The sequence below is a fragment of the Chryseobacillus diguaensis genome (assembly GCF_049220665.1).
Lineage (GTDB): Bacteria > Bacillota > Bacilli > Bacillales > Bacillaceae > Metabacillus_B.
The window spans coordinates 230,687-288,357 of record NZ_JBMKNV010000003.1 but is presented as its reverse complement, the minus strand read 5'-3'; the positions used below and the strand labels follow the sequence as shown (position 1 = coordinate 288,357).

57 protein-coding genes, 2 pseudogenes and 2 other annotated features (2 of these 61 running past the window's edge) are annotated in these 57,671 nt (G+C 41.3%); of the genes and pseudogenes, 7 read left to right on the top strand and 52 right to left on the bottom strand.

Features of this window, described 5'->3' with window-relative positions; all coding sequences use genetic code 11:
- The 9 genes and pseudogenes from queA to nadB all read right to left on the bottom strand — a co-directional run.
- On the bottom strand, positions 1 to 270 hold the start of the coding sequence (queA, locus tag ACOT8F_RS06475; RefSeq protein ID WP_421650750.1) for a tRNA preQ1(34) S-adenosylmethionine ribosyltransferase-isomerase QueA. The gene continues 756 nt to the left of window position 1, outside the view; the window shows 270 of its 1,026 coding nt (coding positions 1–270); the start codon lies at positions 268 to 270; its stop codon lies off the left edge, out of view.
- Between the two features lie 77 nt (positions 271 to 347).
- Complete coding sequence (locus tag ACOT8F_RS06470) at positions 348 to 548, bottom strand: DUF2905 domain-containing protein (protein ID WP_421650749.1); 201 nt, start codon at positions 546 to 548, stop codon at positions 348 to 350.
- On the bottom strand, positions 541 to 1,542 hold the full coding sequence (ruvB, locus tag ACOT8F_RS06465) for a Holliday junction branch migration DNA helicase RuvB (protein ID WP_421650748.1): 1,002 nt from the start codon (positions 1,540 to 1,542) through the stop codon (positions 541 to 543). Before ruvB ends, ACOT8F_RS06470 begins: the two co-directional genes overlap by 8 nt.
- Positions 1,543 to 1,552: 10 nt before the next feature.
- Positions 1,553 to 2,155: a Holliday junction branch migration protein RuvA gene (gene ruvA, locus ACOT8F_RS06460; protein WP_421650747.1), complete on the bottom strand. Its 603-nt coding sequence runs from the start codon at positions 2,153 to 2,155 to the stop codon at positions 1,553 to 1,555.
- Positions 2,156 to 2,459: 304 nt separating this feature from the next.
- Entirely contained in the window at positions 2,460 to 2,984 is a 525-nt protein-coding gene (locus ACOT8F_RS06455) for a BofC C-terminal domain-containing protein (RefSeq protein ID WP_421650746.1), read from the bottom strand.
- 1,619 nt (positions 2,985 to 4,603) lie between these two features.
- Positions 4,604 to 4,754 (bottom strand): annotated as a pseudogene (gene safA, locus ACOT8F_RS06450) (SafA/ExsA family spore coat assembly protein); the annotation flags it as partial.
- Positions 4,755 to 5,008: 254 nt separating this feature from the next.
- Entirely contained in the window at positions 5,009 to 6,118 is a 1,110-nt protein-coding gene (gene nadA / locus ACOT8F_RS06445) for a quinolinate synthase NadA (RefSeq protein WP_421650745.1), read from the bottom strand.
- Entirely contained in the window at positions 6,115 to 6,963 is an 849-nt protein-coding gene (gene nadC / locus ACOT8F_RS06440; RefSeq protein ID WP_421650744.1) for a carboxylating nicotinate-nucleotide diphosphorylase, read from the bottom strand. The genes nadA and nadC overlap by 4 nt, the downstream gene beginning before the upstream one ends.
- The gene (gene nadB, locus ACOT8F_RS06435) at positions 6,960 to 8,525 is read right to left on the bottom strand and encodes an L-aspartate oxidase (protein ID WP_421650743.1); all 1,566 of its coding nucleotides are present in this window, start codon (positions 8,523 to 8,525) and stop codon (positions 6,960 to 6,962) included. The genes nadC and nadB overlap by 4 nt, the downstream gene beginning before the upstream one ends.
- A gap of 172 nt (positions 8,526 to 8,697) precedes the next feature.
- Between nadB and ACOT8F_RS06430 the strand changes: the two genes are divergently transcribed.
- Both ACOT8F_RS06430 and ACOT8F_RS06425 read left to right on the top strand, forming a co-directional pair.
- A complete protein-coding gene (locus ACOT8F_RS06430; protein ID WP_421650742.1) occupies positions 8,698 to 9,840 on the top strand; it encodes an IscS subfamily cysteine desulfurase in 1,143 nt (380 codons plus the stop codon).
- On the top strand, positions 9,837 to 10,385 hold the full coding sequence (locus tag ACOT8F_RS06425; RefSeq protein ID WP_421650741.1) for a transcription repressor NadR: 549 nt from the start codon (positions 9,837 to 9,839) through the stop codon (positions 10,383 to 10,385). Before ACOT8F_RS06430 ends, ACOT8F_RS06425 begins: the two co-directional genes overlap by 4 nt.
- Before the next feature lie 51 nt (positions 10,386 to 10,436).
- Here the strand turns inward: ACOT8F_RS06425 and pheA are convergent, their stop codons facing one another.
- The 10 genes from pheA to ACOT8F_RS06375 all read right to left on the bottom strand — a co-directional run bounded on the left by pheA (position 10,437) and on the right by ACOT8F_RS06375 (position 18,408).
- Positions 10,437 to 11,297, bottom strand: coding sequence for a prephenate dehydratase (gene pheA / locus ACOT8F_RS06420; protein WP_421650740.1), 861 nt, complete (start codon positions 11,295 to 11,297; stop codon positions 10,437 to 10,439).
- Positions 11,298 to 11,313: 16 nt separating this feature from the next.
- Positions 11,314 to 11,757 (bottom strand): ACT domain-containing protein, encoded by a 444-nt coding sequence (locus ACOT8F_RS06415; protein WP_421650739.1) that lies wholly within the window; start codon positions 11,755 to 11,757, stop codon positions 11,314 to 11,316.
- A gap of 157 nt (positions 11,758 to 11,914) precedes the next feature.
- Entirely contained in the window at positions 11,915 to 13,204 is a 1,290-nt protein-coding gene (gene obgE, locus ACOT8F_RS06410) for a GTPase ObgE (protein ID WP_421650738.1), read from the bottom strand.
- A 33-nt stretch (positions 13,205 to 13,237) separates the two neighbouring features.
- A complete protein-coding gene (locus tag ACOT8F_RS06405; RefSeq protein ID WP_421650737.1) occupies positions 13,238 to 13,789 on the bottom strand; it encodes a Spo0B C-terminal domain-containing protein in 552 nt (183 codons plus the stop codon).
- A 314-nt stretch (positions 13,790 to 14,103) separates the two neighbouring features.
- Entirely contained in the window at positions 14,104 to 14,394 is a 291-nt protein-coding gene (rpmA, locus tag ACOT8F_RS06400; RefSeq protein ID WP_421650736.1) for a 50S ribosomal protein L27, read from the bottom strand.
- 15 nt (positions 14,395 to 14,409) lie between these two features.
- A complete protein-coding gene (locus ACOT8F_RS06395) occupies positions 14,410 to 14,745 on the bottom strand; it encodes a ribosomal-processing cysteine protease Prp (RefSeq protein ID WP_421650735.1) in 336 nt (111 codons plus the stop codon).
- Between the two features lie 11 nt (positions 14,746 to 14,756).
- Positions 14,757 to 15,065 carry a 50S ribosomal protein L21 gene (rplU, locus tag ACOT8F_RS06390; RefSeq protein WP_421650734.1) on the bottom strand — a complete coding sequence of 103 codons (309 nt, stop codon included), beginning with the start codon at positions 15,063 to 15,065 and terminating at the stop codon, positions 14,757 to 14,759.
- Positions 15,066 to 15,081: 16 nt separating this feature from the next.
- Positions 15,082 to 15,165, bottom strand: a sequence feature (ribosomal protein L21 leader region).
- 59 nt (positions 15,166 to 15,224) lie between these two features.
- Positions 15,225 to 16,691: an Rne/Rng family ribonuclease gene (locus ACOT8F_RS06385; protein WP_421650733.1), complete on the bottom strand. Its 1,467-nt coding sequence runs from the start codon at positions 16,689 to 16,691 to the stop codon at positions 15,225 to 15,227.
- A 60-nt stretch (positions 16,692 to 16,751) separates the two neighbouring features.
- On the bottom strand, positions 16,752 to 17,618 hold the full coding sequence (locus ACOT8F_RS06380) for a M50 family metallopeptidase (RefSeq protein ID WP_421650732.1): 867 nt from the start codon (positions 17,616 to 17,618) through the stop codon (positions 16,752 to 16,754).
- Complete coding sequence (locus ACOT8F_RS06375) at positions 17,611 to 18,408, bottom strand: peptidoglycan DD-metalloendopeptidase family protein (protein WP_421650731.1); 798 nt, start codon at positions 18,406 to 18,408, stop codon at positions 17,611 to 17,613. Before ACOT8F_RS06375 ends, ACOT8F_RS06380 begins: the two co-directional genes overlap by 8 nt.
- 114 nt (positions 18,409 to 18,522) lie before the next feature.
- On the opposite strand from ACOT8F_RS06375, the gene ACOT8F_RS06370 reads away from it, so the two are divergent.
- Positions 18,523 to 18,735 (top strand): hypothetical protein, encoded by a 213-nt coding sequence (locus tag ACOT8F_RS06370; protein ID WP_421650730.1) that lies wholly within the window; start codon positions 18,523 to 18,525, stop codon positions 18,733 to 18,735.
- 33 nt (positions 18,736 to 18,768) lie between these two features.
- Here the strand turns inward: ACOT8F_RS06370 and minD are convergent, their stop codons facing one another.
- From minD to ACOT8F_RS06265, 21 genes and pseudogenes are all read right to left on the bottom strand, one after another.
- Positions 18,769 to 19,572: a septum site-determining protein MinD gene (gene minD / locus ACOT8F_RS06365; protein WP_421650729.1), complete on the bottom strand. Its 804-nt coding sequence runs from the start codon at positions 19,570 to 19,572 to the stop codon at positions 18,769 to 18,771.
- Positions 19,573 to 19,574: 2 nt separating this feature from the next.
- A complete protein-coding gene (gene minC / locus ACOT8F_RS06360; RefSeq protein ID WP_421650728.1) occupies positions 19,575 to 20,258 on the bottom strand; it encodes a septum site-determining protein MinC in 684 nt (227 codons plus the stop codon).
- A gap of 165 nt (positions 20,259 to 20,423) precedes the next feature.
- The gene (gene mreD / locus ACOT8F_RS06355) at positions 20,424 to 20,936 is read right to left on the bottom strand and encodes a rod shape-determining protein MreD (RefSeq protein WP_421650727.1); all 513 of its coding nucleotides are present in this window, start codon (positions 20,934 to 20,936) and stop codon (positions 20,424 to 20,426) included.
- Complete coding sequence (gene mreC, locus ACOT8F_RS06350) at positions 20,936 to 21,823, bottom strand: rod shape-determining protein MreC (protein ID WP_421650726.1); 888 nt, start codon at positions 21,821 to 21,823, stop codon at positions 20,936 to 20,938. The genes mreD and mreC overlap by 1 nt, the downstream gene beginning before the upstream one ends.
- A gap of 288 nt (positions 21,824 to 22,111) precedes the next feature.
- On the bottom strand, positions 22,112 to 23,134 hold the full coding sequence (locus ACOT8F_RS06345; protein ID WP_421650725.1) for a rod shape-determining protein: 1,023 nt from the start codon (positions 23,132 to 23,134) through the stop codon (positions 22,112 to 22,114).
- 100 nt (positions 23,135 to 23,234) lie between these two features.
- Complete coding sequence (gene radC, locus ACOT8F_RS06340; protein ID WP_421650724.1) at positions 23,235 to 23,924, bottom strand: RadC family protein; 690 nt, start codon at positions 23,922 to 23,924, stop codon at positions 23,235 to 23,237.
- 30 nt (positions 23,925 to 23,954) lie between these two features.
- Entirely contained in the window at positions 23,955 to 24,524 is a 570-nt protein-coding gene (locus ACOT8F_RS06335) for a Maf family protein (RefSeq protein ID WP_421650920.1), read from the bottom strand.
- A gap of 1,103 nt (positions 24,525 to 25,627) precedes the next feature.
- Entirely contained in the window at positions 25,628 to 26,674 is a 1,047-nt protein-coding gene (locus ACOT8F_RS06330; RefSeq protein WP_421650723.1) for an SPOR domain-containing protein, read from the bottom strand.
- A 114-nt stretch (positions 26,675 to 26,788) separates the two neighbouring features.
- A complete protein-coding gene (locus tag ACOT8F_RS06325; protein ID WP_421650722.1) occupies positions 26,789 to 27,040 on the bottom strand; it encodes a hypothetical protein in 252 nt (83 codons plus the stop codon).
- 59 nt (positions 27,041 to 27,099) lie between these two features.
- Entirely contained in the window at positions 27,100 to 27,264 is a 165-nt protein-coding gene (locus ACOT8F_RS06320; protein ID WP_421650721.1) for a hypothetical protein, read from the bottom strand.
- The gene (locus ACOT8F_RS06315; protein WP_421650720.1) at positions 27,264 to 27,704 is read right to left on the bottom strand and encodes a hypothetical protein; all 441 of its coding nucleotides are present in this window, start codon (positions 27,702 to 27,704) and stop codon (positions 27,264 to 27,266) included. Before ACOT8F_RS06315 ends, ACOT8F_RS06320 begins: the two co-directional genes overlap by 1 nt.
- Before the next feature lie 13 nt (positions 27,705 to 27,717).
- Entirely contained in the window at positions 27,718 to 28,212 is a 495-nt protein-coding gene (gene pilM / locus ACOT8F_RS06310) for a type IV pilus biogenesis protein PilM (RefSeq protein ID WP_421650719.1), read from the bottom strand.
- A gap of 141 nt (positions 28,213 to 28,353) precedes the next feature.
- Positions 28,354 to 29,121 (bottom strand): prepilin peptidase, encoded by a 768-nt coding sequence (locus ACOT8F_RS06305; RefSeq protein ID WP_421650718.1) that lies wholly within the window; start codon positions 29,119 to 29,121, stop codon positions 28,354 to 28,356.
- Positions 29,122 to 29,193: 72 nt separating this feature from the next.
- Positions 29,194 to 29,634, bottom strand: coding sequence for a type II secretion system protein (locus tag ACOT8F_RS06300; RefSeq protein ID WP_421650717.1), 441 nt, complete (start codon positions 29,632 to 29,634; stop codon positions 29,194 to 29,196).
- A 93-nt stretch (positions 29,635 to 29,727) separates the two neighbouring features.
- Positions 29,728 to 30,923 (bottom strand): annotated as a pseudogene (locus tag ACOT8F_RS06295) (type II secretion system F family protein).
- A complete protein-coding gene (locus ACOT8F_RS06290) occupies positions 30,923 to 31,228 on the bottom strand; it encodes a hypothetical protein (protein WP_421650716.1) in 306 nt (101 codons plus the stop codon). The pseudogene ACOT8F_RS06295 and the gene ACOT8F_RS06290 overlap by 1 nt, the downstream one beginning before the upstream one ends.
- The gene (locus tag ACOT8F_RS06285) at positions 31,185 to 32,231 is read right to left on the bottom strand and encodes a hypothetical protein (protein ID WP_421650715.1); all 1,047 of its coding nucleotides are present in this window, start codon (positions 32,229 to 32,231) and stop codon (positions 31,185 to 31,187) included. Before ACOT8F_RS06285 ends, ACOT8F_RS06290 begins: the two co-directional genes overlap by 44 nt.
- Positions 32,232 to 32,261: 30 nt before the next feature.
- Entirely contained in the window at positions 32,262 to 32,879 is a 618-nt protein-coding gene (locus tag ACOT8F_RS06280) for a vWA domain-containing protein (protein WP_421650714.1), read from the bottom strand.
- A gap of 116 nt (positions 32,880 to 32,995) precedes the next feature.
- Positions 32,996 to 34,705, bottom strand: a complete 1,710-nt coding sequence (locus ACOT8F_RS06275; RefSeq protein ID WP_421650713.1) for a GGDEF domain-containing protein — start codon at positions 34,703 to 34,705, stop codon at positions 32,996 to 32,998.
- A gap of 326 nt (positions 34,706 to 35,031) precedes the next feature.
- Entirely contained in the window at positions 35,032 to 36,342 is a 1,311-nt protein-coding gene (locus ACOT8F_RS06270) for a bifunctional folylpolyglutamate synthase/dihydrofolate synthase (protein WP_421650712.1), read from the bottom strand.
- A 260-nt stretch (positions 36,343 to 36,602) separates the two neighbouring features.
- On the bottom strand, positions 36,603 to 39,251 hold the full coding sequence (locus ACOT8F_RS06265) for a valine--tRNA ligase (protein ID WP_421650711.1): 2,649 nt from the start codon (positions 39,249 to 39,251) through the stop codon (positions 36,603 to 36,605).
- Between the two features lie 185 nt (positions 39,252 to 39,436).
- Positions 39,437 to 39,664, bottom strand: a binding site (T-box leader).
- Positions 39,665 to 39,885: 221 nt separating this feature from the next.
- Between ACOT8F_RS06265 and ACOT8F_RS06260 the strand changes: the two genes are divergently transcribed.
- Both ACOT8F_RS06260 and poxB read left to right on the top strand, forming a co-directional pair.
- A complete protein-coding gene (locus ACOT8F_RS06260) occupies positions 39,886 to 40,077 on the top strand; it encodes a hypothetical protein (RefSeq protein WP_421650710.1) in 192 nt (63 codons plus the stop codon).
- A 126-nt stretch (positions 40,078 to 40,203) separates the two neighbouring features.
- Entirely contained in the window at positions 40,204 to 41,928 is a 1,725-nt protein-coding gene (gene poxB / locus ACOT8F_RS06255; protein WP_421650709.1) for a ubiquinone-dependent pyruvate dehydrogenase, read from the top strand.
- 126 nt (positions 41,929 to 42,054) lie between these two features.
- Here the strand turns inward: poxB and ysxE are convergent, their stop codons facing one another.
- The 8 genes from ysxE to hemA form a co-directional block, all read right to left on the bottom strand.
- Positions 42,055 to 43,074 (bottom strand): spore coat protein YsxE, encoded by a 1,020-nt coding sequence (ysxE, locus tag ACOT8F_RS06250; protein WP_421650708.1) that lies wholly within the window; start codon positions 43,072 to 43,074, stop codon positions 42,055 to 42,057.
- Positions 43,075 to 43,228: 154 nt separating this feature from the next.
- Positions 43,229 to 44,317 carry a stage VI sporulation protein D gene (spoVID, locus tag ACOT8F_RS06245; RefSeq protein WP_421650707.1) on the bottom strand — a complete coding sequence of 363 codons (1,089 nt, stop codon included), beginning with the start codon at positions 44,315 to 44,317 and terminating at the stop codon, positions 43,229 to 43,231.
- A 133-nt stretch (positions 44,318 to 44,450) separates the two neighbouring features.
- On the bottom strand, positions 44,451 to 45,737 hold the full coding sequence (gene hemL, locus ACOT8F_RS06240; protein ID WP_421650706.1) for a glutamate-1-semialdehyde 2,1-aminomutase: 1,287 nt from the start codon (positions 45,735 to 45,737) through the stop codon (positions 44,451 to 44,453).
- A 24-nt stretch (positions 45,738 to 45,761) separates the two neighbouring features.
- Positions 45,762 to 46,739: a porphobilinogen synthase gene (gene hemB / locus ACOT8F_RS06235; protein WP_421650705.1), complete on the bottom strand. Its 978-nt coding sequence runs from the start codon at positions 46,737 to 46,739 to the stop codon at positions 45,762 to 45,764.
- 12 nt (positions 46,740 to 46,751) lie between these two features.
- Complete coding sequence (locus ACOT8F_RS06230) at positions 46,752 to 47,537, bottom strand: uroporphyrinogen-III synthase (protein ID WP_421650704.1); 786 nt, start codon at positions 47,535 to 47,537, stop codon at positions 46,752 to 46,754.
- Positions 47,534 to 48,466 (bottom strand): hydroxymethylbilane synthase, encoded by a 933-nt coding sequence (gene hemC, locus ACOT8F_RS06225; RefSeq protein ID WP_421650703.1) that lies wholly within the window; start codon positions 48,464 to 48,466, stop codon positions 47,534 to 47,536. The genes ACOT8F_RS06230 and hemC overlap by 4 nt, the downstream gene beginning before the upstream one ends.
- Before the next feature lie 51 nt (positions 48,467 to 48,517).
- The gene (locus ACOT8F_RS06220) at positions 48,518 to 49,345 is read right to left on the bottom strand and encodes a cytochrome c biogenesis protein (protein WP_421650702.1); all 828 of its coding nucleotides are present in this window, start codon (positions 49,343 to 49,345) and stop codon (positions 48,518 to 48,520) included.
- An 18-nt stretch (positions 49,346 to 49,363) separates the two neighbouring features.
- Entirely contained in the window at positions 49,364 to 50,713 is a 1,350-nt protein-coding gene (gene hemA / locus ACOT8F_RS06215; RefSeq protein WP_421650701.1) for a glutamyl-tRNA reductase, read from the bottom strand.
- Between the two features lie 205 nt (positions 50,714 to 50,918).
- On the opposite strand from hemA, the gene ACOT8F_RS06210 reads away from it, so the two are divergent.
- Both ACOT8F_RS06210 and ACOT8F_RS20950 read left to right on the top strand, forming a co-directional pair.
- Positions 50,919 to 51,404, top strand: a complete 486-nt coding sequence (locus tag ACOT8F_RS06210) for a hypothetical protein (RefSeq protein WP_421650700.1) — start codon at positions 50,919 to 50,921, stop codon at positions 51,402 to 51,404.
- Positions 51,405 to 51,512: 108 nt separating this feature from the next.
- On the top strand, positions 51,513 to 51,638 hold the full coding sequence (locus ACOT8F_RS20950; RefSeq protein WP_489672222.1) for a hypothetical protein: 126 nt from the start codon (positions 51,513 to 51,515) through the stop codon (positions 51,636 to 51,638).
- Between the two features lie 164 nt (positions 51,639 to 51,802).
- Here the strand turns inward: ACOT8F_RS20950 and yihA are convergent, their stop codons facing one another.
- The 4 genes from yihA to clpX form a co-directional block, all read right to left on the bottom strand.
- Positions 51,803 to 52,399: a ribosome biogenesis GTP-binding protein YihA/YsxC gene (yihA, locus tag ACOT8F_RS06205; RefSeq protein ID WP_421650699.1), complete on the bottom strand. Its 597-nt coding sequence runs from the start codon at positions 52,397 to 52,399 to the stop codon at positions 51,803 to 51,805.
- Positions 52,396 to 54,720 (bottom strand): endopeptidase La, encoded by a 2,325-nt coding sequence (lon, locus tag ACOT8F_RS06200; protein ID WP_421650698.1) that lies wholly within the window; start codon positions 54,718 to 54,720, stop codon positions 52,396 to 52,398. Before lon ends, yihA begins: the two co-directional genes overlap by 4 nt.
- 339 nt (positions 54,721 to 55,059) lie before the next feature.
- Positions 55,060 to 56,733 (bottom strand): ATP-dependent protease LonB, encoded by a 1,674-nt coding sequence (gene lonB, locus ACOT8F_RS06195; protein WP_421650697.1) that lies wholly within the window; start codon positions 56,731 to 56,733, stop codon positions 55,060 to 55,062.
- A gap of 244 nt (positions 56,734 to 56,977) precedes the next feature.
- Positions 56,978 to 57,671: the 3' portion of an ATP-dependent protease ATP-binding subunit ClpX gene (gene clpX / locus ACOT8F_RS06190; protein WP_421650696.1), read on the bottom strand. The gene runs 572 nt beyond the window's last position; 694 of the gene's 1,266 nt are visible here — the last part of the coding sequence; its start codon lies off the right edge, out of view; its stop codon occupies positions 56,978 to 56,980.

Here is a 57,671-nt window from a genome sequence, read left to right as displayed (position 1 = left end):
ATCTCCCTCATGCTGCTTGAGCAGAAGAATTTCTATTTTAGCACCCGTTCCGTCCTTCATTCCAAATAAACGTGCAGGCATGACACGTGTGTCATTCAGAACAATACAGTCGCCTGGGTTCAAATAATCACTGATTTGTTTAAACGTTTCGTGTTTCATTTCGCCATTTTCTTTATTCAGGACCATTAATCTGGATGCGTCCCTCTCTTTTAAAGGCGTCTGTGCAATGAGTTCATCTGGAAGATGAAAATCAAATAATTCCACTTTCATTTTTTCACCTGGTTTCTCTATTGTTTAGCTTTTGCTTCTTTTATTTCTGCGTATAGCTGCTAATAGGTTTCTTAAAATTATTTCATTCGCCCAAAAAAGGAAAACACAATGGATAATACTACACTAATAATGATGCAGGTCACAACCGGGAAAAAGAATGTTGTGTTCCCTTTTTTAACTAGTATGTCTCCAGGCAGCTTTCCTAAAAACTGCAGCAAAAAACCCGCCAGAAGAAGCACGGCTCCAAGCACCATTAGAATTTTGGGGAAATCATTCATGAGGCACCTCCAAATTGAAGTGATGATAGACTGAATTTGTTACCATTCTTCCCCTTGGAGTCCTTTGTAAAAACCCGATCTGCAAAAGATAAGGTTCATATACATCTTCTATCGTATGGGGCTCTTCCCCTATTGTAGCTGAAATGGTATCAATTCCAACTGGGCCGCCTCTGAACTTTTCAATAATGCCAAGCAGGAGCTTATGATCAATATGGTCCAGACCAAGACGGTCAACTTGCAGCCTTTCGAGTGCACTGACAGCATAATTTTCCGTAATCAGTGTTTCTCCTTTGACCTGGACAAAGTCACGGACCCGCCGTAAAAGGCGGTTGGAAATTCTCGGTGTGCCTCTGGAGCGCCTTGCTATTTCTTCCGCGGCTTTTTGTTCAATCCTGATTTGCAGAATATCGGAGGTTCTTTCCACTATCCTTGCCAGATCTTTTTCATGATAGTACTCAAGCCTGCTCAAAACACCGAACCTGTCCCGAAGCGGTGCGCTCAAAAGGCCTGCTCTCGTTGTAGCTCCAACAAGAGTAAATGGAGGAAGATCAAGCCTGACAGATCTTGCCGTTGATCCTTTCCCAATGACAATATCAAGACAAAAATCCTCCATAGCAGGATACAGCACTTCCTCTATAGAACGCTGAAGCCTGTGAATTTCATCAATAAACAGAACATCGCCCGGCTCAAGTGACGTTAAAATAGCAGCAAGGTCCCCCGGCCGCTCAATGGCAGGCCCTGAAGTTGTTCTGATATTGACTCCCATCTCATTGGCTATAATGGTAGCGAGTGTGGTTTTTCCTAGACCGGGGGGCCCGAACAAAAGGACATGATCAAGAGTTTCATTACGCATTTTTGCTGCATCAATGAATACCTTCAAATTCTCCTTCACTTTTTCCTGGCCAATATACTGATGAAGTTTTTGAGGTCTCAAGGATAGTTCAAGAGCTGCTTCATCCGTCTCTGCTTGACCTGAAACTAGACGGTCATTCATATTTATCACCCTACTTCAGAAGCTTTTGCAAAGCTTTTTTAACATATTGATCTGTAGTGAGCTTTTCATCCTTCAAGGATGGAAGGACTTTATTGATCTCCCTCTCTGCATAGCCAAGAACTTTTAAAGCTTCTATTGCTTCATTTAATGCTCGGGCGCTTGCATCCCTTCTTTCAAGCTCCTTATGCGTAAACAAGTCTGGAATAAGTTCCGGAGCGACATCCGCTAGCTTCCCTTTCAAATCTAAAATAATCTGACGGGCGGTTTTTTTTCCTACCCCCGGGAATTTCACCAAAAACACTTCATCTTCCCTTTCAATCGCTTCTACAACTTGTGATGGGTCACCTGAAGCAAGAATGGCCAGAGCCCCCTTTGGACCAATACCTGTTACATTCAGCAGCTTTGTAAAGAGGCTTTTTTCTTCTCTTGATTTAAAACCGTAAAGTGCCAGAATATCCTCTCTGACATGCTGATATGTATAAATCGTTTCTTCGCTTTGTATTTGAAAAACGTACGGATTTGGAGTAAAAATTTTGTACCCTATGCCGCCGTGATCAATGACTAAATATTCAGGAGAAATATAATCAACCTTGCCTTTGACGAACTCTATCAATGTCTTCACCTCTTTGTGACTGAACCCCATTGTATCACAAAAAGGCGGTTTTCGAGCACATAATGTTAACATATGTTCGGCGATATTTAAATTAGGCTCTTTTCTTAAACTTTGTTGATTTTTCTCCCATTTAAGTGAATTCAGAGCAAGAATACATCTGCAAGTTTTAAGAAAAGATGCCACGAAACAAATCTTTATGCGTGTTTAAAACCCGTACGAATAGCAGTAATCTTTGCGAAAACAAACGTTATTTAAAACAACGCAAAAAAGAAACCGGTAAAACACTTTGTTTTTAGCGGCTTCCTTATTGCTTGTCAGGCGCTGCTGTAAAGTGCCGGTATGTTTCAATGACTCTTAAATAATGGTCCCTAGTACCGACTCTTATGCCTTTATTTAATTCACTGTGATTTCTGCTTTCCAATTTGCCGACATCAATCTGAAAAAAAGATTGAATCACTTTGGATGAAGGTTCAGGCTTGCCAAGGAAAATAGTTAATATCCCTTCGTTTGATAAACCGAAATAACCGTTTGCTTTCATTAAAGGAGAGATATCATCCATCTGTTTTCGAAATACCATTTGAGAAGGGCTTTCATCAAGCAGTTGCCAATCTTCGTATCGGGCCCAAAAATCCTCCATGGACCAAATTTTTTCTTTTTTTTGCTCCTGGCTTGTCTCTCCATCCAAATAAACCCTCTCGAGAATGACTTTCATTTCAAGCGGCTTTTCTTCAGAAGATTTATTTTGATGCACAGCATGACTGAGAGGCACATCTAAAAAAGAAGCAAAAAAACAAGTTGTGATCAGTACGATTCTATTGATAAGCTTCATCTGGCACACCCTTTAATTGTTGAGGTTATCATTACAAAGCAGCCAAAAAATTTACTGAAAGGAATATTCCAATTTTAGTCTGGCCAAATATAGAAATTTTATCCTTTTCATTTGGCGTGGCAGTGATCTTAATGACCTAGGTGTTTATTTCAAAGGATGAAGCATTTTAAAAAAACAAAAGAGACGATTAGAGATCGTCTCATACATTTGTTCAGAATATTTTTAGTCTTCAAATCCATCGTCAAAAGGCGGTCTTCCAAACATTTGACCTTGCTGGCCCCCATATTGAGGCATCCCGTACTGCTGGCCTCCAGATTGAGGCATCCCATACTGCTGGCCTCCAGATTGAGGCATCCCGTGCTGCTGGCCTCCAGATTGAGGCATCCCGTGCTGCTGGCCCCCATATTGAGGCATCCCGTGCTGCTGGCCCCCATATTGAGGCATCCCGTGCTGCTGGCCCCCATATTGAGGCATCCCCTGCTGGCCCCCATATTGAGGCATCCCGTGCTGCTGGCCCCCATATTGAGGCATCCCCTGCTGGCCTCCATATTGAGGCATCCCATACTGCTGGCCTCCATATTGAGGCATCCCATGCTGCTGGCCTCCATATTGAGGCATCCCATGCTGCTGGCCTCCATATTGAGGCATCCCGTACTGCTGTCCTCCATATTGAGGCATCCCGTACTGCTGGCCTCCATACTGCGGCATTCCGAACCGTTGACCGCCATATTGCGGCATCATTCCATATCCTTGCTGATAGCCGTCCCCAGATGGTCCTCCGCATCCACAGTCATCCTGTGCATAGGCTCCCATTACGTTGGGCTGATTCTCATATTCTCCCATCACATTTGGCTGGTTTGCATAGGCGCCCATAACATTTGGGTTCTCATATGCTCCCATTACGTTTGACTGGTTCTCATATGCTCCCATTACGTTCGGCTGATTCTCATATGCTCCCATTACGTTCGGCTGGTTTTCATACGCTCCCATTACGTTCGGCTGGTTTTCATACGCTCCCATAACTCCCTGGGGCATCACTGGGCCATATCCATATGGCATAGGGCCTGGGACCATTCCCGGAGGGCAGTATGGTTCAGGGATCCATCCCGGCGGGCAGAAACCTGAGCCAGGCAATACTGGGGATACCGGCATACATTCAGGCTGGTATGCAGGCATTTGCTGCACTCCTGCTACATTTGCAGGCATATTGGCAGGCATATTGGCATTAGGCATGTTTGGCATATTTGCCATACTCTTGTTGGCCTCCTCTTTCTTCGCTGGTGAAACAGCCTTAGGTGCCTCTTTGGCAGGCTTTGCCTGTTCTTTTGCAGGCTTTACTTCAGGCAGAACATTTACTGGTTTTTTTGGAAGCTGCGGCTGTTTTGGCGGCAAATTCATGTTTAGAGAATAATAGTTATTAATATCGATTTCCGGATATAATGGCTGAGGAATATTCGGCATTTTCGGCATTACCGGTACAGGCATCTCTTTCTTTTCTGCCTTTACTTCCTCTTTCATAGGTGCTTCCTTTGGCTTTTCCTTTGCAAAAGGGTGCTCCATCGGCATTTCTTTTTTAGGTGGATTTCCCATCGGTGCTTCTTTCTTTACAGGAACATTTCCTCCTGCTGGCACTTTAATTTTCATTCCCGGCATAATTGCATCGGGATTGCTTAACTGGGAATTCATTTTTTTCAATTCTTCAAAGTCACACCCGTATTTTTTTGCAATTTTCCAAAGGGTATCCCCTTTTTGAACAATATGGATTTTCAACGGTTCCCCCTCCTATTCAATAAACTGTAAACGATACAGCTTTACAGCTAAATGCCATTCTTCTTCATCACAACTTATTCGAATGGAGGGCTGTTTATGCCTATTATCCAAATAGGGTCGATGAAAGGAAAAGCCTTTGCAGCCTTTACCCTTTATCTAGATATGTTTTTTTATGGGCTATGGTTATTTGTCCTGCAAAAAAAAATAGTAAAGCTGCTCATAGTACGCGGCTTTACTAAGTAATTCTTATGACTTTATCTGATTGAAAGCATTCGATCAAGCGCCTTTACAGCATTTCTTGTCACGTCTTCACCAACGATAATCTGGTTGACTCCCGTTCCGTTTTGATCGAGCTCTTCTAAAGACCACAGAAGATGAGCGAGATCAATTCTGTTCATCGTCAGGCAAGGGCACATATAAGGATTCAGGGAGATCACCTCTTTATCCGGATGAGCTTGAATCAGTCTGTTTACAAGATTCATTTCAGTTCCAATCGCCCATTTGCTGCCTGCTGGGGCTTTTTCAAGCATATCAATGATATATTTTGTTGAACCGGCATAATCAGATTTCACTACAACTTCATGTGTACATTCAGGGTGAACGAGAATGGACATATCCGGTTTTGATGTTCGAATGTATTCAATATTTTTAACGGTGAATTTCTCATGTACAGAACAATGTCCTTTCCATAAAAGCACTTTGAGATTATCTTCGCCTTCATATTCAAGCTTCTCGGTGTTTTGATCCCATACCGCCATTTTCTCTAAAGAAATATCAAGGTCAAAAGCGGTATTTCTCCCAAGGTGCTGATCAGGCAGAAAGAGTATCCGCTCTTTTTGTGATAAAGCCCATTTTACGATTTCTTTTGCATTAGAAGAAGTGACTGTTGCTCCTCCGTTTTTCCCTACAAAAGCCTTAATCGCAGCTGTAGAATTAACATAGGTCAGCGGAATAATGGTATCGCCGAAAATTTTCTGAAGCTTTTCCCATGCCCGCTCTGTCTGTTTGATATCCGCCATATCTGCCATCGAACAGCCCGCACGCATGTCAGGGAGATAGACCTTCTGATGATTAGCTGTCAGCATGTCAGCCGTTTCAGCCATAAAATGAACTCCGCAAAAAACAATATGCTCCGCTTTTCGGTTTTCGGCAGATGCTTGTGCAAGCTGCAGGGAGTCACCTGTTATGTCGGCAAATTGGATAATTTCATCTTTTTGGTAATGATGCCCAGGAATGAGCAGCTTTTCCCCAAATTTGTTTTTGATTTCCCGTATTCTTTCTTCCATTTCAGAAACCGGTATACTTTTATATTTTTCAGGAATCATCCTCATTTGATCATTTTTTAGTGTTTGCAGAAGACTCACGCCATCTCCTCCTTATTGTTCATATATAAACTAATGTCAAGAGACTTAACCGAATGTGTGAGGAAGCCGAGTGATATGTAATCGACCCCCGTATTTCCGAAAAGAGGCAAAAGCTCATGTGTAATGCCGCCGGATGCTTCCGTAATAATGGATTTAGGGGTCAGCTCTGCAAACCTTTTTACTTCTTCAGGAGACCGGTTGTCAAACATGATAATATCTGCGTTCGCTTCGATCGCTTCATAGAGCTGTTTTTCGGACTCAATTTCTACTTCAATTTTCACAGTATGCCCGATTGAATGCCTGGCTTTTTCAACTGCCTTTTTAATCGAACCGCAAAAGCCGATGTGATTATCTTTAATCATGACAGTATCATAGAGGCCATATCGGTGATTGCAGCCTCCCCCTGAGCGGACAGCATATTTTTCGAGCATTCTAAGACCAGGTGTTGTTTTGCGTGTATCAGTTATTTTGGTATGAGTTGAATTAAGCTGTTTAACTGCCTGATTAACTGCAGTCGCAATCCCGCTCATACGCTGAACAAGATTTAATATAACACGCTCACTGCTTAAGATCGTCCGGATTGAAGAATGGGCAATGGCAATCTTTTCTCCCTTTTTTACTGCCTCACCGTCTTTTTTCAGCAGCCTGATCTCAGCAAAAGGGTCCATTAGAAAATATCCCTGTTCAACAACGCTGCTTCCTGAAAAAATGCCATCCTCTTTGCTGATCAAAACAGCTTCTCCCCTATCGTCCTTTGAAAAAATAGAAGTGCTTGTCAAATCTCTTTCTCCAATATCTTCTAAATAAAATTGCTCGAGCATTTTTCTCAGCTTCAGTTCATTCATTTAATCACCCCTGAATGTGGCCTTTCTATTTTTGTTCCTTCAAGACTCTGTCTGATTTGCTGGCCTCTTAGGCTTTCCTCCTGTTCAGGAAAATCTCTCCTATAATGCCCTCCCCTGCTTTCTATTCTTAAAAGGGCCGAGCGGGAAATAAGAAGCCCCGCTGTCAGCAAATTCAATATTTCAAGCTGTTCGATTGTGGAATTCTTCACAAATTTTTCGTAAGAAAAGATTTTCAGTTGAAAATGGTTAAACCATTCATAGGCATTTTTCAATCCCGGTCCGTTACGTTCGATACCGAGGAATGCAGTCACAACACTCTGAATTTCCCTTTTGGAAGGCAATTCTTGAAGAAATTGATCTGTATATGCCAGCTCTTCTGGATGCTCTTTTTTACCAATAGGTCTTGATTTCAAATGCACCGCTAGCTTTTTCCCAAAAACCAAACCTTCTAATAAGGAGTTGCTGGCAAGCCGATTCGCTCCGTGAACGCCGGTGCAAGCTGCTTCACCAACGGCATAAAGGTGCGGAACTGCTGTTTCGCCGTTTAAAGCGGTCACAATCCCCCCCATTAAAAAATGCATCCCCGGCACGACAGGAATTAATCCTTTTTCTAAATCAATGCAATACTTCCGGCACATGGCGCTAATGGTTGGAAATCTGTTTGTGAAGTTTTTCACAGGATTTATGTTTAAAAAAACGGTCTCCCCTCTTTGGTTCCTTCGGAAAATCTCTCTTGCAACAATATCTCTTGGCGCAAGATCTTTATACGGATGAACATTATTCATAATCCTTTCTCCTGCCTCGTTTTGCAAAACAGCCCCTTCTCCTCTTACCGCTTCCGAAATTAGCCCGGCAGCTTTTCCTTCAGCAGAAAGCATTGTCGGATGAAACTGAACAAATTCTAAATCAGCGAGCTCAGCACCTGCCCTGTATGCCAAACCAATACCATCCCCTGTTAAGCTTGAATGGTTGGAGGTATGTTTAAAAAGAGCTCCACAGCCGCCAGTGGCAAGCACAGTATGAGAAGCTGTATAATACGCTAATTTTCCAGCAGCATCTTTTCCTATAACACCAATGCAATCGCCATATTTTTTCAGCAAATGAACGGCCATTGTATGCTCGATGAATGTCACTTTATTTTTCAGTTTTTGAATCAGGAACAGCATGATGGCTTTGCCTGTTGCATCTCCCCCAGCATGGACAATCCGATGATGCTTATGTGCACCTTCTTTCCCAAGCAAGAGCTTCCTTGAAGGATCCTTGTCGAAATCTACCCCGTTTTCTATTAATTCCTGAATTTCTTTTTGCCCGCTTTTTACAAGCTGCTCCACTGCATCAATTGAATTATGGAAAGCCCCTGCCTGAAGCGTATCTTCCATGTGAGATTCCCAGGAATCCCCTGCGTTCATTACTGCAGCAACTCCGCCTTGTGCCATGTAAGAGTTGCCGTCTGTTATGCTGCCTTTCGTTATGATCGTTACGCTCATACTTTCACAAACATGGTAAGCAACAGTTAAAGCTGCCAAACCGCTTCCTACAATTACAATGTCGGAATGAGGCATCTTCATCACCTAACTTTACATCTGTCTTGACACTTATCTTTACATAACTTTAAACTAAAAACAAGAATTTTTTCTTTGTATGATTATGAAAAAGAACTGAATCCTTAAGCAGCTTACTTTGAAATGAACTGAAAGAATAGCAAGTATTTTATATAGACTGGGAGAAATGAATATGATCAATTTGGATTATGCGGCAACAGCACCTATGAGCCCCCTTGCTTTACAGGGCTACATCGAAGCAGCTGAGGAAATGTATGGGAATGCAAGCAGTCTTCATGATCTCGGGGGAAGGGCGAAAGAACTTCTTGAAGCCTCAAGAACAATGATTGCGCTTGCCCTTCATGGGGATGCTAAAGGGTTATACTTTACAGGAAGCGGAAGCGAGGCCAATATATTAGCCATTCAATCTCTTTTGAATGGGATAGACGAACCTCATAAAAACGAAATTATCTGCAGTACGTTTGAGCACTCCTCTATTAAACTTTATATGGAGCATTTGAAGGAAAAGGGATACATTGTTAAAAAAATTTCCCCTGATTCAGGCGGCCGTATCTTGCCAATTCAGCTTGAACCGTTATTAACGGAAAATACGGCGCTTGTAACCATTCAGCAGGGCAACTCGGAAACAGGAATCCTTCAGGATATCGGAAGAATCAGCCCTTATTTAAAAGAAAAGGGAATTTTGTTTCATAGTGATTGTGTTCAAACCTTTTGCAAAATACCTATTTTCGCAAAAGAATGGGGAATTGATGCAATTTCAATCTCAGCACATAAAGTGTTTGGGCCAAAAGGAATCGGAGCAGCCTATATAAATACCAAAACACGATGGCAGCCTGTCCTCCCTGGGACCACACATGAGTATGGCTTCAGAAGCGGTACGGTAAATGTGCCGGGCATTGCCTCCTTTGCCATAGCTGTAAAAGAGTTAAGCAGCTGTATGGAAGAAAATCAGCAGCAGCTTCGAAAGCTTCGAAATTGTTTAAAAAGACTCCTGAAGGATCACTCTGTGAATGCCGCATTTATTGAAGGCGAGCTCCAGCTTCCAGGGATTGCAGGGTTAGTTCTTGAAAATATGGAAGGACAGTATGCCCTATTGTCCTGCAACCAGCATGAAATTGCTATTTCTGCCGGAAGTGCCTGTCAGGCAGGAATGCAAATGCCCTCAGAGACTGTTACTTCTTTAGGTTATTCAAGTGAAGAAGCGCTGCGGTTTATAAGAGTTTCAATGAGTGCCAAGACAACAGAAGACGAATTGCTTTCCTTCACGAAAGTCCTTCAAAATGTTAGATTAGAAGCAGGTATAGGAAAGGATTGAAAAAGGTGGGGCAAAAACAATCAGGCGAAGAACGCAGAAAAACGATATTAGAATGGTTAAAATCAAGCACCAGCCCTTTGACAGGCAGTGAACTGGCAAAGAAAACAAACGTGAGCCGTCAAGTCATTGTACAGGACGTGTCCTTGTTAAAAGCAAAAAATATTCCCATCATGGCAACGAGCCAGGGCTATATATATGTGGAAAAATCAAGAAAGCCTCACCCTTTTGAGAAAATGATAGCGAGCAGGCATTCTCCTGAGAAAACAATGGCCGAATTAAATTTGATCGTTGATTATGGCGTGACGGTCAAAGACGTTATTGTCGAGCACCCGGTATACGGTGATTTGACTGCTTCAATTATGGTCCATACAAGAAAAGAAGTGGAAGAATTTATTGAAAAAGTGCGAGATACGAAAGCTTCTTATCTATCTCAGCTCACGGAGGGGCTGCATCTTCATACCCTTTGTGCAGATTCAGAGGAAAAGCTCATTCAGGTTACAGATGCTCTTGAAAAAGCGGGATTTTTAGCAGAAGAAAATGATTAATGCAGGCATGCAAAAGGATCCGGTTATCTCACCGGATCCTTATTTTGATCTCTATAAATTGTATGCCTTGTAACTGCCAAGAAGCTTTACCCCGCACCCAAGTGCTTCAAGCTCTGAAATGGCGCCTGGGATCAGGATGGAATCCATTCCTTGTTCGATATCGATAATGAAAAAATAGTTACCAAGGCCCGTCTTCCTCGGTCTTGATTCAATTTTGGACAAATTCAGCCTGCGCCAAGCAAAAGCTGAAAGAACTTGATGCAGCGTTCCTGACTGATCTGAAGGAAGCGTAATAACCAAGGTTGTTTTCTCCCTGCTGGAAAGACTTTCAAAACTTGCAGGTTCAGCATCTTCCGAAGGATGAAGAATAACAAAGCGAGTATGATTATGGCTGTAATCTTGAATGTCTCGCTCCACGATCTCCAAATTATAAACAGAAGCGGCCATCTCATTGGCAATAACAGCAATGCGCTCTTCAAAATGCTCGCTTGCATATCTTGCAGCTGCTCCTGTAGATGGAGCATTTTCTAAAGAAATGCCGCGGAAGTTGGTATGCAAATATTTATGGCATTGTGCAAGGGCATGAGGATGTGAATAGACCTTTTCAGCTTTTTTCCATTTTTCTGTGTTGCCTTTATTAACCATTAAATGCTGTGCTATGGGAGCTGTTATTTCTCCGCATATGTATAAGTGCTGTTCATGTACTAGGTAATCGACGGTAAGGTTGACCGAGCCCTCAATGGTATTTTCAAGAGGGACAACAGCAAATTTTACCTCATTTCCGGCAACAGCATCCATGCAATCCGGAATGGTTTGATAAGGTACTGCCATTATTTCTGAACCAAAAAAGCGGGTTACCGCCATATGGGTAAATGTTGCTTCAGGACCCAGATAACCAATTCTCGTACTCAATTTCTGTTCATCTCCCTTATGCCCCGGAACCAAGAATCTCTACCTTTTCCACAAATTCCATCCGTTTAAGCCTGGACATTAATTTATTAATATCTTCACTCATTCCATTAATGTTTAAAGATAAGGTTACATTCGCCCTTCCCTGAAGGGGAATTGTCTGATGAATGGTTAGCACATTGCAGCCTGCCCCCGCAACGATCCCCAAAAGCTCTGATAAGGTGCCTGATCGGTCTTCAAGGTGAAAGAATAGTGTAATAATCTTTTCTTTTACCACATTGTGAAAAGGAAATACGGCATCCCGGTATTTATAAAAAGCACTTCTGCTGAGATCGACACGCTGGACAGCCTCTGCTACAGAATTTGCTTTTCCTCTCTCAATCAGCTTTTTCACTTCCAAGGTTTTCTGCATGGCCTCAGGCAGAACATCTTCTCTGACTAGATAAAAGCTTTCTTCTTTCATGGGGTTCTTCCCCTCCCTGGAAGTTCTTAAAAGTCCGGCGAAAATTAATTTCCAATTTTCAGTATTTTCCCTCGTTAAGGATGCTGCCGCCTAAAGTATCCTTACTTTGCTTTAAATATGTAAGAAAAGCGGAGAGCATTTTTGCTCTCCGTATGAGTTAATCCACAAAATCAAATTCAAATTCAAGAAGCCGGACTGTATCGCCATTAACAGCACCATTTTCTCTAAGTGCCTCGTCAACACCCATTCCTCTAAGCTGTCTTGCAAAGCGGCGGATGGATTCTTCTCTTGAAAAATCAGTCATCTTGAACAGTTTTTCAATTTTCGTTCCAGTTAAGACAAACGCACCGTCACTGTCACGGCTAATGGCAAATGGAGCCTCTTCCTCTTCAAATTTATACATAACACGATGGCTGCTTGTATCCTCTTCCTCTTCATAAAGAGGGAATTCAGGAGTCTGCTCAACCGTATTGGCAATTTCAAAAAGAAGGTCTCTTACACCTTCACGGGTAATCGCTGAGATCGGGAATATTTTATGATCATCCTTCAGCTTTTCCTTGAATTTTTCCAGGTTTTCGGCTGATTCAGGCATGTCCATTTTATTCGCAACAATAAGCTGCGGTCTCTCAGTCAGTCTGAGATTATATTCCTTTAATTCCTCGTTGATGGTCACATAGTCTTCGTAAGGATCCCTTCCCTCACCTGCAGACATATCAATTACGTGCACAATAACCCTTGTGCGTTCAATGTGCCGCAGAAACTGATGGCCAAGGCCTGTACCTTCATGCGCGCCTTCAATTAAACCAGGCAGATCAGCCAAGACAAAACTGCGATTATCTTCGGTTTCAACAACTCCGAGATTCGGCACCAGTGTCGTAAAATGATATTCAGCAATTTTTGGTTTTGCAGAAGTTACAACAGATAGAAACGTAGATTTTCCGACACTTGGAAAACCGACAAGACCGGCATCTGCAAGCAGTTTTAATTCCAGTATAATATTACGCTCCTGGCCAGGTTCCCCATTTTCAGCAACCTCAGGGGCAGGATTGGCTGGTGTTGCAAATCGGGAATTTCCCCGCCCTCCGCGGCCTCCTTTTGCAATAACAGCCCGCTGTCCATGCTCAACAAGGTCTGCTAGCACCTGGTTTGTTTCTTCATCCATTACAACCGTACCAGGCGGAACTTTTACAACCATGTTGGCTGCATTTTTCCCATGCTGATTTTTGGACATGCCGTGTTCGCCTCGGCTGGCTTTAAAATGTCGCTGGTAACGGAAATCCATTAACGTGCGCAAGCCTTCTTCCACTTCAAAAACGACATCTGCGCCTTTTCCCCCATCGCCGCCCGCTGGACCGCCTTTTGGAACATATTTTTCACGGCGGTAAGCAACCATACCATTGCCACCGTCTCCGCCTTTAACATATATTTTTACCTGATCGACAAACATGTCTTTTTCCTCCGTTCTAAAACCCGATAAACCTTATTTCTTAATAGCAAGCACTGCAGTCCATTCATATGTATGAAGCTGAAAATCAATGAGAGAAATCCCGTCCTTTTCACATTTATGAAAAAAAGAAAGAAGTTCCTGACTATTGTTTATCATTCCATGAAAATCAAAAATGAAACCTGTTTGCCTGCTTATGTTTTCTGTATCTATCGAAACAACAAGATGATTTTCTGTTCTGCGGTCCACGTGGTCATCCAGAAGCTGAAAAATTTTCTTGAATAAATCGTTCATTCTCTGTTCAAATTCAGATAAGTCCCCTATTTCCCCAAGTACTTCATATTCAAGAGTAAAATGGTGAATCTCCCATGGGAAGGTAATAAGCAAAGCGGCAAATTCAGGAACTTTTAAGTTACATACCTTAGATTCCTGCTGGGCTTCGATAACGATTTCATCAACAATCTCATTTACCCGTTCATACTTTCCCAGTGATAAGTTTCCTTTAATCAGCTGGAGCTTATTCATCCAATCATGGCGGTAGTGGCTGATCGCTTCTACTATTCCCCAATCTCTATCTGTTTTTTTCATTTTTGCACTCCACTCATTCATTGATTTCCGCAGGGAGTTTAAAAAATTATTTTGCACATGATGACTGCTTTTCCAGTTCTTTTTCGCCCCAAGGTTAGACTTTAAAAGAGAAGAGAAACATTCTCTTCAAAATCATTATTACAAAAATTATATCAAACTTGAGAAGAGGAAAAAATGGTTTCTTCAAACATTCAGGTGAAAACACCCTTTTAAAAGGAAAACCGGCCAATTTAAGCCTGTCACATCGGGTTTATACTTCATTATGGACTAAATAAAAAACTCCAGCCAATCAAGTGGCTGGAGTTTTTTAGGTTTTAAGCTTCTTGAGCTTCAGGGTATACGCTGACTTTTTTACGGTCACGGCCTAAACGCTCGAAACGTACAACACCGTCTACTTTTGCGAATAGCGTGTCATCGCCGCCTAGTCCAACGTTTTCACCTGGATAGATTTTTGTTCCGCGCTGACGGTAAAGGATAGATCCGCCTGTTACGAATTGTCCGTCTGCACGCTTAGCGCCAAGGCGCTTTGCAATGGAGTCACGTCCGTTCTTTGTAGAACCTACTCCTTTTTTGGAAGCAAAAAACTGAAGGTCTAATCTTAGCATGAAGTCCACCTCCTATTAGTCTTTTATGGTTATTCTGATATACTCGCCGTAATCTCTTTCAATGGTTTGCAGGGAAACGAGCATTCCTTCAAGCAAAAGCTGCGCTTTTTCAAAAACAGCATCCTCTAGACCATCTGGAAGTTCAAATTTCAAATAGCCTCCCTCAGAACCTATATCAAGCTTCGGTTCAATATTGGCTAGTGCTATTATTGCATTAACTGAGCCGAATGTAACGGCACTTGCTCCTGCACAGACCAAATCTCTTCCATACTCATTTGACTGGGCATGGCCTGATAATGAAAAGGAACGAATGAAACCGTCTTTGGAACGGTTAATCGCTGCGTTTATCATTTCAGATCGCCTTACGCGTTGATTGCGTCAATGACAACTTTTGTGTATGGTTGACGATGACCTTGCTTTTTGCGATTATTTTTCTTCGCTTTGTATTTGAAAACGATGATTTTTTTCGCGCGGCCGTGTTTTTCAACCTTCGCAGTTACAGTTGCGCCTTCAACTAGAGGGCTTCCAACTTTAACGTCGTCGCCGCCTACGAATAAAACCTTGTCAAAAGTAACTGTTTCGCCAGCTTCAGCAACAAGTTTCTCAATGTAGACAGCTTGGCCAGCTTCTACTTTGATTTGCTTACCGCCTGTTTCAATAATTGCGTACATTCCAAATGCACCTCCCATTTATACTCAGACTCGCCAGTTAGCAGGTGTTTCGGCTAATGCCAAATCTTAAAAACCTGATCCTGAGCGGTTGTAGCACGGGTGCTACAATCAATAACATTTAAATGATACCAAAGGGCGTATGTAAAGTCAATTCATTTTCTATTGTTTTCTTTCTTTCAATTCCTGCAATCTCCCTTTCTGCCTAATCTCATAAGCAGGGGTATTGCCTGGCATTATCGTAAACAGAATGTTAAATTTCAGAGCTTTTTCAAGCCTCTCCATATGCTCTCCCTGTTTACCGCTTAGACAGTCCCTTACATCAGCAGTAGCCTCAATCCATAAAGCTTCTTCTTCCATATACTGATGCTCCCAAAGCTCTCTCTCAAGCTGATAAGCTACTGTTTCAGCGGCAGGTATTCTGCCGGTTCCGCTGCAGGTTGGGCACGGCTCCTGCAAAATGGACAGCAAATTAGCTCCTGTTTTTTTTCGGGTGAGCTGAAGAATGTTCAGTTCGGTAAATCCTACAATTCTTGTATGAACTTTATCTTCTTTCATTTCTTTTCTGAAAATCTGAAGAATCCGGTCCTGATCTTCTTTCATTTTCATATCGATAAAATCAATCAGAATGATTCCGCTCAAATCTCTGAGCTTGATCTGCCTTGTTATTTCATGTGCAGCTTCTGCATTTGTCTTAAGAACCGTATCCCTGAGAGATGACTTTCCGGTAAACTTCCCTGAATTCACATCAATCACATTCATGGCCTCTGTTTTGTCAATCACTATATAAGATCCATTTTTCAGCCAAATAATACGCTTCTGCAATTTTTCAAGCTCTTCTTCAACTTTATAGACCGAAAACAAGTTTTCTTTGGCGCCATAAAATTCGAGCTCTGTTTCATGTTTCTCAGGTAAGAGATCTTTCAGTTTCTTGTGAAGAGCCAAATCATCACAGATTACCTTGCCAAAAGAAGAAAGAGGTCTTTCACTCAAAAGCCGGTCTGTCAGTTCATCTGCAGACTTTAATCGCGCCGGAACCTTTTCCATCCGCATATCCTTTAGAAAGTTAAAAGCTGTTTTCAGCCGTTCAAATTCTTTTTTCAGTTCTTCTTTAGAACTCTCAGATGCTGCAGTCCGAAAAAGAATTCCTTCTGTTCCTTGAACCCACATTTCTCCGCAGGCACGCAGCTCCTCATTTTTTAGGGGATCTGTAATTTTTTTTGATACTGCCACATAGTCTCCATATGGCATAAAAACGAGGGAATAACCGGTAAATTCAAGCTTTGCAGAAACCTTCGGCCCTTTCCAGTCGTCTCCTTCTTTTTTGACCTGTACCAGAATCTTCTCACCTTCGTGCAGAAGAGCAGAAATCGAAAGCCTGCCACCTGAATCCTTTAGCTCTTTTTTAGGCGGAACGTCTTCCCTAGAGAGAAAAGCATTTTTTTCAAGCCCTATATCTACAAAAGCAGCCTGCATGCCAGGCATCACTTTTACAACTCTTCCTGCATAAATATTTCCTGTCACATTTGCTTTTTCAGGCTGCTGCACCCTGATATCAACGAGTTTTTGATCGTCAAGAATGGCCAGCCGTTTCTCTGTTGTTTTCGCATTAATAAGCAGTGTTTCCAAACCAAGTCCCTCTTTTATAAAACCATTTTCCCCAATTTACTCACGATTCGGTGCTCTTAGTCAATACGCATAGACTAATTCTCCGACAGTGGAGCCCGTGCGATGCTCATTAAAATAGGCATGAAGAAGTTCATTTTCATCAAGCTGCGACCATTTTTCTCCGTTTCTTTCCACCATAATCTGGTGTTTAAATCCTCTTTGAAATTGAAGGAGCACTTTAAATATAGACTCATTCTGGTCAACGACAATCGGTTTTAGCCTCGCAATATCCTTCTGCCTGCCATAATACCTTTCCATCAAAAACCGCATAAGAACAAATCGGCGCTGTTTGTATTCCATAATCAGGTGATAAACGAGAAAAAGGCTGATCACCCACAAATTAAGCTGGAATGGTGAAACAATCAATAAAATGGCGTTATAAATTGCCATTACGAATACGGAAACTAAAAGCATTCCTTTGTGTGCGTTGTGAAACGGCTTAAAAAAGGAAAAAAGCACAAATAAAAGTTTTCCGCCATCCAGCGGCCAGATTGGAATCAGGTTAAACAGCAGGATGGATACATTATAATACATGAATGCTTGAAAATCTGCTTCGTTTAGGATTCCGCTGTATTGTAAAAGAAAAGCTGCTGCAGCCAGCCAAATATGCTGCAGAGGTCCTGCTGCGATAACCCATATTTCTTCTTTCAAAGGGCGGTTTCCGTGTTCGTCTACTTCTGCTGCTCCCCCAAAGGGGAGAAGAACAATTGATTTTATTCTCCAGGAAAAGAAGCTTGCACACAGAGCATGCCCAAGCTCATGAATGAGAACGATGACCAGGAGCATCAGCATCCCTTTAAACTGGGCTGTAATAACACTAAGAAACATAATCGCCCAAAGGATCGGGTGAATGTGTATTTTCCAAAAGAGCTGCAAAAGCTTATTCAAAGTTAATCACCTGGATCGGATCAATAAAACGTTCCCCTTTTTTTATGGCAAAATAATACGTTCCTTTATTATTTGACCCCTCTTTAATAGAGCCGATTTCTTTACCTGTTTTAACAAAATCGTAGAGGGATACATTGATTTTGCCCAAATGTCCGTACCAAGTTTCGCTGCCGTCCGCATGCTGCAGTACTAAAGTGAGCCCTGTGCCTGGACTCTCTCCTGCAGACACGACGATGCCCTCGTTCATCGCATCGACTGCTGTTTTATCCGTTTCAACCATAATCCCCTGGCCGTTATCTTTAAAGGATTCTAATACCTTCCCTGTTGCTGGCACGGCATATTGCTGCTGTTCACCTGAACTCTCCTGATTATTCCCTTGAAAAAAGGCGAGCGGATGGCCAAATTGTTTTTGATACCATGCTGAAACCGCAGCGAATTGAAATTCCTTTTCCAGATTGCTCGAAATGACCGTTTTCGCCTTATCAAAAAAAGGAGAATGGTTTTTAAAAGCAATCGCAGTAAAAAGAACAAGACAGGCAGATAACAGGAGCTTCAGCATAAAAAGGCTGCTTTTAAAGAGAGGATGGCCTTTTTCGTTTAATTGTTCAGGAACACTTTCATAGCTTGTGAGAAGATCCGGAGCTGGAAGACCGAACTTTTCTTCTTCAGTCACAGTTTGAAGCTTCGTTTGAATCGGAATGACAACGGAGGATTCTTTATGCTCCCCGTTTCGCTCCATTTTTCTTTTCGCTATTCGCTTTCTCACTTCATCCGCACGCCGAGACGACATATTCATCAATCCCTTTTTCCATGAATTTGTACAAGTCTATGACTTGTCCTCCGGAATTATGTATACGCTTTGGATAAAAAGCTTTAACGAAAGAAAATAGAGGGAGAATGGAAAGTGACCATAAAAAAACAATCCCATTTGGCAGGGATTGTTTTTATGGCCGTTTTCGCAAAGATTATTACTTTTTCTTATGGGTTTAGAACACGCTTGAAGATTAGCTTCGTGGCATCTTTTCTTAAAGTCTTGCCGATGGTTGTTAACCGTAATATAGGGTCATTAGCAACAAAGTTTAAGAAAAGAGCCATAGAAAAAAAGCAACTAGTTTAAGAAAAGAGCCATTTAATAGACTAGTATAAAAACTCAGGCACGCACACCGAAGAATTGTTTAAGCTTTGCAAGAAATCCTTTATTAGGTTCTTCCAGACTTTGAAGAGGTACAGATTCGCCGAGAATCCGCCTTGCAATATTTCGGTAGGCAATCGCTGCCCTGTTATTCGGATCCATCGCAATCGGTTCTCCGCTATTCGAAGCTTTAATGACCTGGTCATCATCTGCGACAATCCCTATCAAATCGATAGAAAGGTGGCTGACAATTTCATCAACATCGAGCATATCCCCGTTTTGAACAAGGTGATTGCGGATTCTGTTGATAACAAGCTTAGGAGGCTCGATTTCTTCTTTTTCAAGTAAACCGATAATACGGTCGGCATCTCTTACAGCTGAAATTTCAGGTGTTGTCACCACAATCGCTTTATCAGCACCCGCTACAGCATTTTTATATCCCTGTTCAATTCCGGCAGGGCAATCAATGATAATGTAATCATAATCCTGTTTTAACTCATCAATCAGTATTTTCATCTGCTCGGGAGCAACTGCCGTTTTGTCACTGGTCTGCGCTGCAGGAAGCAAAAACAGCAAATCATCAAATCGTTTGTCCCTGACAAGGGCCTGTTGAATTTTACAGCGGCCCTCAACCACATCCACAAGATCATAAATGATTCTGTTTTCCAGCCCCATTACGACATCCAGGTTTCGCAAGCCAATATCCGTGTCAACGAGACAAACCCGTTTCCCGAGTATTGCCAGTGCAGTACCCAGGTTGGCAGACGTTGTCGTTTTTCCGACCCCGCCCTTCCCAGAGGTTATAACAATCGATTCACCCATGGTTACATTCCCCCCTCAAGCCTTGATATATTCGGTCTAATATGTGAAAGCTGCTGCAGCCGGTCAATTCTAATTTGGCCCTCATCATCTATGTAGGCACATTCCATTTCATGCTTTTCGGATGAAATCCGGTCAGGTGAAGGGTTAAAGGCATCGCCGATTCTCAATTGGGCAGGAGTCATATAAGAAGCAGCAATAACGGCTTCCCGGTTTCCGCTGTACCCCGCATGAGCAATTCCTTTTAACGAACCGAGAATAAAGATATTTCCGTTTGCAATAACCGCTCCTCCCGGATTTACATCACCAATGAGCAGCAAATCACCTTCCGCTTTAAGAATTTGCCCGGAACGCACAATTTTGGCGATCGATACAATTTCCGTTTCGCGTACCAGCTGATAGGCTTCTTCTTTTGTCATAACATTTGATTCAATTGTCTCAACTTTGAGACTTCTCTTTTTTTGGATAGCTGCTATTAGCAGCTCCTGCTGTTCTTTCCTCAAAAGGCGGTTCCCTGCTTTAACAATAACACCTGTCACAGGGCCGTTTTCCTGAACATACTGTTTCAAAGAAAGCATATCCTCAAGATCCTTGAGAAGCTGCTCAAATGAACAAGCATCATCCAGAATTAACGTCAATCCGTCCTTCGTTCCTTTTATCGTTACAAGCTGCTGTTTTTGAGCTTTCAAGATGTTCACCTCAATAACAATACATTTTCGACATACCGGGTCATGTTTCCTTTTTTTCATGCTTTTTTCTTGCAAAGCTGCCTTTAAGGAAATTCTGTCCAGAGAGTTTCTTAAAAAAGAGTATTTCTCATGAAATTTCCTGCAGCAGTTTTTGAAAAAACATCGTTAGTCTATTTCTCTGCTAAGCCCGGCGAGAAAAATCTTGATGGGATAAACAAGCACCAAACCGGCAACTAAGTTAAGCGCAAGAGTAGGAATCAGGCGCAGATTTACAAAATCATGCAGGTTAATTGGAACAGCCTGAATCAGCACCTGAATGCCGAAAACGAAAAATTCCAGAAGGGTGATAGAAATTAGAGACATAAAGATTACAATGAGCACGTTGTTGTACAGGATTTTCAGCGCTTTTGATGTCAAGTAAACAAGGAGCGGGAAGGCAAACAGATAAATCCCGAGAACCTCTGTATACACTATATCAAATAAAAGACCAAATATGGCGCCATACAAAATGGCGGTATTCCGGTTGAAATAAGCGCACATAAACAGCACTGTCAGAAAGGTAAATCTCGGAACAAAAATAAGCTGTCCCGACAGAAATGGGAAATGGACCAGATCAGCAAAAATACTTTCACTTATAAAAATAACCAGGACGAGAAACGGAAGCAGCAATCGTCTCACTATTTCCCATCCTCCTTGCCCAAGCTTTCAGCATCTGCTGTGGCAACATCTCTTTTTACAACTGATATATTTTCCAGATCATAGAAATCGGCCGATGGCTCGACATAGGCCATTTTTGTCAAACCGTAAGAATCAGGCTGAACTTCTGCCACCTTTCCAATTGATAGGCCTTTAGGAAAGACCCCGCCTGTCCCGCTTGTTACAACATCCTGGCCTTTTTGGATTTTCATATCTGTGCCAATATGCCTGAGCAGCAGTTTTTTGCTTTTATTGTCATAGCCTTCAATTAAACCGTAGATTTTACTGCCTTTTCCATCTTTGTTTTGCACAATGGCAGAAATCAGGTTTTTTCTGTCCTGAGCACTAAGAAGCTGCACAGTAGAAGTAAACTGGTCTGTGCTTTTTATCTTACCGATCAGTCCTTTTGAAGTAATAACAGCTGAGTCGACACTTATTCCCTGCTGGGAACCTTTATTAATTGTAATATATTCATACCATTTGTCAGGATTTCTGGCAATAACGACAGCAGGTGTTGGTTTATAAGCTCGAAGACTGTCTTTGCGGTTCAGCTCTTCTCTTAGCTTATTATTTTCATCTTTGACATCTTGAAGATCGGAATCAAGCTGTGCATACTGATCAAGTCTTGACTTTAGAAACTTGTTTTCATCATATGTATTTTTCAGATCATTCATATCACCAAAAAAGCCGGAAAAATATTGGGCAGGTCTATGGAAAATATTCTGAAACACCCCGGTGGAATCCTTTACAAACTGTTCAGGCCAAGTGATTTTCCTGTCTCCTTTTATAGAAAAACCTATCAATGCCACCAGAAGGATGATACTAATCAGCAACAAGATTAACCGTTTATTAAAGAAAAATTGTGGCATATTTACACCTCTTAACCTAAAATCTCTTGTTAAAGCTGACAGGGCATCTGAAAGCTGTAGCGTCAGCTCTGTAAATAAGGCTGTTGTCGCCAAGATTGTTGCTCTTCACATGTGTCTGGACATGGTTGAAGAAATTCTTCGTGGCATCATTTCTTAAAATTCGCAGTTAAATATTTGCCCGAAATGCTCAAATATAGATGTAAAAGAAACAAAGTTTAAGAAAAGAGCCTTAAATAAAAGCCGGAGGAAATTATGCCATTCCTCCGCTTTTTTTTCATTATTTTACAATTAGCGGCTCTCTCTGCCCTTTCCTTTAAACAAATGAATATGCTCTAATGCTTTTCCTGTGCCGATGGCAACACAATCAAGCGGATTTTCAGCAATTAATACAGGCATGTTTGTTTCTTCACTGATCACTTTATCGAGGTTGCGAAGAAGGGCTCCTCCGCCTGTCAGCACAATACCTCTGTCCATAATGTCTGCAGCAAGTTCAGGAGGTGTTTTTTCAAGAGTATTTTTAACTGCTTCAACGATAGAATAAACCGTATCCTTTAGCGCTTCCGCAATTTCTTTTGCCGTAATTTCAATTGTTTTCGGTAATCCTGTTAACAAATCACGTCCGCGGATTTCGAGATTATCGACACCCTCTGGAGTACCTGCGGATCCTATTTCCATTTTTATAGATTCAGACGTTCTGTCACCAATCATCAGGTTGTAGGTTTTGCGGATATAGTTAATAATCGCCTCATCCATTTCATCCCCTGCTACACGGATGGACTGGCTTGTAACGATACCGCCAAGGGAGATAATGGCTACTTCAGTTGTTCCCCCTCCAATATCAACGACCATGCTTCCAGTAGGTTCCCAGACTGGAAGATTCGCACCGATTGCAGCTGCAAACGGCTCTTCAATCGGATAAGCATCGCGCGCGCCAGCCTGTCTTGTCGCATCAATAACCGCACGCTCTTCAACTGCAGTAATGCCAGAAGGCACACAAATCATAACATATGGCTTTCTTGAGAAGAGACCTTTGTTCCTCGTTGCTTGTCTTATGTAATATTTCATCATTGTCGCTGTAGTTTCATAATCAGCAATGACGCCATCCTTCATCGGCCTTAATGCAACCACATTGCCAGGAGTCCGGCCAATCATATTTTTCGCGTCATTTCCAACTGCTACAATTTGCTTTGTATCCGTCTGAAGCGCAACAACTGAAGGCTCCCTTACGACAATTCCTCTTCCTTTGACGAAAACGAGCGTATTTGCTGTTCCCAAATCTATTCCAAGGTCTCTAGTACCGATTCCAAACATTAATGTATCTCCCTTTCTGAAACGAATTACTTTGTAAAGAAGGCTGGTGAAAAAAAACTCATAAACCTTATTATAGCGTAAATAACCAAAAAAAAAAGTGTTACAAATAGCCTTTTTCTTTTAAACTGACATATTTTTGATCACCGATAATAAGATGGTCCAAAAGTTCGATTCCAATGACCTTTCCGCACTCAGAAAGTCTTTTGGTCACTTCAATATCCTCGCGGCTTGGAGCGGGGTCGCCAGAAGGGTGGTTGTGCATGCAGATAAATGAAGCTGCGGATCGTCTGAGAGCTTCTTTAAAAACTTCTCTCGGATGGACAATGGAGGCATTGAGACTGCCTATAAAAATAGTCTGTTTATGGATCACTTGATTTTTCGTATTCAGGTATAGGCAGACAAAGTGCTCTTGCGTCAAAAATCTCATTTCTTCCATGACAAAATTGGCACCGTCCTGAGGAGACCGAATGACATATCTGTCCTCGAAAGCAAGACGGTTTATTCTCCTCCCAAGCTCAAGTGCCGCAAGAATTTGGACTGCCTTTGCTTTTCCGATTCCTGAAATGCTGGTTATTTCTTCTGCAGAAGCTTCCTTTAAAAGCCGCAGACCTTCAAAGTGGGTCAGCAGCCTATTGGAGAGCTGAAGAACGGATTCTTGTTTTGTTCCCGTTCGGAGCAGGATGGCTAGCAATTCATGATTGGACAAACTGTCCGGACCATTGGCGAGCATTCGCTCCCTTGGCCTTTCATCTTCTGGGAAATCCCGGATCTTCAACGTTTCGGCACTCATGATACCCTCCTTTAGATTTCCCTTCCTGCTTTATCCTTTATATCCCATCTTTTTAAGCTCTCTATAGGTTTTTGCAAGCGGGAGGCCTACTACACTGAAATAGTCTCCTTTTATTTCTTTCACCAGCAAAGAACCTTTTCCCTGTATTCCATAGGAACCTGCTTTATCCATGGGTTCCCCAGTAGAAACATAGCTCTCAATCTCATCATGTGACAAATCCCAAAAAGTCACTTCTGTTTTTTCACAAAAGGTTTTATTTTTTCCTTTATAACAGATTGAGACACCCGTCATAACCATGTGGGTCTTTCCTGATAACAGGGATAGTGTTTGTATGGCTTCCTTCACATTTGACGGTTTCCCGAGAATCTTGCCTTCAATCGTAACTACAGTATCTGCACCAATGATATATGCATCAGGATACTGCTCCGCTATGAGGAGAGCTTTTTGATAAGCGAGAGATGAAGCCGTTTCTTCAGGAGAAGCATTTTCCTCTACTACTTCTTCCATATCACTTTTAATAATAGTAAATGGAAGTCCGATTATTTCCAGAAGTTCTTTTCTTCGCGGTGAACCTGAAGCCAGAATAAGGCTGTGTTCCATCATTCGTCCACTTCCTTCTTAATTGTTTCGTTAAGGGAGATACAGCTGTATCGTATCAAACCTAAATCCTTTTCTCAATTTGTTAAAAAGACATTTTCCCATCCATAATGCTTTAAATTCTGCCTTTTCACTATTCGGCCTGCTTCGATTGCTTTCCTTTGCCAGAGTGTTTTTTTCTTACAATGCCAATGATCCAAACAAAGCATAACAGTGAGTATAAAGTGAACCACCATAGTGTCCATACATTATTAACATATTGGGTAAAATCAACGAGACCTGGATGAAACTCCAGGCCTCATCACCCATACAATAATGACACAAGGAAAAATAAAAGGGTAGTAAGTTTTGTGCCTTGAAAGTTTTTGCAAACCGAGCATGGCTGTCAAAAAGCAGAGGGTTATTTTCACAAAGGTTCCAAATACCCAAAACGTATCGACAAGCACTTCGATTCTTTCAAAGCTCATAACCTCAAAGGTAGACTAGGTTTGACGCTGCACTAAATAACGGTGTAAATGACTACAAGAAAAATGATAACCTCATAAAAAGACGAATTCCCTTCAGGGTTAATAGAAGTAATCATAAAATTGCTTAGGTTCCTTATGACATAAGAGGCAAGATGCAAGGAATAAAATACAATCAATAAATGGACCAGCGCACCAAAAATGGGATGCTTTTTCAGTAATATCGAAAAGGGATGCATATTTGTATTTTCTCATCAGGAGAATGATCACGAAGTTCAGCAATAAACCTGCACATACAGCTAAAAGCATGGCAATATAAAATGCAGGCAAAGAGAGAGCAATAAAATAGGAAATAACTCGGACAAACCTCACAAATGTGGAAAGATTGTAATGCTGATATTAGTCTTCAGAATGCCTGCAACTTTTAGTACCAAATTTGTCACTATCAATTTTTCTCGGAATTTTAGGTTCGCGAAAAGCAGGCATATTCTTCCCTCCAGATATGAAAAATGGTATTTGTTAGTATGTATCAAATCATTGTTTGTATACTTTAAGGTCAATTCGGCAGAGGAAATCAGCATAAAAAAAGAGCTCTTAAAAAGAGAACTCCTTGGTTTTAGAGCATTAAACTATTTGGGGGTGTTAATTTCCAGAGAAAGCATTCAAGAGTGATTGCTGAGATTTCCATCCGCCGTTTTGATCAGAATTCGCTGCTAAGGTTTCAGCTGCTGATTGAAGTTCTTTTTTAAAAGCTGCTGCCTTTGCATCTTTTGCAGGCATTTGGCTAATCGCTTTGGCTGTATTAGCAAGCTCCGATTTGTCCAATGTATTTCCAGCTGCTGCATCAGCTGATAATGCAGATAATGCCAGAATTTGTTTTGAATATGACTTCAGCTCACTTGGCAGGTTCCATGTTGTTTGTTTCCCGCCCCATGCATCTATGCTTTTCGACTGAAATTCTTTGCTCATGGCTTGAGCCTGGGCCTTGTCTGCTGCAGCTCCAGCGTAAACATAGTAAGCATTTTGATCCTGAACAGAAACAGCAGGATAGCCCTTTCCAGCTAAATCCTGTTTAACAGCATCTGCCCCTTCCTTCGTAGAAAACTTCCCAGCTTGTACAACGTAAGTACTGAAAGAACCGGCGGCTGCTTGAGGATCAGCTGAGGCGTTATTGCCTGCGCCCTCTTTAACTGTTCCGGATACAGGAAGGCTAGTTCCAGCATCAGCCGTTTGCGGTGCAGGTTCTCCGTTTGCTTGTTCTCCTCCATTTGACATGAATTTCAAAGCGGCGGTGCCAAACCCGAGTCCCATAACTACAGCTATGGTGACTGTGATCAGCAGCTGTTTCATAGGAAATCTTTGCCTGTTTTTGGTTTCTCCTACTTGTTTAAATGAAGTGACAAAAGATTTTTTGGGTGCTTTAGAAGCAGTAACCACTTTGGGATCATCCTGAAAGACTTCGTTTTCATCAGGAAGAAGCCACGGAAACTCATCTTCTTTTTCTGCCTTCTCCTCAGCTGCCGCTACTTCTGATTCCGTCTTTGCTTTCTCCTCCCATGTAGAGATTTGGAGTTTCTCCTTTTTCTTTGCAAGCTTGTCTGTTAATGAAGCAAGCTTATCCGTTTCTTTCCCCAATTCTTCTTTTCCATTAAGTAATATCTTCATTGCCTGGTTTGTCCTCTTGTTCATTTCCTCACCACCTCATACCCATCTCGTTTTATGATTTGGTTGTAATGCTATCACAGGGCAAAAAAAAAAGAACAAGACATTTGTCGTCTTGTTCGCAAAGCTTTTCGCCAATTGCTACTGATTTTCAGCATTGTTTTCAGTATTGAATGGCTGAAAGGGGTTTTCTTTGTTGGCTGGTATGGTTTTAGGGAAAGGCGGCAGCTGTTTTTTAAGTTCTGTAAGGTTTGGCATGTAGAAGGCTGAGACGGTTGCCGTATACTTTAGCGGTGTTGGTTCCTGATCAAATTGGACGGATAGCTCTAATTTGTCTGCCTCTGTATAAGCAAGATCTGTAAAGTAGCCGCCTTCAGGCAACAGGTTGGTCAATTTCATTAAGATAGGAATAAATTTAACGGGATAAGTTTTTGTCCATTTTACAGCACCTGCTAGTGTTTCTTCACCTGTTGGATTAGAAAAGCCTGGTCTGCATCAATCCTGTTAAATAGGAACGCTAAAGCGCCTGCGAGCAGAATGGCGGACACCCCAATAACTAATAAGGAAGCGTAGTTCTTTTGCTTTTTTTCTGGAAGGAGGTTAATATTCGCAAGCATTATTGCACCTCTTTTAGAGACAGCCCTAGAAGTGTCTTGAATTTTTCCGGAACCAATTCATTTTTCGCACTAAAAATGTGTTCTTTTGTTAGCGGAACAATTGGCAATTCTGTCTGTTTCGCGATTTTTTCCGTAAATTCCTTTATGAAAGGATGATCACCGGTTACCGCAATTTTATGAATTTGCTGTTCCCCTTGGCTTACACTGAACTTATAAAAGCCAAGAAGCTTTTCGACTTCCAGCAAATTATCTTCAAATAATAGAAGGGCATCTTCTTTGGTACCTTCTTTAAGAGAAAATGTAAAATACAAGCCTGTCATATGTTCAGTTTTGTGATCCCATTCCTTCAAATGAGAAGTCACCTGAAGATTCCTCATTAAAATAGGATGTTCTTTTTCAAAGATCGTGAATGTGACAGACTTCATATTCGCTTGGATCAAGAGAACATTTTCTTTAGACCTTACATTTATATAAGCGAAAAACACAAAGGGGAGAGATGTCGGCTGTAGAAAGCTTTAGTTTTTTTGTTTCAAAAAACTCAGCATATTCTTTCACTAGCGGTTCAGGAGCTGCAAACAATATGGCTTCCCGTTCTCCATCTCCTTCTGACATGATTTGATAATCAAACACTGGCTCTTCAAATGGCAAATGAATATTGTTGCCAAGCTCAAGATAGAGATATCCTTTAATTTCATCATTTTTAACGTCAGCAGGAATGGTGATTTTCTTAATGATAACATAAGCATCCGGCACCATAAAACGGATATACCGCCTCTTTAAAGACCACTCTTGAATGCTTTCATCCATGATCATGGAGAGCTTCTCTTTATTGATAATTTTTCCATTCTCAATAATTCCTGCAGGAAGGCAGTGTTCGCCAAAGCGATGAACGACTAGCGGATCTATGGATTTTAATTCTAAAAACTGAATGGAATAATCCGTCAGCATAATTTTGGCTAAGCTATATTTAGTAACGAAAGAATGGCAGATTCATAGGGTTGCTCCTTTTATATAGCGTCATTCGCAAAGATGGCTGCTGCCTAGCAAATTTTCAAGGCGGGCCCTCAGCAGCTATGTATAAATAAAACATTAAAAAGAAAAAAAGGCAGTAAAATACCAATCAATGAGATGGTTCCCGAAGAAATAGGACAAGAGAGCCCCGATAACGAGGAAAGGCCCAAACGGAAAAGGCTTGCCTCTTTTAACGATACCTGTCATTAAGCCGGCTCCCCCCGCTGCTGTTCCAACGAGCGTGGCAAGAAAAAATGCCAGAAGGACAAGCTTCCACCCAAGCAATACACCAAACACTGCAAGGAGCTTCATGTCCCCTCCTCCCATGCCGCCGCGGCTTATCAGGATGATCAGAAAGGGAATGATAAAACCAACAAACAGTCCAATAAACATATCGTACCAAGGAGTGAGCGGTATTATGATTCTTTCTGCTAGAGTTAGAGGCAAAAAGAAAAGCAGAACCTTATCAGGGATAATCATATAAGCAATATCGGAAACACTAATGATCATGCACAGGGAAACAAGTGTCCAGGCAATAACCAATTCCTTTGACCATCCCACCAATAAAGGTGATATCGTAAAAAGAATTGCTGTGAACAGCTCCATAAATGGATAAATAGGAGAGATTGCTGTTTTACAAGACTTGCATTTTCCGTTTTGAACAACGAAAGAAAATATAGGGACTAGCTCCCAAGGCTTTAGCTTATGTCCGCATTTTGGGCAGGCTGAGCCAGGTCTAACAATTGATTGGTTTTGGGGTACACGAAGACCCACGACATTGAAGAAGGAACCGAATGCGGTACCTAGGATGAATAGGTAGGTGTGTAGGATGATTGGAATGGTCATAGAATTACTCCTAAATGATTTATGTTTTAAAAAACTATGTAGTCCCAATTATGGGACTACATAGTTTAATTATTATTGAACTTGAATATCATTTCTCGTTAAGTCTTTTGCATCTTTAGTTTGACTAGCTGATTTTATATATCCACTTGTTCCGTTAAGTAGAACATTAAAAGTATAAATACTACCTGTTTTATTAATTGTCACTGTAGTTATAGTTTCATCATAATTGCCACTAGTGCTAGGATCTTTTATGTGCTCAAGATGCCCCTGTTTAATTAGATCATCAAGTGTAACTGTTGAAGGGAAAGTCTTAATTTTTTCGGAAGTTACATACAATCTTGCTCCGTTTGCAATTTGTTGAGCATTTGGTAAATGAGCATCAATTTTAGAATTCTTAATCATTCCGCCTACAGCTGGAATAGCAATAGCTGCAATAATACCAAGAATAACTACAACAGCCAGTAACTCGATCAGTGTCAAACCACGCTGATCTTTCAACATTTTCTTAAACACTTTCAGTTCCCCCTATTTCTTAGTAAATAATCCCTAATTTACAAGATGATTATACATGACAATATACCTTAAATTTAATAATTTTTTGTAAAATTATTTATGAATATGGTTAAATATATCGAACATCGGAATAATGTTAGCGATGACTATTGTCCCAACTATTCCAGCTAGCAAAACAATCATTAAAGGTTCTATTATGGCTTTAAGCCTATCAGTACTGTTCTCAACTTCTTCTTCATAAAAATCTGCCACTTTTCCAAGCATCGCATCAAGAGACCCAGTTTCCTCTCCTATCGCTATTATTTGAGTAACCAATGGTGGAAAAGCCCAGTGTCTTTTCATCGGTTCTGTTAGGGATAAACCATTTTCCAGAGAAATTTTGGATTGTCCTATAACTTTTGCTATTACTTCATTTTCAACAATCTTTTCAACGATTCCCATTGCTTGAAGTATTGGAACAGAGCTAGAGAAAAGTGAACTTAACGTTCTAGTCATTCTTGCAAGGACTGCCTTTTGAATCATCCCTCCAAAAAAGGGAAGCTTCAAAGCAATTAAATCTAAGTAGTATTTCGCAGCAAAATTTTTTCTTAATAAAATGAAAAAAACAACGGCAAGGATCATTAATCCTATCACAAGCCACCAATAAGCCTGCATAAAATTACTCGAGTTAACCAACAAATAGTGTAATAGCTGGAAGCTTAGCACCAAAACCTGCAAACATGGTTACAAAAGTCGGTACCACAGATAAAAGCAAGAAGATTACAACCCCTACAGCTACTATTGCAACTGTAATTGGGTAAGCTAATGCTGACTGTATTTTCTGCTTTGTTCTATTTTGCTTTTCAAAGTGTTCTGCAAGGCGTTCAAGAGTATCATCCATATTTCCTCCTGCTTCGCCCGCTCGAATCATGTTAATGAACATGCTCGAAAATATCTTAGAATGTTTTGCTGCAGCAACTGAAAGCTGATTACCTTCTCTAAGGTCCTCTTCCATTTGCTCTAATGCTTTTTGAAGAGGTTTACTGCTAGTTTGTTTTGACAGGATATTCGTTGCTTCAACTACAGAGATTCCTGCTCAAATTGTCTGATGCAGATAACAAAATCCTGCAGTTTAACCGGGTTCCAATAGAAATATCCTTTGTAAATAACGATTCAGGCACTTCACTAATCTGCGTAATTCGAATCCCTGACTCGCCAAGCTTCATCACAGCATCGCGCTTGGAAGGTGATGTTAGCTTTCCCGAAACCTTTCCTGTCTTATCCCTGCCCTCATATTGAAACCTTGCCATTATTCAGCCTTCCCTTGCATATACGGCAGGGCTGAGTCCATTGAAATAACCCCGCTTTTGACAAACTCATCGAGCTTGCTTTGAAAGGAATGCATTCCCTGTGCCCGGCTAGTCTGGATGACGCTCGGAATTTGATGGGTTTTTTCGTTTCGAATCAGGTTTCCGACTGCTGCATTGTTTAAGAGAACCAGGTGATAATAGAAAATACATTGATCAACTAAAAAAGCTTTTGGGATGGTGAACTCCCAAAAGCTTTTTCTTTTACCATTTATAATTATCAGATTGTATTTTACTGCTTGTATCATTTGCACCAACATAAATCATAATCGCGGCTTGAAAGTTTTTAGCTTTGTCTAACGCATTTGCTGTCACTATAGCATAACCTTGACTAACCCCTTCTGCAGTCCAAATCCCATTTTCTGATGTAAGGCGAATAATCTCAGAGTCATTACTTTCTATACTATGAATCAATTGATTCAATGCATTGGATGGTTTGAAGCTGATTAAACTAGTTTCAGGGTCATTCAATTTCACCTTATCTCCAACCTTTATATTTAAGACACTACTAGAAAAGTTTATACTCTCTAGCGGAACATCCTTTACGTTAACTTTTACGCTTTTATTGACTTTATAATCGCCTCCGTTATAAGTCACTTCAAAGTTAATCGTATATTCCCCTTCAGCGCTGAATACAAGAGGAATGTTATATGTCAAACCTGAAGTTGGAGGATCCGGATTAAACGGTAAATCATTTAAATACATAATATAGCTGTCGCCGGACTTTTGAATTTTAGTCGCACTCGAAGCAATAGCAACATTATCTGGCAGTGAAAATTTCACATATCCATTTGAGAGTATTGGGTATTGGGAGGAAATATTTTTGGACATTTCCTGGAAAAATGAAATGATATCTTGTTGATTGGCAGCATTTTTCGCCTGTCCATTTGCTTTTAAAGAAATATCGGTTAATAGATTCATATCTAGTGTTTGTGCTTCTCCAAAACCGATCGAATTTAATACAATATACTCGTTAGAAAGCAGCTGGGCCTGCTCATTGATATGGCTTTTAATTAGCTCTGGAGCTAAAGTACTGGCTCTTGATTGCAGATATAGCATGTTGTTGCTTAGAACAAAAACATTATTCCGATCACTGTTTGTATCTACATATAAATCCTTGTTTCCTGTAATATTATCGTAAATATCACTGATTATATAATAGTCATTTAAAAAACCAACGTATTGTCCTGATAAATATTTATCTGCATAACTCCAGTAACCATATGTATTATAATAATCATTTGGAATCATTAGTCTTGCGTATTTCCCACTAACTGATACTTATTTATGAGAATTTGTTGGCTTCCCGTCTGTCATAAAAATAATATATTTTTTTCTATTTTGGCTTAATGGATCCTGTTCAAAGATTTGCCTTGCTTTTTCTAAAGCCTGTGTATAAGTTGTGCCACCGCCGGCCGTAATAGTATTAACGATTGTTGCGATAGAATTAGGATCTTCTTTAAAGGTAAACTGTGAATATTGGCTATTCACATCAGAATCAAAGGATACAAGAGCAAATCTGTCCTTAACTTTCCGGTTTTTATTGTTATCCGAGAATGTCTTGACTGCTTCCCTGACTGCCTGCTGTGCATAAAGTAACTTAGGCTGTCCGCTTATTTTATCAATACCCATAGAACCTGATTTATCAAATACAAATACAACATCTGCCGGATCCCTCTCAGTAGAAGGAGCTTTTCCTTGAGGCAATAAATTTAGTATGACATTCGTTTCTGGATTTCTATTTGTAAATTCTCTTTGAAGCTGATTTTGAGGAGCTGAAACACTAGCATCAAGAGAAATCCCAGAAGCAGCAGCAGATGCAAATTTAATAGGTATAAAGACTTGAACCAAAATCAGAAAAAGTGCTGTAAATGAGACGGCTCTTCCATTAATGCGCATGAATCTCCTCCAATTGGCATCTTTATTTTAGAAAACAATGCCTTTTCAAACATATTATACCAAAATCCTACAATTAAGTAATAGTATTTTACTAGTCCAAAGGACATATTTGCATATTATCTTGCGTATTCGGCTACTTTGTTTCTTCCGGCTTGTTTTGCGCCAACATACATGGCTCTGTCAGCATGCCTGATTAAAGAAAGTTCATCATCGGCATCATCAAAAGCTGTAGCGATTCCGATGCTCGCCGTTATGCTAAGGGCTGTTTTGTTTTTGTCCTCTTTTATATTTTGCTCAAGCACAAATGGAGAGGAGGCAATTTCATTTCTGACACCCTCCGCAAAGGCAAAACAGGCGTTTTTGTCGACATTTGGCAGTAGGATCACAAATTCTTCTCCGCCGTAACGGAAAACGGTTCCCCGCTCACCTGTAAATCTCTCCAGCCTTGCTGCTAACTGAATCAGCACCTCGTTGCCTGATTGGTGGCCATATGTGTCATTAACTTGCTTAAAGTGATCGATGTCCAATATAACGAGAGATAAACGTTCCAAGGAATTCTTTTTCAGCTTCATAAATTGAGATTCAAGCTCCATTTCCAAGTAACGGTAATTGTAAAGCTTCGTCAAAGAACAGCGGACACTCTGTTCTCTTGTCAGTTCATGGTTTCTTGCATTTTCGATCGCTACACCGAGATGGGCAGTCAGAAGTTCTACAATCATCAGCTGATAATTTTCATACGCTCTCTTATTGTTCGAAGTGAACAATACAATCCCTGTTACTCTCTGATTGCGGATAATCGGTACAGAAATGACGCTTTCCACACTTTCAGGCAAAGGCGAATGACCAATTTCAGTCCAGGCAATCCGTTTTTTAAATAGCAGCCCCTTTTTAATCCGATAGGTGTATCCGCTTATTCCTTCCTGAATCGGGAAGGTTTCCATTGTCCCTACTGTTACTTTTCCATCTGCCATCTTACGTATTATCTTAAAATGGGAGTCTTCTGCAACATCTATAATATAGGCATAATCTGCATGGATCATAGAAGTCATTTGTTCATGAAAAACATCTAGCACTTCGTCTACTTCAAGTCTTTCTGTCAGCTGTTTTCCTATATCAGCTGCTTGCTGCAGGTATCCATTTACTTTTTGGCTGGAATAATACAGATTGAGGATAACGGCAAGGGTAATCATAGGAATTCCTACATAAAGAATAGCAGGCATTCCAAGCTGAGCGTACAGAATGTATAGGATGATCCCTACGGGCAATACCATAATGGAGCTGTAAATCTCCCACCAGAAATCCTTTGTGAAAAATTTCTGCTGCCGCTGATACAGCCCTATTCTTGCAGAGTGCAGCAGCAAATGATTTGAAATCCATACCACAAGAGAATATCCTGCAACAGTCAGCAAAAAATTCACGGAGAATTCTATTTTTCCATGCTTTCCGCTGATCAGTTCATAAAAAGCTCCACCTAAAAAGGAAACCAATAAAAACATTAACGAATTAACAGCATAACGAAAATGAGATGTCCAGCCAACTCTCATGTTGATCATGACAAAGACTATTGCAATTTGCATCATGACCATCTCTGCAAAAAAGCCAAAATATAAAAAAACAGCCAGAGCAACACCTTCCACAAAAAAGATCGGTGTATCATTAACCACAATCGGTTTTAAGCAAACGATGCAAATTAAAATTAAAAAAAGCAAGAGGTCAATGTAATTGCCTGATAGTGACGGAGGCCATAAATAATAGGTTCCAGCTAAAATAAACGGGAATAAAATAGCCCAGCCGGTCCATAGGATCACCTGTCGTTTCCTCTCCAAAAATTCCACACCCTTCTCTATCCCTGTCTCTATTTTCTATATTTTAGCAAAATTTCTGAAAACTGTCTTATGTTTTTAGGTTTTTAGACCTAAAGATTTTCTTTTTTATTTCCACATTGGTCCCATCTGATTAAAATTTTAACAAATAGAAAAAAATCTTTGCCAGAAATTCTGGCAAAGATTTTTTTATTCTTTGGCTCTATTAAACTTGTCTGTTGAGCCTCCTCGCCGCTATGCTCCTGCTTAGGTCTCCCTTGACTCGCACTCCCGCAGGATTCTCCGCCTTACGCTCCAATCAACAGGTGCTCAAACATCAACACCATTCGTTAACATAGCCTATTTTTTTCAATTAAGGATTTCCGCACCTGTGAAATAAAGTAAAGTGAGCCTGTAATGACAAACAGCTCATCCTCTTTCATTTCCCCGGCAATTTTTTTTATTCCATGCTGCCAGTCTGGAAGAATCAATTTACGGCTATGATTACTTGACTTGTAGAGAGTTTCTGCTGATGCCGCTCGTGGAAAGTCAAAAGAAGCAAAATACAGATGGTCTGCAACGCCTTCGAGCTGGCTTACCATAAGAGAATATTCTTTATCCTCCAATGCAGCAAAAAGAAGGCGGATTTTTTTGTCAGGATAGTGGCGCAGCAACGTATTGACTAAGCTTTCAACACCCTCCCGGTTATGAGCCCCGTCCAAAATGATTTTCGGTACCTCTGAGATGATCTCAAACCTTCCATTCCAATACGCCTCTTGCAGCCCTTTTCGAATGTGGTCCTCTGAAAGCTCATAAATTCCGTCTTTATTCAGCAGTTCAGCAGCCATTACAGCAAGAGAGGCATTCTTCATTTGATGGATGCCTGTCATATGAATGTTCATTTTTTTAAAGGCGGAAAACGGGGTAGTCACTGAAAATACTTCTCCATCCTCCTGAACAGCTGCTTCCTGAATGATGATTTCCTGATTCAGCTCGTATAAAGGAGCATTTTCTGCCAATGCCTTTTCTCCGATAACCAGCGCTGCTTCAAGGTTTTCCGCTCCGCTGATCACTGGGGCATTTTCTTTAATAATCCCTGCTTTTTCTCCGGCAATCTCTGCAATAGAATTTCCAAGAATGTTCATATGATCATGTCCTACTGTTGTAATAATAGACAGCAGAGGATGGATAATATTTGTTGAATCCCACTTTCCTCCGAGCCCTACTTCTAAAAGGAGAATATCCGGAGGTGCGATTCTGCCAAAATAATAAAAAGCCATTGCTGTTATCACTTCAAATTCCGTTGGTGATCCAAGCTCTGTTTCTTCCAATTCCTCCACAATCGGTTTTAATCTGTTTACAAGATCAATCATCGATTGATCACTGATTGGCGTTCCGTCCATACTGATTCTTTCATTAAATGTTTCAAGATAAGGGGAGGTAAAGGTTCCTGCGCTATAGCCTGCTTCGTTAAAAATGCTTCGCAGGTAAGCCACTGTAGAGCCCTTTCCATTCGTTCCTCCGACATGAATGATTGGAATTTCTTTTTCAGGATGGCCTAGTTTCTCCATCATTTTCTGCATTCTTATTAACCCGGGTTTTATTCCGAACTTTAGTCTGGAATGAATCCAGTGCAATGCTTCTTCATAGGACATAAACATTTTGCATGACAGCTCCTCTACTCCAAAAACACAGCTAGAAAGGATTTTTTTATAGGCTCTTTTCTTAAACATTGTTGTTTTTTCATCCATTTAAGTGATGATAGAGCAAGGATTCACTTGCGAATTTTTTAAGAAAAGATGCCACGAAGTTAGTCTTTATACGTGTTCTAAGATATTATGAATAGCAGCAACTATACGAAAACAGCCTTTTTATAAACGTACGGGTGATCTTCTAGTATAGAAGATCACCCGAATTTGCATCAGATTCCTTTTAATTCTTCAATCCTTGCCAATACAGCATCTCTTTTTTCAGAGTAATCTTTTTCTTTTGCACGTTCTTCTTCAATTACTTTTTCCGGAGCTTTTTTTACAAAGCCTTCATTTCCAAGCTTTTTCTGAACCCGTTCTACTTCTTTGTTCAGTTTATCCAATTCTTTTTCAAGACGCTTAATTTCTTCATCAATATTGATAAGCCCTTCTAATGGAAGAATAAGCTCCGCACCCGTTACAACGGCAGTCATTGCTTTATCAGCGGTTTCTAGCTCTGTTCCGATTTCAAGTGAACTCGGGTTGCACAAGCGCTCCAGATATGAACGGTTGCTTTCAAGCTGTCTCGCTGTTTCTTCTGATTTTGTCTGAATTTGCAGCTGAATTTGTTTGCTCATTGGCGTATTCACTTCAGCGCGAATATTCCTTACGGAGCGGATGATTTCAACAAGCTGCTTCATTTCAGCTGCAGCTTTTTCATCATTTAATTCAGGGTTGGCTTCAGGCCATTTGGCAATGGTGATTGACTCTCCCTTATGAGGCAGGTTCTGCCAGATTTCTTCTGTAAGGAACGGCATTAGAGGATGAAGAAGTCTCATTGTCTGATCAAGCACATAGGCCAAATTGGACCGGGTTGTCAGTTTCGCTTTTTCATCTTCACCGTACAGCGGGATTTTCGCCATCTCAATGTACCAGTCGCAGAAATCATCCCAAATGAAGTTGTAAAGAAGGCGGCCGACTTCTCCGAATTCATATCGGTCAGCAAGCTTCGTCACCTGTTCGATCGTTTCGTTTAACCTTGTTAGAATCCATTTATCAGCAACTGACTTTTCTCCTGACAAATCAATCTGGTCATAAGTCAAACCTTCCATATTCATTAATGCAAAGCGGGAAGCATTCCAAATTTTATTGGCAAAGTTCCAGGTAGATTCTACTTTTTCATAGCTGAAGCGAAGATCCTGGCCTGGAGAGCTTCCAGTAGACAGGAAGTAGCGAAGGGAATCTGCTCCATACTTTTCGATTACTTCCATCGGGTCTACACCGTTACCAAGTGATTTACTCATTTTTCTTCCTTCAGAATCCCTTACAAGACCGTGAATGAGCACATCTTTAAATGGACGCTGTTCAGTAAATTCAAGTCCCTGGAAAATCATTCTTGAAACCCAGAAGAAGATGATATCATAGCCTGTTACAAGCGCATCGTTCGGATAATAGCGCTGAAAATCAATCGATTCTGTATCAGGCCATCCCATTGTAGAAAATGGCCACAATGCTGAGCTGAACCATGTATCCAGCACATCTTCATCCTGCTTCCAATTTTCTATATCCTGAGGAGGCTGATGCCCTACATGAACTGCACCTGTTTCTTTATGATACCAGGCAGGAATACGATGGCCCCACCATAACTGACGGGAAATACACCAGTCTCTGATATTTTCCATCCAGTGCAGATACGTTTTTTCAAAACGTTCTGGCACAAAGTTCACTTTATTATCTGTGGATTGAAGCTTAACTGCTTTATCAGCCAGCGGCTGCATTTTTACGAACCATTGAGTAGACAAGTAAGGCTCAACAACAGCCCCGCTTCTTTCACTATGGCCTACTGAATGAAGATGATCTTCAATTTTGAAAAGCACTCCAGCTTCTTGAAGGTCTTTGACAATTTGCTTTCTGCACTGGAAGCGGTCCATTCCCTCATATTTGCCTGCTTTTTCATTCATTGTGCCGTCTTCATTCATCACTAAAATCCGTTCAAGATCATGGCGGTTGCCGAGCTCAAAGTCGTTTGGATCATGGGCAGGAGTAATTTTCACTGCACCAGAACCAAAATCCATTTCAACATAATCATCCGCAACAATCGGTATTTCACGGCCAACGATCGGGAGAATCAATGTTTTGCCGATCAAATGCTTGTAGCGCTCGTCTTCAGGGTGAACAGCTACAGCAGTATCCCCAAGCATCGTTTCAGGACGGGTTGTAGCAATTTCGATATAGCCGCTTCCGTCTTTTAGCGGGTAGCGCATATGATAAAAGGCTCCCTGAACATCTTTATAAATAACCTCAATATCGGATAAGGCCGTTTTTGTTGCCGGATCCCAGTTGATGATATATTCTCCGCGATAAATTAACCCTTTATTGTATAAGGTGACGAATACTTCACGAACGGCTTTAGAAAGCCCTTCATCAAGGGTAAATCTCTCTCTGGAGTAATCAAGGCCAAGGCCAAGCTTCGCCCACTGAGCTCGGATAAACGCTGCATATTCTTCTTTCCATTTCCATGTTTCTTCTACAAATGCTTCACGGCCAAGGTCATAACGCGATTTTCCTTCTTCACGAAGTTTTCCTTCCACCTTAGCCTGTGTGGCGATTCCGGCATGGTCCATTCCCGGCAGCCATAATACATCGTAGCCCTGCATGCGTTTCATACGGGTTAGAATATCCTGAAGGGTTGTATCCCAAGCGTGCCCAAGATGTAATTTCCCGGTTACATTTGGAGGAGGAATAACAATCGTATAAGGTTCTTTTGTTTGGTCATTGGAAGCTTCAAAAAACTTTCCTTTCAGCCAAAAATCGTACCGGTCCTTCTCAATAGCATTCGGATCATATTTTGTCGGCATTGCTAATGGTTCTTGTTCGCTCATCTTGCTTTTCCTCCTTATTATCAAGGCTCTTCCTTGGGCGGTCCGGGAGCCTCCTCGGTACTTTGAACATGCGGGGTCTCCCTTGACACGCTCATCCCGCAGGAGTCTCGTGCCTTCCGCTCCAATCAAACTGCCTAATCAGCATTCAGCTTTAACTTGCCTAAAACATAAAAAACTCCCCTCATCCAAAGGACGAAAGGAGTAAATTTCGCGGTACCACCTTAATTCACGGTACAGAAAAAACCGTGCTCTCATATGCAATAACGGCAGTGTTTGCCGGCCATCCCTACTTTTGTTCAGGAAAGCTGCTCCAGGGTGACTTCGACTGTTGGTTCCTTAAGAAATCTTTCAGCAAATGATTTCTCTCTCTATAAGGCGCAGTACAGTGTACTCTTCCCTTTCAAAGCAGTTAACATCTTATAAATTGGATATGTACTTATAGTATTACAAAAATGTTTTTACCGTCAAGGCTGTTTTCCCGAGATTGCTGCAATCTTTATAAGTGCAGATTTTAAAGCACCTTAGTCAATCATCTTATCCGTTTTTCGCCGTTTTATTCAGAATAGGCAAGCACGAAATGGGACGAATGCACATAGTCTGCTCATATCAACATGAAGTGAGGAGAGATTTTTCCATGCGCAGAGGGTTTAACCGGTATAACCTACCTGTATGGCTAAAAGAATTCCGGGCGGTTGGAATTCAATTTGTTATTCCGCTGGCCGTATTTCAGGGCATACGAACGATACTTTTTCCAACTTCTTTTGACGTTATTCTGCTTGCAGCTCTCATTATTCTGGCCCTCGGAGTCCATTTGGAATGGTTTTAAAGAGGCTCCTTGGATGCCTCTTTTTTATTACCATCAAAAAAGTATAACTGCCAAAAGAATTACAAAGAATGATTAATGATAGCATTCTTGTACTTGTTAAACCCTATACATAAAAGGAGAAGTGACATGAAAAAAACGATAGCAGACCTGCTTATTGATTCATTGCTTCATGCAGGAGTAAAGCGTATTTATGGCATCGTAGGAGACTCATTGAATGCCGTACTTGATTCGATCCGCCGCTCTGGAAAAATTGAATGGATTTCTGTCCGGCATGAAGAGGTTGCCGCTTTTGCAGCAGGTTCTGATTCTCTTTTGAGCAAAAGTATTGCGGTCTGCGCAGGAAGCAGCGGACCAGGAAACCTCCACCTTATCAACGGATTGTATGATTGCCACAGAAATCGGATCCCGGTTCTTGCGATAGCTGCCCATATTCCAAGCAATGAAATTGGCGGAGACTATTTTCAGGCAACACGTCCTGATCAGCTTTTTAAAGACTGCAGCCACTTTACGGAAGTTGTCACAAGGCCAGAACAAATGCCGCGGCTTGTTACCATTGCCATGCAGCATGCTGTATCAAGAAAAGGCGTCTCTGTTCTTGTTCTTCCAGGTGATGTCGCCTCGCTTAGTGACAGCGAAATGGTTCCTGAACAGGTTATTCATGTGACAGCGCCTGTTGTAAGGCCTTCTGATGATGAATTGAAGAAGCTTGCAGGTTATTTAAATAAAGGAAAGCGGGTAACACTTCTTTGCGGTGCCGGCTGTGAAGGTGCACATGGGGAGCTGATGCAGCTTTGTGAGAAGCTGCAATCACCTATGGTCATCGCACTAAGAGGAAAAGAGTTTCTCGAGTACGATAATCCTTATCTCGTCGGGCTTACAGGATTAATCGGCTATTCCTCCGGTTATCATGCCATGATGAATTGCGATGTTCTTTTGATGCTTGGGACCGATTTTCCTTACCGCCAGTTTTTCCCTAAAGATGCCGTTATTCTGCAGGTTGATATCAGAGCTGAACATTTAGGACGCCGTGCGGCTCTGACTTACGGACTTTGCGGAGATGTAAAAAATACGATTGAGCCGTTAATGCCTTTATTAACAAAAGAACATTCTTCGCTCCATTTGGACAAGTATGTTTCAGACTACAAAAACGTCCGTAAATCTCTTGATAAGCTTGCTGTAGGGAAACCTGGAAAAAAACTTATTCACCCGCAGCATTTAACAAAAGCAGTCAGTGACCTTGCAAGTGAGGATGCCATCTTTTCATGTGATGTCGGCTCCCCTACATTATGGGCCGCCAGGTATTTAGAAATGAACGGAAAAAGAAGGCTCCTCGGTTCCTTTAATCATGGAACAATGGCCAATGCTCTTCCCCAGGCAATTGGCGCCCAGGCTGCAAAACCAAATTCCCAGGTCATTGCGTTATCCGGAGACGGCGGCTTAACGATGCTGATGGGAGACCTTTTAACCCTTCGCCAGCATAAGCTTCCTGTTAAGGTTGTCGTTTTCAATAACAGCGCTCTTAGCTTTGTGGAACTTGAAATGAAAGCAGCAGGCTATCTCGAAACAGGGACAGGTCTTGATAATCCTAATTTCGCTTCCGTTGCAGAAGCGCTCGGATTAAAAGGAATCAGAGTGGAGGATCCAGGAGATTTGGAGGATGCCCTCAAAATGGCTTTTTCACATGACGGCCCTGTGCTGATTGATGTTCTCGTCAACCGCCAGGAGCTTTCCCTGCCTCCTAAAATTGAATTGGAACAGGCTCATGGTTTCACGCTATGGATGTTAAAGGCTGTTCTAAACGGACACGGAAATGAACTGGTTGAGCTTGCTAAAACTAATTTGTTCCGATAAGACTTAATTTTGTCCAGATTTCAGGTGTTTTCAAGAAAAAAAAAGTTGGGAGAGCAACCAAAGTTTAGGAAAATAGTCTTAATAACATACATGTAAAAAGGAAACGCCAAGTATGGGCGTTTCCTTTTAAGTGCTGGCATTTTGAGCCATTTTCTTCTGATTTTCAATTTCTGTTACCCTCATAACAAAGTATTCTACATTCTTAAACGTCCAGTAAGCCTGCATGAGCCCTCTGTTATAATCCAGCTCTGATCGTCTCTCCTGTTTTTCTGCATATGAGCGGATACTCTGAAGAATCGGCTCCGGATAAGCCAGATAGCTTAAAAAGAGAGAAGTTTCTTCTTTTGAGTATGGAAATTGGCGCTGATAGCTGTAAAACCAGTCCACGCACTCGTCACAGCGAATTGGATACGTTTTAAAGGTTCTGGCGAAAAACTGCAGCATATCATCAATGGGATTTGAATAATGCGCTTTTTCAAAGTTGGTTAAATACGGCTTCCCGTCTCTGTCATAGATAAAGTGGCGGATGGAAAGGCGTCCATGATTCAGCACCATCCTCCCGTTCTCTTTTTCAGCCATTTCTTCCTTCCACTCATTCAGCTTTTCCCTTGCAAACTCAGATGCTCTGGAAACCTCCATATAATAGGTGACAGCCTGGAGTTCAAATGGCGAGAGATACCACTGTTTCTCACATTTTTCTACAAACCGTTCGTAATCATAAATATCTTTATTCCATTTTTTTGTGAGCCTTTCATGATGAAGCTCTGAATCTTTAGCTGTAAAGCTAACTTCCTTCAATGTCCGGCCGTGGAGCAATGCGATTTCTTTAAAAAAGTAATCATGCTTTGAATCACGCTCTTCTTCCTGTTCATCCTGAAACCAAGGCATCAAATAATAATACTGCTGGTTAACAGGCGTCAAATAACTCCCAGCCTGATTTTGATAAACAGGCACCAAATCGGAAAACCCTTTCTGCTGCAGCTCTCCAAGCAGCTCTGGAAAGTAATAATTACGGTTTTCCTTCATTTTTTTTAGTCCGAAAACCCCATGTTTCGTATAAACCTTAAGCAGATTCTGTGTGATTTGTTCAGCAAATTCCGGTTCCATTTGGTATTGGCTCAGGATATTAGAGACTTCTTCCATCATTTGAGTTTCACCACTTATCTTAAGCTTGGTTACATTACTTAACAGAAAAATTCCATAATTAAATGGAAAGTTGATGACTAATATTTTATAAAGGCATATGGCTCCCGCCTTACCTTTTAAACTGAAAGATAAGACAGGAGCCTTTAGGAAATTCTTACGATTTTAGATCTGCATAATCCGGGATATACAAAATAAGTCCTTCATAAACATCCCTGTCAGCTGTCAGCTCATTGACGCGCATCAGCTGCTGAACCGTGATATCATATCGTTCACAGATTGTATCAATGGTTTCTCCCTGCTGAACGATGCACATTTTCACTCTGGAGAATTCCTCTTCATCTTCTCTTGCAAAAATCTTTGTTAAATACAGAGCATTTTCATCTTGGCGAATTCCTTGTTTGGAAGAATCTTCCTTGTCAAAAACGATCGTTGGCTCTGTCTGCTTGTTCGATGGCTCTCTTGCTTCTTCATAGTGATGAACTTCAGAGGCTTCTTCAAAATGATGAACTTCAGAATCTTCATTATAGGATGCCGGTTCTTGTTGTTCATTCGAAAAATGAACTGTTTCTGTATCTGGTGTCTTTTTGACTTCCACCTCAAAAGGTGTATAAAGGTCATTTTCCTCATCATCACGTTCAGAATCATCCATGAAAATTTCCTGATAAGCCTGCTCTTTTTCTTCCTCTGCGATAGGTGCTCTGTACAATGCCGGTTCCTCTTCATAAGAAGCTTCTTCCTGTGCATAAACGGGTGATTCTTGTTCTTTTTCTAACAGGTGATCTTCAGGTGTGTATTCTTCTGCTTGTATCTCTTCTATTTGCTGTCTTGATACACCACTGATCGATAAATCGGCTAAAAGCTTAAGACATCTTTTCTCAGGAATTTCGTAATCAAATGTTTCAATGGTCACATACACTTCTTCAAGGGTCGGAATCCTATTTTTTGGAATTGTAATGTCCACAGGAAAACGGTGTTTTAATTCAGTAATTCCATCTTCTCTTGTTTCCGTTTCATTTACATAGCGAACATTCGCGTACTCAAATACCTCTTCAGACTGATGGTTTTCTGAAATTCTATATTCACCTGTCAGCTGAAGTGCCCCTTTTATCGAAACATACTGATCATGTTCCTGAATGGAGATATCCGGGTCCAACGTGACAGATAGCAATTCATGTACTTCCTGTCCCCTTTGGAACCAGACTGATTCTTCAACTGAAAAACGCAATGCCGAGTCCTGAAGCAATATGTTTTCCTCCTTTCATCCGCCTTGCCTAAACAACAATGACACTACAGATTTATGCGGAAAAACAAAAAAAAAGAACTAAAAAAACCCGGCCATCAGGATTTGACGAGATCCTTTAGACCAGGATTTGCTTCTATTTTAATACTGAAAATGCTTTTTCTGCTGCCTCAATTGTTTTTTGAATATCCTCATCACTGTGAGCAGTAGAAAGGAAAAGTCCCTCAAATTGGGATGGCGGCAAAAAGACGCCATTGTGGGCCATTTCTTTGTAATACTCAGCAAAGAATTCCAGGTTTGATGTGCGGGCTTTTTCATAATTGATGACTTCTTCATCAGTAAAGAAGAAGCCAATCATCGATCCTGCACGATTGATTGTATGCGGAATGCCATGTTTCGATGCAGCTTGTGCAAGGCCTTCTTCCAATTGATCTGCTTTTCTTCGGAATTCCTTGTAGTCATCAGGTGCAAGCTGAGTTAAAGTTTCGTATCCAGCCGTCATAGCAAGAGGATTTCCTGATAAAGTTCCAGCCTGATAAATAGGACCGCTCGGAGCAATCCGTTCCATGATTTCAGCTTTTCCTCCATAAGCTCCGACTGGAAGACCTCCTCCAATCACTTTGCCGAGGCAGGTTAAGTCAGGTGTAACACCGTAGTAACCTTGAGCACAGCTGTAGTCAACACGAAAACCCGTCATGACTTCATCGAAAATCAAGAGGGAGCCATATTCATTGGTGAGCTCGCGCAGACCTTCTAAAAATCCTGGAATAGGCGGCACAACTCCCATATTTCCTGCAACAGGCTCAACAATGACACCTGCGATGTCCTCTCCAAATTCTTTAAACGCATAACGGACACTTTCAATGTCATTGTATGGTACGGCAATAGTATTCTTTGCGATGCCTTCTGGCACCCCAGGGCTGTCAGGAAGTCCGAGTGTTGCAACTCCTGAACCGGCTTTAATAAGAAGGGAATCGCCATGCCCATGGTAGCAGCCTTCGAATTTCAGTATTTTATTGCGGCTGGTATAGCCCCTTGCTAGACGAAGGGCACTCATTGTAGCTTCTGTACCTGAGCTGACCATCCGGACAATGTCAATGGAAGGCACACGCTCGATTACAAGCTCAGCCAGCTTGTTTTCAATCAATGTCGGCGCTCCAAAGCTAGTACCTGATTCAACAACCTTTTTCACGGCTTCCACAACCTGATTATTTGAGTGGCCATGAATCAGCGGTCCCCAAGACAGCACATAATCAATGTATTCATTCCCGTCGATATCATAGATTTTAGATCCTTTTCCTCTTTCCATAAAAATAGGATCCATATTAACTGATCTGAACGCCCGAACAGGACTGTTTACACCGCCCGGCATTAATGTTAAAGCTTCCTGAAAAGCCTTTTTCGATTTTTCATAGCTTCGCATTTCGCATGCCCCCTTTTATTCGTCTTATTGTTCTTTCAGCCAGCGGGCAGCGTCTTTGGAGTAATATGTAATGATTAGGTCTGCACCAGCCCGCTTCATTCCAGTAAACATTTCAAGCACTAAACTTTTTTCATCAATCCAGCCATTGGCAGCTGCTGCTTTTACCATCGCATATTCTCCGCTGACATTATAAGCCACAACAGGCACATTCAAATTATTCTTCACATCACGGATAATATCCAAATATGAGAGAGCTGGCTTAACGATAAGGAAATCTGCTCCTTCCTGGATATCCGATTCTGCTTCTCTCATTGCCTCAAGACGATTGGCAGGATCCATCTGATAGGTTTTTCGGTCACCAAATTGAGGTGTACTATGTGCAGCTTCTCTGAATGGACCATAGAAAGCACTGGAATATTTCACCGCATATGACATAACCGGAATATCTTCAAACCCGTTTTCATCCAGGCCGTGGCGAATTGCCGCTACAAAGCCGTCCATCATGTTAGAAGGTGCAATAATATCCGCACCTGCTTTAGCCTGAGATACAGCCGTCCTTGCAAGCAGATCAAGTGTAGGGTCATTTAATATTTTGCCGTTTTCGACAATTCCGCAATGACCGTGATCGGTATATTGACACAAGCATGTATCCGCAATAACCACGAGCTCAGGGAAAAATTCTTTGATTTGCGAGATGGCCTTTTGAACAATTCCATGATCATGATACGCCTCAGAGCCTACTGCATCTTTATGGTCAGGTACCCCAAATACCATTACAGACTTGATTCCAAGATCCTTTAATTCCTGCATTTCTGCATTTAAATGATCAAGTGATACTTGGAACACTCCTGGCATTGAACTAACAGCATTTCTTTTGTCTTCTCCTTCTACTACAAAGATAGGATAAACAAAATCTTCAGGATGCAATTGTGTTTCGCGTACGAGCGCTCTCATGCTGTCAGTTGTTCTTAAACGGCGATGACGTGCAAATTTTAATTCCATCTACTATTCCTCCTAAAAATGTGCCGCATGCTCGGCGATAATTGTAAGCATATCTTCCATTGTATACCGGGAAGGGACAAGAGCTTTTATACCATAAACTGCGAGTGCTTCTTCTGTAATAGGCCCGATGCAGACATACTGAACATTCATCCGCTTTAAATCTATTCCGTGCTGCTTTATGACCTGCATAAAACCGTCAACTGCTGAAGGGCTTGCGAATGCTGCGTAATCCAGTCTGCCGCTTTCCAGTAATGTGCGGAGCTCCTGTTCTGCTTCCGTATTCAAGATTGTATGGTAAACCATCAGCTCTTTTACAGAAAAACTATTGGAAGTCAGTTCACCAGCTAAAATCTCCCTGGAACGGTTTCCTCTTATGATTAAAACGTGCTCCTGTGTTCCTAAACTCTTTTTCATAGCCTCTGAAAGCTTTTCGGCTGTGTACTCTTCAGGAAGAAGATCTGCCCTTACCCCATATTCTTGAAGCTTGCGGGCAGTTTTTTTTCCAACAGCTGCAACCTTAAGAGTTTCAGGGATCAATCTGTTTCCCTGAGCTTTCTCAAGATGGCTGAAAAAATAGCGGACCCCATTGGCACTTGTAAAAACTAGCCATTGATAGTCTTCAAGCTTCCGAAGCTCCTGATTAATTTCTTCCGCATTGGCTGGAGGTTCAAAGGACAAAAGCGGAATGATCACAGCTGTTCCCCCTTTTGCCTCAACCTCTCTTGCAAAAGGGACCGCCTGCTCCCTTGCCCTTGTAATCAGAACTACTTTTCCTTGAAGAGGGCTTTTTTCAATCATGACTCGTCTAGCTCGTTCCTAACCTGTTCGATCAAAGCCTTCGCGCCTTTTTTCTCTAATCCTTCTGAAATTGTTTTTCCAAGCTGAAGCGGGTTTTCTCCCTGCTGAGTATCCTTGTAAATAACTTTTCCATCCGGTGATGCGATCAATGCTGACAGTGTAACTGTTCTGCCATTAACGGCGGCATAGCCTGCTATCGGTACCTGGCAGCTGCCGTTCATTTGGTTTAAGAAAGTTCTCTCTGCATCAACTGCAAGTTTTGTTTCATCATGATTAATCATTTTCAAAGCATCCAGAAGCTCTTCATCGTTTTGACGGCATTCAATAGCAAGCGCGCCCTGCCCAACTGCCGGCAGACAAATTTCAGTATCAAGGAACTCTGTAACAATTTCCCTGCTCCATCCCATACGGGCAAGCCCTGCTGCCGCAAGAATGATGGCATCGTATTCTTCATTTTTCAGTTTTTCAATACGGGTATCAATATTGCCTCTGATCCATTTAATTTCGAGATCCGGCCGATAAGCTAAAAGCTGCGAGCTTCTTCTTAATGAGCTCGTCCCAATGACAGCCCCCTCAGGAAGTTCATCAAGCCTCAAGTGATCCTTTGAGATCAATACATCTCTATGATCCTCTCTTACAGGTGTACAGCCGATAATGAGCCCTTCAGGAAGCTGTGAGGGCATATCCTTCATACTATGGACAGCCATGTCTATTTCGCCGTTTAAAAGAGCCTGTTCGATTTCTTTTACAAACAGCCCTTTTCCTCCAACTTTGGATAACGTTATATCTAGGATCTTATCTCCCTTAGTCACGATCTCTTTCACTTCAAATTCAAATGGCGCACCCGATTTCTTCAACTGCTTAATGACCCAGTTGGTTTGGGTAATGGCGAGCTTGCTTCTTCTGGAACCAACAATGATTTTTCTCATAACGATCCTCCAAACTTGCTTATGGCAAACGAATATTTTGGCTGCTGCATCTTAAAACCAGTGAAATCTGGACAGGCTGCCAAATAGAAAAAAATTGATTAATAGAATGAGAAATGAGGCCGCATTCCATAAAGCAATGGTTCTGCCCTGAAGTTCTTTCACTATTTTGTTATATAAATAAAAGCTGTACACAATTAATACAGTGAATGAACCGAGTACCTTTGTGTCATACCAATGAAAGTCATCAAGCTTAATATAAGCCCATATAGCACCTAAAATCAGACTGAGCAAAAGCATTGGAACAGCAATGACATTCAAAATATATGCAACCCGGTCAAGCTTTGACAAATCCTCAATCCTGAGCAGCCTCTTTCCCCATTTCTTCTTTTTCAGCAAATCATATTGCAAAAGGTAGAGCAGGGAAAAAACGAAGCTTATGGAAAAGGCTCCATAGGATAAAATAGCCATTGTGATATGTATGATGGACAACTCAGAAATCAGCTGATCGGATAGCGCGCCTGACTGGCTTTGAGTCAAGGCAAATGTATGAATGGCCATCATGAAAAACCCGATCAGATTCGTAAAAAACAAGATAAAATCGATTCTTAAAAAACGGTTAAGCAAGAGCGAAAAAGTGATAAGAACCCAAGTATAAAAATAGAGTCCTTCCACTATATTCAAGACAGGAAATTTGCCTGTATGAATCATCTCGTAAAACAAAAAAATTGTTTGCATCACCCAAACAACCGAAAGCAACCAGAAGGCACTCCGATTGGCCTTCCGGTTGTTATGAAGAAAATCTATAAAATAAAATAGAACACTAATAGCATAAATGATAATGGTCAGTTCATTTAACCTTGAAAGGTTCATCTCAATCATAAAGCCGATTCCTTTCTTTTATGATTGAACAGAAACATCGCCATTAATCTTGCTTGAGGCTATCGTTTCAAGCTGTTCTTCCTTTATCTTTTGAAGTTCTGCTGCTTCCTCAATATCAAAGATCTTTTTGAACAAAGCAAGAGAGTCATCAGCATCCGGTTCTGCAGCCAGTTCTTTCACTTTTAGTATCGGATCCCGCAAAAGCTGGTTAATAATGCTTTTCGTATGTTTGTTAAGCAATTTTTTTTCCCGTTCTGTCAGATTCGGCATCTTTCTTTCAATGCTTTCCATTGTTTCCGTCTGAATGTTTAAAGCTTTCTGTCTAAGAGCGGAAATGACAGGGACAACACCTAGCGTTTTCAGCCAGTTTTTAAATTCTATAATTTCAGCTTCAATCATTAGGCCCACTTCTTCAGCAGCTGTTTTCCGCTCCTGCAGATTGGAATCAACAATACCTTCCAAATCGTCAATGTCATAGAGGAAGATACTTTCCAGTTCGTCAAGTGCAGGATCAAGATCACGCGGAACAGCAATATCCACCATGAACAAGGGCCGTCCTTTTCGTGTACGTTCTATTTCCGTCATTAGTTCTTTCGTAATCACATAATCCTTCGAACCAGTTGAACTGATCAGTATATCTGCTTCAGCAATAGCTGCTTTCAGTTCGCTCATTTCTCTGGCTTCACCTTTAAATTTTTCTGCTAGCAATTCTGCTTTTTCATAGGACCGATTCATAACGGTTACCTTGCAAGCTCCGCTTCCATGAAGATTCTTTGCAGCGAGTTCACCCATTTTCCCGGCACCGAGGATCAGAATATGCTTGGAAGTCAAATCGCCAAAGATTTTCTTGGCTAATTCAACTGCCGCATAGCTGACCGAAACAGCACTTGATCCAATATCCGTTTCAGAATGGCCTCTTTTTGCAAGAGTCACTGCTTCCTTAATTAAGTGATTCAGGACGGTGCCTGTTGTATGGAGCTCTTGCCCCTGCATAAAACTTGTTCGCACCTGTCCTAAAATTTGGGTTTCCCCAAGTATCATGGAATCAAGACCGCATGCTACCCGGAAAAGATGCTCCACTGCACCTTCATTTTCAAAAAAAGATAAAAACGGAGAGAACTCTTCCATAGGAATTTGAAACCAGTCAGAGAGGAAGGCTTTCAAATAATAGCGTCCCGTATGAAGCTGATCCACAACTGCATAGATTTCTGTCCTGTTGCAGGTAGAGACAATTATATTTTCTAAAACGCTTTTTTGCGTTTTTAATGTATTCATTGCTTCCCCGATCTCTTCGGGATTAAAGCTGAGCTTTTCTCGAATTTCGACAGGGGCCGTTCTATGATTTAATCCAACGACAAGAACATGCATTTTCTTTTTGGTACCCCCCATTTACAGAAGTCATTATTTATATTATAACATGATAGGGAAGAGTTCTTTTTAAAAAATGTGAACAAAGAATGAAGCTTTGTGAAATAGGTAACAAACTTTTTCTCTTATTCAATACTCAACAATTAGAGTATCAAAAACAAGGGATTTAACGCAAGCAGAGTGTACTACATAACGAGGTGAAGGAATGAAAAAAACAACTGTTTTTCCTGCATACTTCCTGCTAGGAATCGGAGCTTACTTTTTGCTGCAAAAGATGAATATTCAGCTGATACCAGAGCAAAACAGTTGGCAAACCCTGCTCGCATTATTCGGGTTTCTATTTCTTCTGCAGGCTTTTACAGAAAAAGACCATTCATTTTTAATGCCAGGCTTTATTTTATTTGGTTTGGGGCTGCATTTCCATATGGCTGGCCGCTATGATTTTTGGCCGGATCATCCCGCAGCTATTACTCTCATTATTGGCATTAGCCTATTAATCCATGCAATAAAAACCAAAAATGGATACTTTCAGGGAGTTATCATTCTTTTAGTTGGTTTGTTTCTGCATTTTTTCAATCAAATTTTCAAATCAGCAGGACAGATTCAAAAAGGAATGGAAACGGTCCAAAATTTTTGGCCCGCAGTACTCTTGTTAGCAGGGGTATTCCTGTTATGGAAAAGAAAAAGATAGGAAAATGGACATCAGCCGGTAAATGGCTGATGTTTTTTTATCCTTGGGCTGTTTTCGAAAAAGATTGTTGCTATTCGTATGGGTTTCGAAAACTCATGAAGAGCTTCAGTGAACAATTGCGGAAAATCTGATGTTGATGTAACCCTTGTTTATACAACCCCAATTGCAATTTCACTCATGTATTATATGTATGCGGCCAAGCAGATGTCAAAAGAACAATTTGAAGAGGGCTAAAAGAATTGAAATCCTTTAATAACAAAAAAAGTACCCTGCTAAAGCGGGAGAGTTATCCGATCCGCTTGATTCAGCAAAGTTTTTTCCAAGTAAGCAGGAATCATAATAAGTATTACGCTTTTCCTTCCTGTACATAAAAAAGCTAAAAAAACGCCTGAGAGATCTCAGCCGTTTTTCGCATTGATTGCTTTGTGTATTTCTGCCCAAGCTTCTTCTTTTCCATGACCTGTTTCGGAGGAAAAGAGGACCATGGGATCACCTTTTACCAAATCCAGATCTTCCTTTATCACCTTTAAATGCTTTTGCCATTTCCCTTTAGGGATTTTATCTGCTTTTGTGGCAACCACAATCACCGGCAAATCATAATGTTTGATAAAGCCATACATCATGATATCATCCTTTGAAGGCGGATGTCTGAGATCAACGAGCTGAATAACTGCTGCAAGCTGCTCACGGCTTGTCAAATAGGTCTCAATCATTCTGCCCCAGGCATCTCTTTCGGATTTTGAAACTTTCGCATAACCATATCCGGGTACATCTACAAAATGCAGTGCTTCGTTGATAATGTAAAAATTGAGTGTTTGTGTTTTTCCGGGTTTTGATGACGTTCTTGCCAGGCTTTTGCGATTAATCATTTTGTTAATAAACGATGACTTACCCACATTGGATCTGCCTGCAAGAGCAATTTCCGGAAGGTCAACCTCCGGGTATTGCTCAGGTTTAACGGCGCTGATCACAATGTCTGAACTTGTTACTTTCATTTCATTTCTCCTGTCAATGCATGCTTTAATACTTCATCAAGATGTGAAACCAAGATAAACGTTAATCCTTCTCTTACACTTGGCGGAATATCGTCAAGGTCCTTCTCATTTTCTTTTGGAAGAATAATGGTTTTCAGCCCGGCACGATGTGCACTTAAAGATTTCTCCTTCAGCCCTCCGATTGGAAGAACTCGGCCTCGCAGAGTGATTTCTCCCGTCATGCCAACTTCCTTTCGTACAGGTCTGCCTGTAAGTGCTGAGATTAAAGCTGTTGCCATTGTAATCCCTGCAGATGGGCCATCCTTTGGCACAGCGCCTTCCGGTACGTGAATGTGGATATCATTTTTTTCATTAAATTCCGGATCTATGTTGAGCTCTTTAGCCTTTGAGCGGATAAAGCTGAATGCCGCTTGAGCCGATTCCTTCATCACATCGCCAAGTTTTCCAGTAAGGATAAGCTTGCCTTTACCTGGTGAAAGGGATACTTCAATAGACAGAGTATCTCCTCCAACTGTTGTATAAGCAAGACCTGTAGCTACGCCAACTTGGTCTTCAAGCTCAGCCTGACCGTAGCGGAAATTTTCCTTGCCGAGATAAGAAGCGAGGTTTTTTGCCGTTATGACAATTTTCTTTTTATCCTCTGATACAATCTGCCTCGCTGCTTTTCTGCAAACGGCAGCAAGCTGGCGCTCAAGGGATCTGACACCGGCTTCCCTTGTATAATAGCGGATAATATTTTGAATAGCCTCTTCTTTCATTTGCAGATTGGCTTTTCGAAGACCGTGTGCTTCCAGCTGTTTCGGAAGCAAATGATCTTTAGCAATTTGAATTTTTTCAAGCTCAGTATAGCCGGCAATCGTGATAATTTCCATTCTGTCACGAAGCGGGCCAGGTATCGTTGCCAGATTGTTCGCTGTTGCAATAAACATGACTTTTGAAAGGTCATACGTTTCTTCTATGAAATGATCACTGAAGCTGCTGTTTTGTTCAGGGTCAAGAACTTCAAGGAGCGCAGATGATGGATCGCCTCTGAAGTCATTGGACATTTTATCAATTTCATCAAGGAGAAATACCGGGTTGATGGTACCTGCTTTCTTAATCCCCTGAATAATCCGGCCAGGCATAGCTCCTACATAAGTTCTTCTGTGCCCGCGTATTTCGGATTCATCGCGCACTCCGCCAAGCGAAACCCGGACGAAATTCCGGTTCAGCGATTTTGCAACAGACCTGGCCAATGACGTTTTACCAACTCCTGGAGGACCTGCAAGGCAAAGAATTGGGCCCTTAAGTGAATTCGTCAATTTTTGTACAGCGAGGTATTCGAGTACCCGCTCCTTCACTTTTTCAAGACCATGATGATCTTTTTCAAGAATTTCTTCTGCCACTTTAAGATCAAGACGATCTTCCGTAGCTTTAACCCATGGCAATGAGATCAGCCAATCGATATAATTTCTGATCACAGCACTTTCTGCTGAGCTGGAAGGAACTTTCTCGTAGCGATCCAGTTCTTTTAAGGCCGTTTCTTTTACATGTTCAGGCATTTGAGCTGCCTCGATCTTCTCACTAAGCGAAGAAACTTCTCCAGTTTTGCCCTCTTTATCGCCAAGTTCCTTCTGAATGGCCTTCATCTGTTCGCGAAGGTAATATTCCTTCTGCGTGCGCTCCATAGAGCGTTTTACTCTCTGTCCAATCTTTTTCTCAAGTTGAAGCACTTCTTTTTCGTTATGAATAATATCAATGACTTTATTCAGCCGTTCCTTTACATCAACTGTTTCAAGAATATCCTGCTTTTCCTTCAGTTTTAAAGGAAGATGAGAAGCGATGATATCAGCCAGTCTCCCCGGCTCATCAATATCTGCTACAGTTGCATACGTTTCTGAAGAAATCTTCTTGGAAAGCTTTATGTACTGTTCAAAGTATTCCAGAAGTGTCCGCATTAAGGCATCATTTTCTGCATCCTTTGCCATTTGCTCTGTAAAAGTGGAAATGGTAACTGAATACGCTTCATCGTCTTCGATAAATTGTTCGATTTTCCCTCTTTGCAGCCCTTCAACAAGGACCCGAATTGTTCCGTTAGGGAGCTTAAGCATCTGCTTAATTTTTGTGTAAGTCCCTATTTGATAAATATCTTCTTCTTTTGGTTCATCTATGGATATTTCCTTTTGGGTTGTCAAAAAGATCGTATGATCATTAATCATCGCCTTCTCAAGCGCCTGTACTGATTTTTCTCGTCCTACATCAAGATGAAGCACCATTGTCGGATAAACCAACAAGCCTCTTAACGGTAGGAGGGGAACGGTAATTTGATTCTCATTTGCCATCCCTATACACCTCCATCACTTTCATTAAATCCTGTCTTTTTGTCTGCTTTAACACATCTGAGTTTAGGAAAAGAGCCTTTAGATATCTTGTACAATTCTATCCTATTCTCCATACAGTGTCTATTTGAATGTTTACAAGTTCAAGCTTTGTAGGTAGTATACCCTTTATAAGACGAATGAAAAAGAAATGGTTCGCTGAGTTCTCTCAAAATGAAAGGGAAAGGAACCCAATAGTCGCATCATTTAAGGATTTTTGATTAACCCGTTAGAATGAGAGCTGTAATGAAAAAAAGTCTGACTGCGATCAAACCGCAAATCAGACTCCCTGCAAATCTGCCTTTATACTGATTCCTGCTGTGGAAATACAGTACTCGAAGGTAATATGGGCTGAATTTTCTCTGTTGGCGGACTTACTAGAGCAAGGTCAAAAACTTCCTGCAGGTGATCGACTGGAATTATTTTAACCCCCGGAATGTCTGCCAATACACTTTGCATGTTTTCAGCTGGAATAATCACGGTTTTGGCTCCAGCAAGTTTTGCTGCTTTAATTTTTGGAATGACACCGCCGATTGGTTTTACATGCCCATGGATACTGATTTCACCGGTCATTGCTACGGTATGATCTATTGGAAGCTTATGAATCGCTGAGAATATGCCTGTTGCCATTGCTATTCCTGCAGAAGGGCCATCAATTGGGATGCCCCCTGGAAAGTTTACGTGAATATCATAATCCGATGCCTTTATTCCCATAGAGCGAAGAACCGTAATGACATTTTCAATAGAGCCTTTCGCCATACTCTTTCTCCTGAGGGATTTGCTTCGGTCGCCAATACTCTCTTCTTCAACAATTCCGGTGATGTTGACAGTGCCTTCATCCTTAGCAGGGATAACAGTCACCTCTATCTCAAGCAGCGATCCGCTGTTTGGACCATGCACAGCTAGACCATTTACTAATCCGATCATCGGTTCTGAGCCGATTTTTCGTTCGTGTCTTGGCGTCAGCTGGCTTGATTGTACGACCCATTCGATATCTTCCATCGTCAGTTCACTGCGATCTTCTGTAAGAGCCATTCCTGCAGCAATTTGAATCATATTGACCACTTCGCGGCCATTGCGGCAATAAGACGTTAATCTCTCAATACTATTTTCACTGACTGTCATATTCATTTTTATAGCGCCTTTTTTTGCAACTATTGCTAATTCCGCCTGCTCCAAGTCTCTGAAAAACACCTCTACACACCTGGATCTGATAGCCGGAGGTATTTCGTTCGGTGTTCTTGTCGTTGCCCCGATCAAACGGAAGTCTGCAGGGAGCCCATTCTGAAATATATCATTTATATGTGCCGGAATATTTGAATTTTCTTCATTATAATACGCGCTTTCAAGAAAAACCTTGCGATCCTCCAATACCTTTAGAAGCTTATTCATTTGAATAGGATGAAGCTCTCCTATCTCATCAATGAAAAGCACGCCTCCATGAGCATTTGTGACAGCTCCCTGTTTCGGCTGAGGAATACCGGCTTGCCCCATAGCGCCTGCTCCCTGATAGATTGGGTCATGAACAGAACCAATCAGCGGATCTGCTATACCTCTCTCATCAAACCGAGCCGTCGTTGCATCAAGTTCCACAAAAACGGAATCCAATTTAAAAGGAGATTTGAAATTTTTCTTAGCTTCTTCCAGCACCAATCTTGCCGCGGCTGTTTTTCCTACTCCAGGTGGTCCATAAACAATGACATGCTGAGGATTTGGTCCGCAAAGGGCGGCCTTTAATGCTTTAATTCCATCTTCCTGCCCGACAATGTCTGAAAATGTTTTTGGACGAACGCGTTCAGCCAGAGGCTCTGAGAGCTTAACTGATCTCATTTTGCGAAGCTGTTCCATTTCTTTTTTGGACTCTCTATCAATCGATACCTTTTGAGACCGCTGGTTCTTCAAGAGATTCCAAAAATAAAGTCCGATAATAATCCCAAAAAATAATTGTACAAAAAGCGCTATACCCGTCCAGCTCATAATAACCCTCCCGTTACAGTTTCTTCTATGTAAAAAGGCTTTTGTGATGAAGCGATATTTAATTGATAGTATCTCCGAGGGAAGATAGGAATAAACCTTTTATATAGAGGTTATTTGACGGCCTGATCAGCTAATTTATTCCAGAAGAAAGAAATACTTGATCGGTTTTGGTTGAGGCTATTGCTTTTGTACAAACACAAAAAAGCCTGAATAAAAAGTTCATTCAGGCTTTTTTTAGTATTCATTATGCAGAAGTTTTCGTATCTTTTTCAACGATCGTGCCGTCATTCAAAACTAATTTTGGAGGCGTTTGATTGGCCACTGTATCAGCTGTAATGACACATTTGTTAATGTCCTCACGGGATGGAAGTTCAAACATCACATCAAGCATAATGCCTTCAATGATGGAACGCAGTCCTCGGGCACCGGTTTTACGTTCAATAGCCTTTTTCGAAATTTCGGTGAGAGCTTCGCTTTCAAATTCAAGTTCAACTCCATCCAGATCAAGCATTTTTTGATATTGCTTAACCAAGGCGTTCTTAGGTTTTGTAAGGATTTCAACAAGAGCTCCTTCATCAAGAGGCTCAAGGCTTGCAATAACCGGTAAACGTCCGATAAATTCCGGGATCAATCCGAATTTCAGAAGATCCTCAGGAAGAACTTTTGAAAGAAGCAGTTTTGTGTCTAATTCTTCATGCTTATTATCAGTGCCGAAACCAATGACTTTTCTGCCAAGACGGCGCTTAATAATTTGTTCAATCCCATCAAATGCTCCACCGCAAATGAAGAGAATATTGGTTGTATCAATTTGAATGAATTCTTGGTGAGGGTGCTTTCTTCCGCCTTGTGGCGGTACACTTGCAACAGTTCCTTCTAAAATTTTCAAGAGAGCCTGCTGGACACCTTCACCGGAAACATCACGTGTAATCGATGGATTC

Bases quoted from the DNA above. Each gene is read 5' to 3' on its own strand.
- ACOT8F_RS06470 (WP_421650749.1), bottom strand. From the start codon at position 548: ATGAATGATTTCCCCAAAATTCTAATGGTGCTTGGAGCCGTGCTTCTT.
- ruvB (WP_421650748.1), bottom strand. From the start codon at position 1,542: ATGAATGACCGTCTAGTTTCAGGTCAAGCAGAGACGGATGAAGCAGCT.
- ACOT8F_RS06455 (WP_421650746.1), bottom strand. From the start codon at position 2,984: ATGAAGCTTATCAATAGAATCGTACTGATCACAACTTGTTTTTTTGCT.
- nadC (WP_421650744.1), bottom strand. From the start codon at position 6,963: ATGAATGAACTGAAGCTGAGAAAAATGCTCGAGCAATTTTATTTAGAA.
- nadB (WP_421650743.1), bottom strand. From the start codon at position 8,525: ATGCCTCATTCCGACATTGTAATTGTAGGAAGCGGTTTGGCAGCTTTA.
- ACOT8F_RS06430 (WP_421650742.1), top strand. From the start codon at position 8,698: ATGATCAATTTGGATTATGCGGCAACAGCACCTATGAGCCCCCTTGCT.
- ACOT8F_RS06415 (WP_421650739.1), bottom strand. From the start codon at position 11,757: ATGAAAGAAGAAAGCTTTTATCTAGTCAGAGAAGATGTTCTGCCTGAG.
- obgE (WP_421650738.1), bottom strand. From the start codon at position 13,204: ATGTTTGTCGATCAGGTAAAAATATATGTTAAAGGCGGAGACGGTGGC.
- ACOT8F_RS06405 (WP_421650737.1), bottom strand. From the start codon at position 13,789: ATGAAAAAAACAGATAGAGATTGGGGAATAGTAGAAGCGATCAGCCAC.
- rpmA (WP_421650736.1), bottom strand. From the start codon at position 14,394: ATGCTAAGATTAGACCTTCAGTTTTTTGCTTCCAAAAAAGGAGTAGGT.
- ACOT8F_RS06395 (WP_421650735.1), bottom strand. From the start codon at position 14,745: ATGATAAACGCAGCGATTAACCGTTCCAAAGACGGTTTCATTCGTTCC.
- rplU (WP_421650734.1), bottom strand. From the start codon at position 15,065: ATGTACGCAATTATTGAAACAGGCGGTAAGCAAATCAAAGTAGAAGCT.
- ACOT8F_RS06375 (WP_421650731.1), bottom strand. From the start codon at position 18,408: ATGTCGTCTCGGCGTGCGGATGAAGTGAGAAAGCGAATAGCGAAAAGA.
- minD (WP_421650729.1), bottom strand. From the start codon at position 19,572: ATGGGTGAATCGATTGTTATAACCTCTGGGAAGGGCGGGGTCGGAAAA.
- mreC (WP_421650726.1), bottom strand. From the start codon at position 21,823: ATGCCACAATTTTTCTTTAATAAACGGTTAATCTTGTTGCTGATTAGT.
- ACOT8F_RS06345 (WP_421650725.1), bottom strand. From the start codon at position 23,134: ATGTTTGGAATCGGTACTAGAGACCTTGGAATAGATTTGGGAACAGCA.
- radC (WP_421650724.1), bottom strand. From the start codon at position 23,924: ATGAGTGCCGAAACGTTGAAGATCCGGGATTTCCCAGAAGATGAAAGG.
- ACOT8F_RS06335 (WP_421650920.1), bottom strand. From the start codon at position 24,524: ATGGAACACAGCCTTATTCTGGCTTCAGGTTCACCGCGAAGAAAAGAA.
- ACOT8F_RS06330 (WP_421650723.1), bottom strand. From the start codon at position 26,674: ATGAACAAGAGGACAAACCAGGCAATGAAGATATTACTTAATGGAAAA.
- ACOT8F_RS06320 (WP_421650721.1), bottom strand. From the start codon at position 27,264: ATGCTTGCGAATATTAACCTCCTTCCAGAAAAAAAGCAAAAGAACTAC.
- pilM (WP_421650719.1), bottom strand. From the start codon at position 28,212: ATGCTGACGGATTATTCCATTCAGTTTTTAGAATTAAAATCCATAGAT.
- ACOT8F_RS06305 (WP_421650718.1), bottom strand. From the start codon at position 29,121: ATGACCATTCCAATCATCCTACACACCTACCTATTCATCCTAGGTACC.
- ACOT8F_RS06290 (WP_421650716.1), bottom strand. From the start codon at position 31,228: ATGATACAAGCAGTAAAATACAATCTGATAATTATAAATGGTAAAAGA.
- ACOT8F_RS06285 (WP_421650715.1), bottom strand. From the start codon at position 32,231: ATGATTCCAAATGATTATTATAATACATATGGTTACTGGAGTTATGCA.
- ACOT8F_RS06280 (WP_421650714.1), bottom strand. From the start codon at position 32,879: ATGCGCATTAATGGAAGAGCCGTCTCATTTACAGCACTTTTTCTGATT.
- ACOT8F_RS06270 (WP_421650712.1), bottom strand. From the start codon at position 36,342: ATGTTTATGTCCTATGAAGAAGCATTGCACTGGATTCATTCCAGACTA.
- ACOT8F_RS06265 (WP_421650711.1), bottom strand. From the start codon at position 39,251: ATGAGCGAACAAGAACCATTAGCAATGCCGACAAAATATGATCCGAAT.
- ACOT8F_RS06260 (WP_421650710.1), top strand. From the start codon at position 39,886: ATGCGCAGAGGGTTTAACCGGTATAACCTACCTGTATGGCTAAAAGAA.
- poxB (WP_421650709.1), top strand. From the start codon at position 40,204: ATGAAAAAAACGATAGCAGACCTGCTTATTGATTCATTGCTTCATGCA.
- ysxE (WP_421650708.1), bottom strand. From the start codon at position 43,074: ATGATGGAAGAAGTCTCTAATATCCTGAGCCAATACCAAATGGAACCG.
- hemL (WP_421650706.1), bottom strand. From the start codon at position 45,737: ATGCGAAGCTATGAAAAATCGAAAAAGGCTTTTCAGGAAGCTTTAACA.
- hemB (WP_421650705.1), bottom strand. From the start codon at position 46,739: ATGGAATTAAAATTTGCACGTCATCGCCGTTTAAGAACAACTGACAGC.
- ACOT8F_RS06230 (WP_421650704.1), bottom strand. From the start codon at position 47,537: ATGATTGAAAAAAGCCCTCTTCAAGGAAAAGTAGTTCTGATTACAAGG.
- hemC (WP_421650703.1), bottom strand. From the start codon at position 48,466: ATGAGAAAAATCATTGTTGGTTCCAGAAGAAGCAAGCTCGCCATTACC.
- ACOT8F_RS06220 (WP_421650702.1), bottom strand. From the start codon at position 49,345: ATGATTGAGATGAACCTTTCAAGGTTAAATGAACTGACCATTATCATT.
- hemA (WP_421650701.1), bottom strand. From the start codon at position 50,713: ATGCATGTTCTTGTCGTTGGATTAAATCATAGAACGGCCCCTGTCGAA.
- ACOT8F_RS06210 (WP_421650700.1), top strand. From the start codon at position 50,919: ATGAAAAAAACAACTGTTTTTCCTGCATACTTCCTGCTAGGAATCGGA.
- yihA (WP_421650699.1), bottom strand. From the start codon at position 52,399: ATGAAAGTAACAAGTTCAGACATTGTGATCAGCGCCGTTAAACCTGAG.
- lon (WP_421650698.1), bottom strand. From the start codon at position 54,720: ATGGCAAATGAGAATCAAATTACCGTTCCCCTCCTACCGTTAAGAGGC.
- lonB (WP_421650697.1), bottom strand. From the start codon at position 56,733: ATGAGCTGGACGGGTATAGCGCTTTTTGTACAATTATTTTTTGGGATT.